Here is a 55580-nt window from a genome sequence, read left to right on the forward strand (position 1 = left end):
CCGCGGACGTAGCTGTAGGCGTGACTCTCGCGGGCGAGGCCGGCCAGGCGCTCGAACAACGCGTCGCTGAGTTCCCGGGCCTCGGACTTCCCCATCGACCGCAGTTCGGCCTCCGAGGGCCTGGGCGGGATGTCCGCGGGCAGGTCGGACGGTACGGAGGCAGCCCGGCAGTCGCTTTCGAGTGACGTGGACACTTGCTCTCTCCTGGGCATCGGGGTGAACGCCCGGCGACGGGGTGTGAGCTTCCGCATCGCACCTCGCGGGGCTTCTTCCCCCAGGACCCGTGCCCGGCTTCTTCAAGCGCGGTCCCGGTGGCACCTGGTCGGGTGCCGCAACGGCCGGATCCGGTCATGGCCGCTGCATGGGTGTTCTACCCGACATACGACATTGAATTCATGTTTCTACTATTTTCTTCTGATTCATCCGATTAGCCGCCGTCCGGCAAACACCTCGACCAGGAGTTCGGTCGACGAGGGCGATCGGGGACGCGACCTCCAGCCAGACCACCTTCTCAGCCCGGCGGGCGCCGCCTCGATCCGGGCACGGAGCAGCAGGTTCAGGCCGGTCGAGTCGCAGAAGCGCAGATCCCCGAGGTCCACCAGGACCAGCTCGATGCCGTCCGCCACTGGTCGCGCGAACACCAGACGGAAGTCGTACGCACTGTCGTGGTCGAGTTGACCGACAACCGTGACGACCCGTACCGAACCCTCGTCCACCAGGGCGACGGCGAGGCCGTCACGGCCGCCCGCCGTGGTGCTGACATCGTCGCCCGGCCACGGTGCGGTGCGCCCCGGCGGGCGCTCGGCGGGCTCGGGAGGGTCAGCTCCGGATGGCGCCGTACACGCTGCCTGGCCGTCGTCCACGGCCGGCGCCTGCCCGGGCCGCCCGCTCCCACACGTGCTGCGGCGGGTTCCGCCGCACGGCGCTCCGTCCGCAGGGACGTTTCGGCGCCGCCGGGCCCGGCAAGACGCACGCCGTGCCCATCCACACGCGTCCGATTTCCCGCCCCGAGGCCCGAACCGGGCCGATCGAGGTCCGGCGCGCCGCCATGGGTACGCCCGCCCGGGAGCCGCGGTCCGCAGTGCCCGCACCGGCACCCGCGCCGTCCGTGCCCACCCTCGGGGTGGAGGAGGAGTTCCTGCTCGTCGACCGGCGCACCAGGCTTCCGGCCGACCGCGCGCCGCAGGTCATCGCGGCCGCCGAGGCCGTCCTGGGCGAGCGGGTCCAGGCCGAGTTCTTCCCCGTGCAGGTCGAGGTGTGCACCGAGCCCACCACCCGCCTCTGGGACCTGCGGGCCGACCTGGTCCGGCTGCGGGCCGTCGTCGCAGCTGCGGCGGCCGACGCGGGCTGCCTGCTGGTCGCCTCGGGCACCCCGGTGCTCAGCGCCCCGGGGCCCGGGCGGGTCACCGACGATGCGCGGTACCGGGCGATGGCGGCCCGCTATGAGGGCGTGGCCGACGGCTACGCCGGCGCGCTGTGCGGCTGCCACGTCCACGTCGGGACGGTGAGCCGCGGCCAGGCCCTGGCACTCGGCAACCACCTGCGCCCCTGGCTGCCGGTCGTCCAGGCCCTCGCGGTCAACTCCCCCTTCACGGAGGGCCGGGACAGCGGCTTCGCGAGCTGGCGCACCGTCCGCTGGTCGCGCTGGCCGACCGTCGGCCCGGCTCCGGTGCTGGACGAGGAGCAGTACGAGGAGCTGGTGGCGGCCCTGGTGGAGACCGGCGTCCTGCTCGACCGCCGGATGGTCTACTGGTACGCCAGGCCCTCGGAACACGTCCCGACGCTGGAGATCCGGGTCGCCGACGTCAACGCCGACCTGCAGACCGTCCTGCTGCTCGCCGCGCTGCTGCGCGGGCTGACCGCCGTCCTGCTCGACGAGATCGCGCACGGCCGGCCCGCCCCCGCGTGCCCGGCGGGGCTGGTCCACGCCGCCCACTGGCAGGCCGCCCGCAGCGGGCTGTCCGGGGAAGGCGCCGACCCGGCAACCGGGAAACCCGCCCCGATGGCCCTACTCGTCGAGCGCCTCCTCGAACGGGCCGCCCCCGGCCTGGCCGCCGCCGGCGACCTGACCGCCGTGGAGGCCGGCCTCGCCCACGTCCACCGGCACGGTACCGGCGCCGACCGCCAACGCCGCGCCCTCGACCGGCACGGCCGGCTGACCTCCGTCGTCGACGAGCTCGCGGCGCTCACCCTTGCGACGCCCTGAGACGACCAGGCCGTGGACCCACCCGAAGCGCGCTGCGCCGGATCGCCTTCCTCCTGGAGTGGAACGGCGCCTCGCCCTACCGGGTCCGGGGCGTTCCGTACGGCCGCCGACGCGGCCGCGACCCCGCCGCCCGGGCCGGTGGACGCCGCTCGGGCCCGTCGACTGCCGGTGATGGCGTCCCGGATGCTCGCGGCGGTCCGGCACCCGCGCACCGACGTCCTCGGGCACTGCACCGGGCGGATCGTCACCGGCCGCGGCCGACCCCCGTCCGCGTTCGCGGCGTGCGCCGAGGCCGGCACGACGCGAATGGGAGGCCTCACCACAGGACAGGCGAAGCTCCTCTTCACCGAGATGCGACGGCAGCTCGCCGCCTTTCCTGTCCTCACCGAGGGCTTGCCCCGAGGGGAAGGCCTGGTGGTTCACCCGGCGTTGTCGGGAAGGCGGCGCCCGAAGACGTCCTGCCCGACCGCTGTGGCCCGCCATGCGTCCTGCGCGCCTGTGGCGGTGGTGAACAGCCAGTGGGCGACGATCCGCTCCTCCTCGGGCAGGTACTGGCCGCTCCAGCTGGTCACGGAGGCGTCCTCACCCTGTCCGCTCGACCAGGTGACCGTCCAGCCCAGCGCCACGCCCGCCCCTGTCGAGGACGGGTCGTAGCGGCCCACCAGCTCCCGCTTCCCGGCCGGGCCCACCCCCGGCGCGAAGGTACCCGACAAGGCACCCGTCCCGTCCGTGGCCAGGTCCAGGCACGATCCAAGCTCGTTGAACCACTCCCCGTCGACCACCGCCGCCATCACATCCCGTCTCATATCCACGGCTCACCCGAACACCCGCATCCTCACACCGGCCCCGCCCGAAAGCCCGCCGGGCTACTGCACGCGGGCGAAGCCCGGCCGGACACCCACCACCACCCCGAAGACCACACACCGCTGCGTCGGCAAGCCCGCCCGCCTCCGACCGTTTCCAGTGGGCCGACCGGGCAGCCGCTCAGCGGAGGGGCGCGAGCGGCTGCCGGGAGCCGAGCCGCCGGCGCGCTCTGCGGGCACGACTGAGTGAGGTGGCCGATGAAGGCCTTGACCTGGCACGGCAGGCGGGACGTGCGCGCGGAGACTGTTCCCGACGCCGCCCGCACCGTGAACAAGGAACTGCCGCAGGCGTTCGTCCGCGTCCTCCTGCTTGGAACGCCCACCGTGTGGGCCCCGGCGACCGATGCGCGGCGGCAGATCGGCAGGTGTGGGATCGGCCCGGCGGGGCAGCAGCCCAGTGGTCCACGCTCGGGTGGCCGGGAGGTGTGCAGATGTCCGGGAGCGCCCCACACGCGCACCGTGCCCGCGGTCGGGCCGCCCCGGTGTCGGCGGCCGCGGCCGCCGTCCGGCGCAGGGGCCGGCTGCTCGCGGCCGAGGTGTGGCGGGTGTGGCGGCGGGCAGAGCTGATGGAACGTTCCATGGCGTTCGCCGCGCTGTGCTTCGTGACCCTGGTGCCGCTGCTGATCGTGATCGCCGCGGCCTCCACCAGCCGGGGCAACGGTCTCGCCGACTGGATCACCGACGGCCTCGGGCTGACCCGCCGCGCGCAAAAGCCGGTGCGCGAGTTGTTCGTCTCACCGGGCCAGGTACTGAGCACCACCACCGGCGTCGGGCTGGCCGCACTCGCCGTGTTCGGCGTGACCCTGATGGCCTCCGTCCAGAGGGCATTCGAACGGATCTGGGACCTGCCCGCCGCGCCCTGGCACGGCGTGTGGCGCCAGTTGCTGGGCCTGGCCGGGCTGGTCGGCTACGTCGTGGCTGCTGCGTGGAGCGGCGTGCCGTGGCCGCACACCGCGGCACAGCCCGCCTTGCGGGTCATCACCACCGTGCTGGGCGGACTGCTGCTGTTCTGGTGGTTGCCGCGGCTGCTGCTGACCGCGCGCATCCCGTGGCGCCGACTGCTGCCCGGCGCCGTCGCCACCGTGGTCGGACTGGCCGGCCTGCGGCTGTTCTCCCGGCTCGTGTTCGTGCCCCTCGTGGTCTCCAATGCCCTGTCCTACGGCGCCGTGGGTACCGTCCTGGTCGTCCAGTCCTGGCTGGTCGGGGTCGGCTTCACCCTCTACGCGGGCGCCGCGGCCGGCCGGGCGCTGAGCCCCGACCCGGCATCGCCCGCCGACGACCAGGCCGTGCACCGACCACACCCGAGAGCCGGACCTACGGATGGTGAATAGGGCGATCACTCAAACGGGGTAGCCGAGCACAAGCCCGCCCGTCCTCAGCGCACCCAGGCCCCCACCAGGGACGTCGGACCGCGCCGGTGAGGTTTCACCCACGGCGGCCGGGGAAGCCGCTGGGCGCCACTACCACCCTCACCTGGGACGCACCATGGCTGTACCGGACCCCGACCCGCAGCACACCCCCGGGCTCGACGAACACCACACACTTCCCGGCCGCGACACCCCACCTGCGGAGGGCGGCATCGCGGGGATCTCCCACCCCGAGCCGCCCGAAGTCCGTAGGGCGTGGGGCCCCTGGCCCGCCGTACTGATCGTGTTGTCGGCCCTGGCCGTGTCGGCCATGCTGGTCGGCATGGTCGTCGCCCTGGCCTGACGGGCCACCCGTGCACGGACACGGCCGAAGGGGAGGCAGTCCGCAGGACAGGGAGGGGAGAACGCGAGGAGGCCGATCATGAAGAGCCTCAACCGCCGCTACGCGGTCACCCTGCCCGGGCCGGTCGGCGGACACGCCCCACCCGCCGTCGTGGTGGTGCACGCCACCGACCGCGTCGGGCCCGGCGGTGGCCTGGTCTGGAGGAGCACGGCCGGCGATCTGACCGTCGAGATCGCGGACGGCGTGGCGACCGTCCTGTCGGCGCCCCCCGGCACCGGGCAGCATCCGCGTCTGGAGGCGGTGCCGCTTCCATGAGTGCCGGCTGATCGGCAGGTCAACGCTGATCGGCGGGTCAACTCTCCTCGCGAGCGGGGCCGCCTGTGGATGACGGCATCACGTCGGAGGTCCGGGGGTCTGCCCATCGGCGTCGTCCGTGCCGCTGCGCCTTCGACATCACCTGCAGCTCCGACACCGCACCGCGAAGGAGTTCACGCCGACGATGGGCGGGTCGGTTCGGCGTCCTGACGAATGCGCACCCGTCTGTTCCGTCCGAGGCGACCCGGCCGGTACGGGGCCCTCAGGCCCCCCGCGTTCGCCGGAACTCTGGTGCATCACCACGGCCCACGATCGTCGTCTGGCGTTCACCACCGCCTCCAAGGAGTGCGTGTGGAGATGGACGAGGTCCGCCGATGCCACGCGATCACCCGAACCGGACACACCCACACCCTGCCGAGTGGACGGCGGTGAACCGGGTAGCCGCTCCAGCCAGGGGGGCGTGCGTGGGCCCGGCCTGCCGCGCTCACGTACGGCCTATTCAGGAGGAGACATGACCATCGACACGAAGGCCCTGGCGATCGTGACGAACTATGGCGTCGAGCAGGACGAACTCCTCGTTCCGGTGCGGCACCTGCGCGAGCAGGGCGCCCACGTCGACATCGCCGCCGTCTCCATGGACGACATCCGCACCATGAACCGGGACAAGGAACCCGGCGAGACGGTACGCCCCACGCACACGCTGAGCGAGGTGAGCGCCTCCGACTACGACCTGCTGGTGATTCCCGGCGGTACCCTCAACGCCGACAGCCTCAGGACGAAGCGCGAGGCCATCGACCTGGTCCTCGCCTTCACCAAGGCCGGCCGCCCCGTTGCCGCCATCTGCCACGGCCCATGGCTGCTGGTCGAGGCGGGCGTGGCGTACGGAAAGCGGCTCACCTCGTTCCCGTCGCTGCGCACCGACCTCGCCAACGCCGGTGCGACCTGGGCGGACGAACCGCTGGTGGAGGACGACACCGACGGCTGGCGGCTCGTCACCTCCCGTAACCCGGGAGACCTGGAGCACTTCACGCGCGGCATCGACCGCGCTCTGAAGGACCGCACCCCATCGGGGACACGCCGCTGACCTGGCGAAACCGACCTAGGACGGGCTCGCCGCCAGCCGAGGGCGCGGTGGGACGGGCGGGCCCGCAGCGAGCGGGCGCTGGACTGCGCTCGTCGCTCGGGGTGCGGCCGGTTGCCGGTCAGCGGCCTGCGGCGTCGGCAAGGTGGGAGAGGTGGTCCCAGAGTTCTTGCCGGGCTGCCGGGGCGTCGGGTCCTGCGCCGAGGGAGTAAGTGATGGGGCGGGGGCGACGGTCGTGCCACAACAGTCCGGTGGAGGCGATGGCCTCGGGTGCGGCGCCGAGCCACACGATGGTGTCGGCGCCCTCCTCGGGGGTGCGGATGACGGGGCGGGTCACCTTGCGGAAGAGCGGCATCCAGTGGCGCACTCCCGTGGTGTCCGCCCAGCCCGGGTGCATCGCGTGGACGTGGATCTCCTGTGCGGCAAGGCGCCGGGCCCACTGTTCGGTGATCGTCAGCTGTTCCCGTTTGGTGCGTGCGTAGATCTTCTTCGGGCCGTAGCGGTCGCGCACCGACTGCGGGTCGCCGGCCGGGACGTGCCGGGCGTACTGGCCGCCGGAGGTGACATTGATGATCCGGGACGGCGCCGTCCGGGCCAGGACGGGGGCGAGGTCGTGGGTGAGAACCCACGGCGCCAGGACGTGCGTGGCGAAGCACAGTTCCACGCCGTCCTTGCTGAAGGCGCGCTCGTCGGGCATCACGCCCGCGTTGTTGACCAGCACGTCCAGTCGTGACTCGACGGCGAGGAACGCCTTGGTGAAGGTGCGCAGGTCGGCCAGGCTCGCCAGGTCGCACACCACCGGCACGACCGTCGGCGCCCCGGGGCCGGCGCGTTCACGGGTCAGCCGGGCCGCCTGCTCCGCCCGGCCCGGGTCGCGGGCCAAGACCTGCACCGAGGCACCGAGCCGGGCGAACCCGGCGGCGGCGGCCAGACCGATCCCGGAGGCGGCGCCCGTCACGAGGACGACCTTCCCGTCCATGCGCGGCGGATCCGCCGGCCAGGCGGGCAGGCGCCTGCGTGCCCACAGGCCCACGTTCCCGTAGCCCAGCACCACGGTGCGGTCCAGCACCGTGTCCACGACCGAGGACACCGACATGACCAGCGCCTGCCCGGCCCGGCGCCGCATACACCCGCCAGGGCATTGAGTGGCTCGGCGCCACGGCAGGACCCACGACCTGCTGTACTGGGCCGGACGTCCGCGGCCGCAGCCATCCCCGCCCCAAGGGGTCGGCCGGCCGCACAGCCCGGCGGGCAGGAGCAGATCCTGCGGACGAACAACGGCGAGCACGAGGTCCGGCGATCAGTGCGCGACGCCGGCAGCGCCGGGATCCAGGACAGCCAGCGGGCCCACGACACCAGGGCCGACACCCGGAGCTCACGCGCATAGGAGCCCCCGGCGCGCCGACCGGGAAGGCCAAGGGCAGCGGCCCGGCCGCGGGACAGGCCGCCCCGGCGACCAGTTCGCGCGCCCCCGCCCGCGCCCCGGAGCACCACGCGTCCGGGCACCGCGCCGGGTGCACTCCCGCGAGCGCGGCTCGGCGACGCCCACCGACCGCCGGACAGCACTGGCCCCGACCCGGTGGCCCGACGGTCGGCGCCGAGTGGGACTACCGCCTGCGCTCCGGTTCGGGTGCGTCGACGAGCTGCTGGATCGTGGTGGCGATCCAGTGTTCCAGCGCCGAACTGTCGCCGAGGTCGTCGCGCAGCACACGCAGGCGGGCGGAGATCCCGAGAACGAAGGCGTCGATCGCCCGCGCGCGGGCGAGGGCTTCCTCGCCTGCCATCCCGTAGGTCAGCAGCAGCCGCCGCAGGGGTTCGAGGGATTCCCGATCGAGGAAGGCCGCCAAAGCCTCGGCGGCCTCGGCGCGTTCGCCCGCGGCGCGCAGCAGGACGAGGAGTGGGTCCTCGCCATCCATGCCGGTCCAGCGGTCGACGATGCCGTGGGCGAGGCGCTGGCCGAGCAGGTGCCGTGGGCCGTCGAACATGCGGTCGAGGTCGAGGTGGACTTCGGTGGCGGCGACGAAGAGGCCGTCCTTGCCGCCGAAGTAGCGGGTGATCAGGTTCGGGGAGACCTGGGCGGAGGTGGCGATGGTTCGGACCGTGGCACGGGCGAACCCGACGCGGGCGAACTCGCGCCGCGCGGCGGTCAGGATTCGTTCCCGGGTCCGCGCGGCGTCCTTGGGCTGCGGCGTCGTGTGCTCCATGCCGTCAGGGTATCGGGCGACCGCCGCGATGTGTACGCGCGAACACATGATGTGTATCGTCGTACACATGCCTCTGCCGTTCACCCCTGTGACCGATTCCGATCTCCACGACCTGCGTCGGCGCCTGGCTGCGACCCGAAGGCCGGCCCTTGCCACCCAAACCGGGTGGCAGCGGGGCACGGACCCGGACTTCCTCGCCCGCCTGCTCGACTCATGGCGCGAACGCTTCGACTGGCGCGCACACGAGGCCCGCATCCTGGCCCTGCCCTGGGAAAGCACCAGGTCCGGCGATGACACGCTCCACGTCGTTCACCAGCGCGCCGCCGCCGACGCCCCCACGGTCGTCCTCCTGCACGGCTGGCCCGACTCGGTACTCCGCTTCGAACGGCTGCTCCCCCTGCTCACGGACCTGAACGTCGTCGCTCCCGCCCTCCCGGGCTTCCCCTTCTCGCACCCGCAGACCCGGGCGGGGATGACGACCGCCGCGATGGCGTCGCTGGTCGCCGACGCCCTCCAGGCGCTCGGATACCGTCGCTACGTCGTCTCCGGCGGCGACATCGGCGCGGACGTCGCCGAACACCTCGCCGCGCAGCACCCCGACCGGGTCGCCGCCCTGCACCTGACGAACATCTCCCCTCTCCACGCCGTCTTCGCCGACCGCTCCGTTCTCGGCACCGAGGAACTCGATTACCTCGACACCGCCACCACGTGGCAACGCACCGAAGGCGCCTACATCGCCCAGCAGTCCACCAAGCCCCACACGCTCGCACCGGCCCTGGCGGACTCACCGGCGGGCCTGGCAGCCTGGATCATCGAAAAACTGCACAGCTGGTCCCACCTCCCCTTCGAGGAGGACGACCTGCTCACCTGGACCAGCACCTACTGGTTCACCAACACCATCGCCACCTCGTTCACGCCCTACGCCGAGACCGCTCCGCCGGTCCCCTACGTGACCACGCCCACCGTCGTGAGCGCCTTCGCCCACGACACCAAGCCCGCCCCCCGCAGCTTCGTCTCCCGGTTCGTCAACGTGCACGAGTTCATCGAGCACCAGCACGGCGGCCACTTCGCAGCCTGGGAACAGCCCCTGCGCTACGCGCAGGACCTCCGACGGGCCCTCACGCTCGCGGCCCGGTAGTCCGCCGGTCGCGGACCGACATCGGATGAAACCGGCCTACCGGCGTGCCACCACCATGCGGCCCTTCCGGTCGCCGGGAAGGTAGCAAACCGGCCCCCGGCCATGCCCACGGCCCCGGCCAGAGCGGGTGCGGGGACCGGGCATCTGCCTCGCGCCCGGCCCCGAGCCACTCCCACCGGACGTCCCGGTATGTGCCGGACCGGCCGGCAGACGCGACCGGACACGTCCCGCTCCGTCAACAGCGACCGGCCCCCGGTGTACAGAAGATCGAACACGATGAACAGGGGCAGGCGCACCGGTGGCCGCCGCCCGGACTGTCGCGGGGCGGGCGCGGTGGATACGGCCCTGCAGCGCGGAGACGGACGGCCTCCCGCCGCGCATCACCACCAGCTCACCGGCGAGGATCACAGGTCCGCGGACCTCGGTCAGTGCCTCGGCCACCTCGGGAAACCGCTCGGTGAAGTAGGTGCCCCGGCGGCCCACCAGCCGCACCGGCGCCGCCTGAGGCACACGGGCCACGCACCGCACGCCATCCCATTTCACCTCTGCCGACCGGCCGGGGCCGGACGGCAGCGGGCCGGCCGTCGCCAGCATCGGCTCGACATGCGGCAGCCTCACCCGGGCCGACCCGCGAGGACCCGTACCTCCAGGGTGCGCCCCGCTCACCGGGATACGGCCCGCCGCGCCGCGCCGGGTTCGCACACAGCAGTCCTGACCGGCCCCAGGCCTTCCACGGTCACGGCCCTACGGGCGATGATGGCCAGTGGAGGTGCTCGACGTGGACGACCATCCATCGGCTGGACCCGCCCTGCGGGAGCCGCTGCTGCTGTTCGACGGATCATGCCCGTTGTGCACGAGGTGGGTCGTCCGAGCCGAACGGTATCTCGCCGCCTCCGCGTCCTCGCGCCCCTGGGAGCCCGTCGACTACGAGTTCGTCGACCTGACCGCCCTGAACGCCCGCCTCGGCCACCCCGGAGCCATCACCCCCGAGACTGTGCGGCGAAGCCCCCTGTGGCTCACCCCGGCCGGCCGGCACTACAGCGGCACCGACGCTCTGGCCCACCTGCTGATGCGCTCCGGCGGCCCGTGGCCGTACCTCGGGGTGCTGCTGACCGTGCCCCCGCTCCGGTGGGTCCTGACCACTGCGGTCCTGCCCCTCACACACCGCTGGCACCCTTCCCGGACCGCCGGCGTCCCGTGACCCGTGGCAGCCCTGGGTGCCGGGCTCCAGGGAGCTGCCCAGCACGCATGACTCACCGCCTGGCGACCCGCAGACCCGCGGCGAGGACGGTCGTGTGCTGGATGTCCTCGCGGTCGCTGGTGTGGGGGCGGGGTTCGGCGGTGACGGTGGTGTCAGGTCCGGCGAGGGCGATGTGGACGGTGCCCACCGGCTGGCCGTCCTGGGGGCTGGGCCGGCGACGCCTGTGGTGGCGAGGGTGTAGGCGGCGCCGGTGGCAGCGCGGACGACGCGGGGTACGGGAGTGAGGTCCTCGGCGACCGCCACCAGTCATTGCCGAGCACGTCCGGCACAGTTGACCTGCTGTTGGAGCGATCCCAGGCGTTCGCACACGCCGTTGCCGCAGGCAGGACCGCCGTAGTGGGCCTGTCCTACCGGTTGTCCGACGGGACGCGCACCTGGTCACCGCCCACGGCGTGGAAACGTTGGCGGGCGTCGTTGCCTGAGCTCTCCACCAGCGGTGGCCGAATGCGCGCACCTGCGGTGGGTCCATCGGCAACGAGGTGTGCACTCGGCTGACGGCGATGCCTTTCACGGGAGCCGGCACGGCACCCACCGCGAGTTGATCGTCCCGCGGTCGCCCACGGGAGTCCCGCGTCCAGAGCCGCGACCGCCGACGAATCCGTGCGCGCGGTCATCGTTCGAGCTGTTCGAGCACCTGGAGGATCTTGTCCAGTGTGATCGGCAGGTCCCGCACGCGCACACCGCAGGCGTGCCATACGGCGTTCGACACTGCAGCGGCGGTCCCGACGATGCCGATCTCCCCGATACCCTTGGAGCCCATGGCGTTGACGTGGGGATCGTGCTCGGGGAGCCAGTGCGCCTCGATCTCGCCGACGTCCGCGTTGGCCGCGATGTGGTAGTCGGCGAAGTCGTGGTTGACGACGGGCCCGGTGCGGGGATCCAGCACGCTGCCCTCGTGCAACGTCGTCGGGCGGCCCCACCGTGCCGGACGCCTCGGCCCCGTCCGGTGGGTCGATCCCGTACCGGTCGCGGAAGGTTGCGGTTCCGCCCGCACACGAGGCGCCACCCACCGGGGCCCGGGCAGCCGCTCCGCACACCGACGGGCACCGGTGCAGTCGTCTCACGCTGCCGGTCGGTGGTGTCGCGCTCGCAGCAGCAGGTGCCGCTCCTCCTCGCTCAGTCCGCCCCAGACCCCGAAGGGCTCGCGTGTCGCAAGGGCGTGGCGCCGGCACTCGGTCAGGACCGGACAGCCGGCACAGACAGCCTTCGCGGCTTCCTCACGAGCCTTGTGCGCCCTGCCTCGCTCGCCTGTGGGATGAAAGAAGAGGCTGTTCTCCGTCTCGCGGCAGGCCGCCTCCAACTGCCAGTCCCAACAGTGGTCATAGGCTCCGGGCAGGCGCGAGACGTTCGTCATCGAGGTGTCCCTTCTGGACGTCGAGCGGATCCGTGCCGTTGTCGTGTAGCCGCGATCCAGCACCGTATTCACGATGACCACCGGAGGATTGCCAGAAGCTCCGGGCCGGGGTCAAGCCCGCGGCCGCCGGACTCCCCCGCCCCGGGGAAACACGACCGAAAGCGCCACCACCCGCCCTGGCCCCGCAGGTCCGTTCGCGGCGCGACTGGGCCGGCGCGGTTAGAACTCGGCTCAGGCCGGGCAGACGGGGCAACACCTCAGCGATCCGGCGTTCGACGAAGGAGGCGATCGGTGGTGTTGTGGCTGGTCCTCGTAGCGCTCGCAGCATACGGAGTCGTCGCGGGGGTGACAGCTCACGTGCTCATCGCGCGGGCGCGTGCGGGATTCGTCGCCGACCGGAGTGGCCGCCGTGCGGAGTTGGCGGAAAGACGGTTCGAGGAACAGGAGCGGCCGCAGGCGGAGGCGTTGGCCCTGGTGTCGGGCCTGTTCTGGGTCGTCGCGGTCCCGGTGCTCGTGCTCAGGCGGGTCGTGTCCGACATGGTGTTCGGCCGGTCCGGTCCGAAGCTGGCGGCGCCTTCGCCGCCGACCGTGGGCGACCGGATCGAGGAACTCGAACGACTCCTGGGTCTTGGGGAGCACGAGATCGGGACCACGGCCGGTGACCCGCCGAAGCCTCAGTGAGCAAGAAAGGCCTTGTGTACCGGCGTACTTCGAAGGGATGTTGCAAACAGCCGCAGTGTCCGAGGAACCGTTGGTTCGTTCGGGCGGAATGCTCAGCGACCGGTCCTCGACGGGTCAGGTCTGGGTGGCGATGGCGGCACACAGCACGGCCACGCCGAGGGCGAGCCAGGCGAGGTAGTCGCCGAGGTGTCCGGAGTGCAGGCGGCGCAGCATCCGCACGGCCGCCGGGCCGGGGCCGGCGGGTGTGGGCCGCCGGACGGCCGTGACGGCGAGCGCGCAGGCGAGCGCGGCGGAGAGCAGGCCGAGGGCGAGGCCCGCCCCGGTCCAGCCGGCCCCGGCCCGGCCGGGTGCTGCTGTGGAGCCGGTTGCCTCGGTGACGGCAGCGGTGTAGCGGGCGGGGTCGGTGAAGGTCTGCGCGCCCTGGGCGAGCGCGGTGGCGACGGCGGGGACGCAGCCCAGCATCAGGGCGGCGGTCAGGAGGAGGGCGGGGACGGCCAGCATCGCGGGCGGCAGGGTCCGCTCCGCGTCGCGGATCTCGGGTTCCTCGCCCTCTCCGGTGGTCTCCTCCTCTCCGGGCCGGGTGCCCGGGACCGGTCCGACGCCGAAAAAGATCCGCAGGGCCGCGCGCAGGACGGCGGCGCCGGTGACGGCGGAGGTGGCCACGAACACAGCGGGCAGCCAGAACCGGAGGTGGCCCGCGGCGTCCTCGGTCAGGGCCTTGCCCAGGCCGGTGCCGAACGGCGGCAGCCCGGCCAGCGCAAGCGCGCCGACCACGAACAGCACACCGACCGTGCGAAGGTCGCGGGCCTTGCCGTGCAGGCCGTGCTCGTCGACGGATCCGTACCGGTCCAGCAGGACGCCGGCGAGGCCGAACAGGGCCGCCTTCACCAGGCCATGGCCGGCAACGTAGAGGGCGGTACCGCCGGCGCCGTCGGAGGTGAGCACGGCGATACCGATGAGGAACAGGCCGACGTGGCTGATGGTGGAGAAGGCGAGCAGGCGCTTGAGGTGCCGTTGCTGCCAACACATCAGGGCGCCGAGCAGCGCGGTCACGACGCCGAGCGCGGTCACGGTGCTGCGGAACGCCTCGTGCGGGATGCCGCCGGGGCCGGAGAAGACGGTCCAGTACACGCGCGCGATTCCGTAGACGCCGAGTTCGACCATGACGCCGGACATCAGCATGCACACCGGCGTCGGGGCGACGGCGTGTGCATCGGGCAGCCAGAAGTGGAACGGCACCGCGGCGGCCTTCACCAGCAGCGCCGTGCACACCAGCACGAAGGAGAAGACGGTCAGCGCGTCGGTGTGGCGGTCGGCGAGGTGCTCGCCGAGGCGGGCGAGGTTGAGTTCGCCGGTGCGGGCGTAGAGCAGGCCGATGCCGAGCAGGGAGCAGTAGGCGGCGAAGGAGTTGACGATGGCGAAGGTGAGGGCGCCGTGCAGGGGTCGGGGGTCCTCGATGCGGTAGCCGGTGAGGGCGTAGGCGGCGGCGCCCATGAGCTCGAAGAACACGAAGGCGTCGAACAGGTCGCCGGTGAGGGCGAAGCCGGCCATGCCGGCCTCGAACAGCAGGATCAGCGCGGGGAAGACGCCTGTGCGTTCGCCGGTGGGTTCGTCGAAGTACCGCCAGGAATAGATGATCACCGCGAGGACGAGGACGCCCACCAGAAGGGCGAGGCCGGCACCGAGCGGGTCGGCGGCCAGCACGATACCAACCTGGGCGGGCCAGCCTCCGAGGTCGGCGGTGGCGATGCTGCCGCTCTTCGTCCAGAGCAGCACCAGCACCGCGACTTCCAGGGCCGCGACACCGGTGGCGAGGACGTCGCAGCCCAGTCGGGGCAGGCGGCGCCCGGCGAGGGCCAGGAGAACGGAGCCGAGCAGCGGGACGGCGATGGCGAGCGGCAGCAGGTCCTGCGCAGTCACGTTCAGCCCTTGAGGCCGGTGAGGGCCTGCGGATCGACGGTGTGGTGGCGTTTGCGCAGTTGGATGGTGAGGGCGAGGAGCAGGGCGGTGACGGTGGCGCCGACGACGACGTCGGTCAGGGCCAGGGCCTGGACGATCGGGTCGACGACCGGCCGGGCGCCGGGGGTGAGGTCGGAGAACACCGGGGCTGTGGCGCCTCCGCGGTAGCCGACAGCCAGGAGCAGCAGGTAGGTGGAGGACTGGGCGACGGCCAGGCAGCCGATGGCGTGGATGAGGTTGCGGCTGGTGACCAGGCCGTACAGGGCGATGAGCAGGACCCATCCGGCGGCGAGGTAGACCCAGATCCCCATGTCAGCGTGCCTCCTGGTCGTCGGGGTCGGTGATCTCGACGGCCTGGTCGAGGAAGTGGGCGAGCAGCACGATCAGGGCGGAGGCGACCTCGATGCCGACGGCGGCGTTCAGGACGGGGACGGTGCCGCCGGAGGTGATCTGGTTGAACGTGCCCAGCGGCAGGACGTTCTTCAGGAACGCGCCGCCGGCGATCAATGCGGCCAGGCCGATGATCGTGAACGAGGCGGCGGCCAGTGAGTCGGCCACGTCGAGGACGGTCAGCGGCCGGACCCGCTTGAGGACGCGGTAGTCGGCGGCGACGTACGCGAGGTGCAGCGCGGTGGCCAGGACGACGCCGCCCTGGAAGCCGCCGCCGGGCGACAGCTGGCCGTGCGCGATGATGTACACCCCGACCACGAGGGTGACCGGCAGCAGGACCGCACCGAACAACCGCGTGGTGGGCAGCACCCGTTCCGCCTCCGGCTGCTTCTCGCGTTCGTCCCGGGCCAGCCGCAGCAGCAGCGTGGCGGCGAGGACGGTGGTGAAGAGGATCGACTCCTCGCCGAGGGTGTCGAACGCGCGGACGTCGAAGTTCACCGAGGAGACCACGTTGGCGGTGCGGTGGGCGAGGGCTGCGGCGACGGCCCGGTCGCCGTAGGGGTGGAAGTCGGATCCGAAGCGGGGCAGGCCGGTACAGGCGGCAGTGAAGAAGCCGGCGATCACGGCAGCGGAGACCAGGAACAGCCGGAGCCGGGCTCGGGCCGTCACCCCTTGCTCTCCCCACCGTCGCGGCGCTCGTCGTCTCGGGTGGGGCGTCGGGTGACCTTGCGGACGGTCAGTAGGATCAGCAGTGGCGTCAGGGCGGTGCCCACGGCCAGCTGCGACAGCGCGACGTCGGGGGCTTGGAGCACGGCGAACAGCACCGACAGGGCCAGTCCCAGGACGGCCAGGACGACGGCCTGGCGGGCCGGATCCCGGCACAGCACCGCCACCGTCGCCGCGGCCACGACGAATGCGACCGCCACACCGATCAGCGCCTCGTTCACGTGCTGTCCTTCCCGTCCGAGTTCCAGGTGGCTTTGCCGAGTGCAATCGTCGTCACGGTGCCGCCGGCCGCGAAGAGCAGGCCGATCAGCAGCGTCTTCACCGCGCCGCGGCCGCCGCCCTGGTCGAGGGCCACCGCTGCCGCGATCAGCGGCACCCCGGCGCACGCGGCCGGGGCGAGGGCGTGCAACCGCACGAACGTGTCCGTGAAGACGGCGAGGGCCGCCACGGACAGCAGGACGAACCCCACCCCTGCCCACAGCAGCACCAGCACCAGCACGTGACCGGCCGTCATCCGCCCCCGCCCTCACGCTCGGAACCCTCCGGTGCCCGGTTCCGGCCGGCGACGAAGCGGGTGAAGACCAGCGTGCCCGCCGGGGAGAGCACGGCGAGCATCAGCGCGAGGTCCTGGTAGGAGGAGCGCTGGTAGGCCTGCGGCAGCAGCAGGAACACACCGCCGACCACGCTCGACAGCAGGCACACCCCGGCCAGGCGCCGCACCGCGCTGCCCCTGGCCGCCACCCACAGACACACCGGCACCGACGCGATCAGCAGGACCAGTGCAGCCGCTCCCCATGCGTTCATGACGCTTCCCCCTGGGCGCTGTCGGCGACCACGCGTTCCACCGGCCCCGGCCGCGGGCCGAGCGCGTGCACCAGCACCTCGCCGTGCTCGCCGATCTCCAGGACGCAGGTGTCCGGCGAGGCGGCCACCATTGTCGGCGCCCAGCCCGGACCGACGCCCGGGCGCAGCCGTACCCGGCGAAGGCCCGCCTCCCGGGGCCCGCTCAGCAGGGCGCGGGCCAGGACGGCGCTGCCGCCGAGCACTGCGCCCGGTAGCCGAGCCGCGGAGCGCAGAGCGCCCCGGGCACCACCCGGATCGATGCCGGCGGCCAGCCGAAGGCGCCGGGCGGCCGACGCGCCGCCCAACGCGGCGGTGCCCGCCACCAGCAGCTCGACGGGGGAAACGGAACTGATCAAGACCGCCGTCATCCCCATCAGCACGCCGAACCACACCGCGATCTCCACCACCGCGCCGCGCACAGCCCCTCCTCCGTCGTCAGCCATGTCGAGTGCCCCTGAGCCAGCCTCATCTGCCCGACGGCGTCCGCCCGGTCGTGCGGTGGTTCAGTCCGGTGGTTCGTGGGGGCGCGGGCCGTCGGGTGGCGGCGGCTCCGGATGCGTCGGGGGGCCCGGCTCGGGCCCGCCCGGCGCCGGCGGCTCGACGGGCGGCTCCGGAGATCCGGGCGGCCTGGGCGGGTCGGGCGTCACGGGAGGGCCGTCCGGATCCGGCGGGGCAGGCGGGGCAGGCCGACCCGGTGGGGCAGGCGGTACCGGGGATGGCGATCCGCGTGGCATCACACACTCCTTGTCGGCGTTGGCGTTCCAGTCGGCGGAAGGCGTCTGCCCCACCGTCTTGATGCGAACCCGCACGGGCCCGGCGCCAAACCCGTCCTCACCCGCCCGGCCGCCCGCCACACCCCGGCCCCGACGGATGCGAGCGTCTGGGCGGCCTGCTGCTGGACACTGCGGGCACGGGCACGGTCGTCGAAGCGCCCGTGAACCCCGAAGTCCTCGCAGGTGTCGACCGGCTCGAAGAGGTTGTCCGGGTCATCGGTGCGTCGACGCTCACCGCTCTGCTGCGAGTCGAAGCCGGTGCGCGCGAGGTAGCGGTCCAGCACGCCGGGCGCGATCGCGTTGGCCACCAGGGTGGCCACCGTGCTGGCGCCGACCCAGTACTCGCGGCGCCCGGGGTGGTCGGCGGCGAAGACCACGGCGCGGGCGGCGACTTCGGGCTGGTAGATCGGCGGAACCGGCTGGGCGCGCTTCGGGAGACGGGAGCGTACCCAGTCGAACTGCGGGGTGTTGACCGCCGGCATCTGGACCATGGTGGTGCGCACCACGGTGCCGGAGGCGAGCAGTTCGCAGCGCAGTGCTTCGTGCCAGCCCTGGATGGCGTGCTTGGCGCCGCTGTAGGCGCTCTGCAGTGGGATGCCCCGGTAGGCGATCGCGGAGCCGACGTGCACGATCACGCCCTTGTTGCGGGGCAGCATCCGGGCCAGCGCGGCCCGGGTGGCGTACACGTAGCCCAGGTAGGAGACCTCGGTGACCCGGCGGAACTCCTCCGGGCTGATCTCGGTGAACGGCGCGAACACGGAGGCGAAGGCGTCGTTGACCCATACGTCGATCGGTCCGAGCTCGTCCTCGATCCGCTGCGCGGCCTTCTCGATCGCGTCGGGGTCGGCGACGTCCGCCTCGACAGCGATCGCCTTGGCCGCACCGGCCGCCTCGGCCTCGCGCACCGCCGCATCCAGACCGGTCCGGCCACGGGCGATCAGCGCGAGTCGGTCCCCGCGGGCGGCGAACGCGAGCGCGCTCGCCCGGCCGATCCCGCCGCTCGCTCCGGTGACCACCACAGTTCGGGGAGAGTGAGGGTGACGTGTCATGCACTTGCGGCTAACCCATCTCCCGCGAGGGCAAACCTTCCTGCCGTGCCCCACCCGTCCGGCCACACCGCTGACGCCGTGGATGCGGTCCTGCCGCTCGGCCATTTCGACCTGTTCGCTGCTGGGCGAGGCATCGCACTACACGTCCGAAGGCCCTGGGCCGGCGTTTCGCGGATTCCCCGCCGGCGCCGCCGTGGGTCAGGGGCCACTCGCGAGGCGGTGGGCGGTCTCCAGCATCAGGGCGTGGACGAAGGCCTGGGGCAGGTTTCCGCGCAGCTGGCGTTGGGCGACGTCGAACTCCTCCGCGTACAGGCCCGGCGGCCCGCAGGCGGCGCGGTTGCGTTCGAACCAGCGCAGCGCCTCCCTCTCGTTGCCCTGCTGGTGGTGGGCGAGGGCGACGAGGAACCCGCAGAGCAGGAAGGCGCCCTCCGCGTCCTGGAGGGGCCGCTGGTCGTGGCGGAAGCGGTAGCAGTAGTGGTCCTCGCACAGTTCGGCCAGGACGGCGTTCAGGGTGGCGCGGGTGCGCGGGTCGTCGGCCGGGATCGCGCCGCGAAGGGCGGGCAGGAGCAGGGCGGCGTCCACGCCCTCCTCCGACGGGGAACGCTGCCAGCGGCCGGTGGGGTGCAGGCAGTCGCGGTCGGCATCGGTGACGATCCGGTCGGCCAGGGTCTCCCAGCGGGCGGCGAGGCCGCGTCCGGACGCGGGGTGGGCGGTGGCGAGGGCTCGCAGTCCGGCCGCGCAGGTCAGCCGGCTGTGCGTCCACCGGTCGGGGTGGAGTTCCCAGATCCCCGCGTCGTTCTCGCCGTGACGCGCGGCGATCGCGTCGGCAGCGGTCTTCGCCGCTCGCCAGCCGTCGGCGTCGAGCCGGTCCCGGCGGGCGGCGGCGGCGAGCAGGAGCAGGCTCTCGCCGAAGCCGTCGAGCTGGAACTGGCGGTTGACCCGGTTGCCGACGACGTCGAAGCCGCCCGGGTAGCCGGGCAGGTCCAGGGTGCGCGGGGCGGGGACGGGGCCGCCGTCGGCCGTGTAGGCGGGGGCCAGGCCGGATCCGTGTGCGAGGAGGCGGGCGGTGACGAAGCGCACCGAGTCGTCCAGCAGGGCATCGGCTCCGGCGGCGGCCGCGGCCTGGCCGATGTAGGCCTGGTCGCGGATCCACACGTACCGGTAGTCGTAGTTGCGGCCCTGCTCCGCGCGCTCGGGCAAGCTCGTGGTCGCCGCGGCCACCGTCCCACCGGCCAGCGCGGTCATGCCGCGCAGCACCGCGTACGCGTGCCGGGCATCGCGTCGGCCCAGCACGGCGCCCATGTCGGGTACGTCCTCGGCCCAGGCCGCCTGGGTCGCCCGCCACAGTCGCTCGGGTTCCTGCGGCTCGTCCAGCGGTTGGTCGGAGATCTCCAGGACGAGGTCGTGCCGCTGGCCGGTCTCCAGGCGCAGACGGGCGGTGAGGTGTGGGCGGGAGCCGGACTCATCGGTCTTCGCGTCCGGCAGGCCGGTCAGCCGCAGGTGCAGGCCCGCGGTACGTGCCGTCCAGCGTCCGTCATCGACGCGTTTGACCTTCCGCAGCCGGTGCTCACCGAACCCGGCGGCCACCTGGAGGTTCACCGTGACCTCGGCGGAGCCGTCCACGGCGACGAGCCGGCGCAGAAGGACGGCGCGGTGGGGGGCCCCGGGGTGTGCGAGGGCTTCGCGGCACTCGACGATCCCGCCGGTGGTGACCCAGCGGCTGCGCCAGATCAGGGTGCCGGCCTCGTAGTAGCCGCCCCACACGTAGCTGCCGGTGGGGGTGACGGTGTACCAGCCGGGTCCGCCGATCAGGGCGGCGAAGACGGCGTCGCTGTCCCAGCGGGGTGCGCACATCCACACGATGTCGCCGCGCGGGCCGACCAGGGCACCGCGGTGGCCGTCGGCGAGCAGGGCGTAGTCGCGCAGCGCGTGCGGGGTCGGCACGGTGGCGCTCTTCGACACTCGGGTTCTCCCTCCAGCGCACGTGGGGCGGGGGTGGGCCGCTGCCCGGCCCGGTCGGGTCCGGCCCGCGGGGGCGATGGCTACGGGCTGCCTGCCAAGGCGGTGCCGGTGGTGCGGGTGTGGCGTTCGAGGACGTCCTGGCGTGGGGTCAGCCCCAGGCCCGGGGCGCCGTTGCGGCCGGGATGCAGCTCGCCGCCGGTGGGGTCGAGGGTGCCGTCGAAGAGGAGGTCCTCGATCCGGACGTGGTCGTGGAACCACTCCAGGTGACGCAGGTTCGGCACGGCGGCTGCGGCGTGGGCGTGGACGTGCGGGGCGCAGTGCCCGGACACGTCCCGCCCGTGGGCCTGGGCGAGGGCGGCCGCGCGCAGCCAGACGGTGAGGCCGCCGCAGCGGGTGGCATCGGCCTGCAGGCAGTCCACCGTCGGGGCCATGGCGGCGAAGTAGGGCAGGGTGAAGCCGTACTCGCCGGCCGCGACCTCCGCCGTGACGGCGTCCCGGACCCGGGCGAGGCCGGCGAGGTCGTCGGAGGAGACCGGTTCCTCGAACCAGCGCACGCCGTACTCCTCGAAGCGCCGGGCGAGGCGGACGGCCTGCTTGGCGCTGTAGGCGCCGTTCGCGTCCACGTACAGTTCCCCGTCCGGCCCGATCACCTCGCGGGCCTGCCGGATCCGCGCCAGGTCGCGCCCTTCCCGGGTGCCCCACGCCTCGCCGATCTTGATCTTGACCCGGGGAATCGCCTGCTGCTCCAGCCAGCCGCGCAGCTGCGTGTCCAGCTGCCCCTTGTCGTAGGTGGTGAAGCCGCCGCTGCCGTAGACCGGCACGGAGTCCTGGGCGCGTCCGAGGAGGTCGGCGAGCGGCAGGTCGAGCAGGCGGGCCTTCAGGTCCCACAGGGCGGTGTCGACGGCGGACAGGGCGTAGCCGCCGATGCCGGGACGTCCGGCGTTGCGCAGCGCGCGGTGCATCGCCTCGTTGGCGGCAGGCACGTCGAAGGCGCTGCGGCCGATGGCGTGCTCGGCGAGTAGGCCGGTGATCACGTCGGCGCAGGCCGCGGCTCCGTAGGTCCAGCCGTAGCCACGGGTGGCTCCGGAGCCGGCCTGGACGAGGATCATGGTGGTGCTGGTCCAGGTGGCGGTGCCGTCGGCCTCCGGGACGTCGGTGGGGAAGTCGAGGACCCATACGCGCAGGCCGTCGACGGTCGGCGTCGCCGAGGCGGTCATGAGGTCTCGCCGGCCGCGCGTTGGAGGGCAGCTCGGGCGAAATGCAGGAGGTCGGCGGCGGCCAGCGCCGACAGGGTCGCGGTGGCCAGGCGCGTGGCCCGGGGCGCGAAGAGGGTGCCGGCGGTGATGCCGGTGGCGATCCACAGGCCGGTGCAGAAAGGGCAGCTGAGCAGTTCGCCGATCGCCTTCCGGGCGCCGGTGCCCCGCACCTCCTCTTCCAGTTCCGCGGGTCCGGAGGTGCCCTCGAAGCGGGTGAACGGGGCGCGCAGCGGGCTGGTCACGGGGTCCTTGGCGATCAGGCGGCCCAGCTGGTGGGTCGCCAGGGCGCTGAGGGTGACATCCCACAAGTCGGGGTCGGGCAGGGGACGGCGGGTGGCCCGTGCCGCTGCCGCGGTGGCCAGCACGGCGGTCGCGTACGTGCCCATGAGGCCGGTGTAGGCCGCGAGCGGGCGGTCGGCGTCGCCGGCGTAGGCGCGCGCCTCGTGGTGCAGGCGTTCGTGCAGCGAGTGCCCAAGCGCGGCGGGTGATTTCACGGCGTCCTCCTCCTGCGGTGGTGGCGAGCGATCAGCGCGGCCCACACGGCCAGGCCCGTCAGGGTGCCCGCAGCTGCTGCAGCCAGGAGCCGTCCGGCCGCGGGGCTGGCCTGCGGGCGGGCGACGGCCTTCTCCGGGTGGTCGGCGGGCGCCGGGCCGTCGAGCGCCAGCGCGAGGGCTTCGGCGAGGTGCACGGCCCGGCGGCCGGTGTCGGACTGCTCGATCTGGGTGCGGCAGCTGAACCCGTCCGCCACGACGAACGCGCTCGGCGCGGTGGCGCGGACGGCCGGCAGGACGCCCTGCTCGGCAATCGTCTGGGACACGTCGTAATGCCCCCGCTCGAAGCCGAAGTTGCCGGCCAGCCCGCAGCAGCCCTCGTCCAGCACGTCCGCGTCCAGTCCGGCACGGTCCATCAGCTCGCGGTCCGGATCGGCGCCCAGCACGGCGTGCTGGTGGCAGTGCGTCTGCACCGTCGCTGCCCGGCCCACCTGGGGCGGGCACCAGCCGTCGGGGGCGTGATTGACCAACTGCTCGGCGAACGTCCGCACCTGCGCGGCCAGCCGGACGATGTCCTGGTCACCGGCCAGCAGGTCCGGGGCGTCCGTGCGGAACACGGCCGCGCACGACGGCTCCAGAGCGATGATCGGCGTGCCGGCCTCCAGCCACGGCCGCAGCACCCGGATGGTGCGTTGAAGGACCCGCTTGGCGGTGGCGAGTTGGCCGGTGGAGACAAGGGTCAGGCCGCAGCACACGGGGCCCTCGGGGACGGCGACCTGGAAGCCGGCGTCCTCCAGGACCCGCACCGCCGCCGTGGCGATGTGCGGGTGGAAGTGGTTGGTGAAGGTGTCCGGCCACAGCACCACGGTCCGCGGATCGTGCGGGTCGGGCCGCTCACGCCCCGCCCGGTGCCAGGCATCCTGGAAGGACTCGGCGGCGAACACGGGCGCTTCACGTCGATGGTCGATGCCGGCGATCAGCTTGCCGAGCCGACTGAGTCCGGGAGCGTCCAGAACGGCGTTGGCCAGAACCGGCGCCAAGCCGGCCGCCCGGGTCCACAGCGGCAGCCAACCCATCGCGTAGTGGGCAGCGGGGCGCAGCCGGCCCCGGTAGTGGTGGGCGAGGAACTCGGCCTTGTAGGTGGCCATGTCCACCCCGACCGGGCAGTCGGACTTGCAGCCCTTGCAGGCCAGGCACAGGTCGAGGGCGTCGCGGACCTCGGTGGAGCGCCACCCTGTGGTGACCGGGCTGTCCTGGTGTCCGCCGATCATCTCGAACAGCAACCGGGCCCGGCCCCGGGTCGAGTGCTCCTCCTCCAGGGTGGCCCGGTACGAGGGGCACATCACGCCGCCCTGGTGGGTGCGGCAGTTGCCGATGCCCACGCACCGCATGACGGCCTGCCCGAAGTCATGGCCGTCGTCGGCGTACGCGAAGTGCGTCGCCCGGTGCGGCTCGGGCCGCCAGCCGGCGCCCAGACGGAGGTTCTCGTCGACGCGGTGCGGGCGGACGACCTTGCCGGGGTTCATCCGATTGCCCGGGTCGAACAGGGCCTTGACCTCACCCATCGCGTCGACGAGGGTCCGGCCGAACATGCGGGGCAGGAGTTCGCCGCGGGCCTGCCCGTCACCGTGCTCGCCGGACAGGGAGCCGCCGTAGGAGGCGACCAGGTCGGCGGCGTCGATCAGGAAGGCACGGAACGCCTCGATGCCCTTGCCCTCGCGCAGCTCGAACGGGATCCGGGTGTGGACGCAGCCCTGCCCGAAGTGCCCGTACAGGGAGGCCTGCTGGTAGCCGTAGCGGTCGAAGAGCCGCTCCAGGTCCCGCAGGTAGTCGCCCAGACGCTCCGGTGCGACGGCGGAGTCCTCCCAGCCCTCCCACGTCTCGGAGCCGTCCGGCGGGCGGGCGGTCACGCCGAGGCCGGCCTCGCGGGCCTTGAGCATCTCGTGTTCGCGCGGCGGATCGTCGGAGAACGCCACCGACGCGTCGCCCTCGTCGCGACCGATGGCGCGCAGCAGCTCGCGGGCCTGCGCGTCCGCCCGTTCCTTCGTGTCGTCAGTGAACTGGAGCAGCAGCCAGCTGTCGCCCCGGGGCAGCCGCTCCAGGGAGTCGAGGTAGGCGTGCTCCTCGCGCATCAGCTGGGCCATGCGGCCGTCGATGGCCTCCAGCTGGGCGGGCCGACTGTGCTTGAGCAGATCCGGAACCGCGTCGGCCGCCTGGTAGATGTCGTCGAAGCCCAGCACCAGCAGCGCCTCCGCGGCCGGCACCTCGACCAACCGCAGCTCGGCCCGCAGCACGGTGACCAGGGTGCCCTCGCTGCCGACGAGGGCCTTCGCGATGTCGAAGCCGTTCTCCGGCAACAGGGAATCGAGGTTGTAGCCGGAGACCCGGCGCGGGATCTTCGGGTAGCCGCGCCGGATCTCGGCCAGATGCCGGCCGGTGATGTCCTTCAGACCCTCGTACAGGCGGGCCCGCGTCCCGCCGTCCGCGACGGCCCGCGCGTACTCGTCGTCGCCGGTGGGGCCGGCCCAGAACCGGGTGCCGTCGTAGGTGAGGACCTCCAGACGGCAGACGTTGTCGACGGTCTTGCCGTAGGCCTGGGCGGAGGCGCCGCAACTGTTGTTGCCGATCATCCCGCCGAGCGCGCAGTGCGTGTGCGTGGACGGCTTCGGTCCGAACATCAGCTCGTGCTCGGCGAGCTGACGGTTCAGCTCGTCCAGCACGATGCCCGGCTCCACCACGCACGTCCTGGCCTGCGGATCGACGGACACCAGGCGGTTGCAGTACTTCGTCCAGTCGATGACCACCGCGGTGTTGGTGCACTGCCCGCCCAGGCTCGTGCCTCCGCCCCGGGAGAGCACCGGCGCGGCGAACCGCGAGCACACCGCGACCGCCGCCGCCCCCGCCTCCACGGTGCGCGGCACCACAATGCCGAGCGGGATCTGCCGGTAGTTGGAACCGTCGGTCGCGTACGCTCCGCGGCTGCCCGGGTCGAAGCGCACTTCGCCGTCGACCTCGTCCCGCAGCGCGCGCTCCAGCGCCGCCAGGTCGACCCGCTCGCTCGTGTCCTGGCCGGCCACGGTCAGTTCCCGCCGCTGCCGGGCAGGAACTCCTGGACCTTCGCCTTCACGCCCTGCCGGATGACCGAGCCCCGGTCGCTGTCGCCCTTGATCACCGACATCGCCGCGGCCTTGATCTGGTCCCACGTGGCGTGCGGCGGGATCGGTGGCACCGCCGGGTCGGTACGGAAGTCGATGACGAACGGCCGCTCGGCGGCGAGCGCCTGGCGCCACACGGGCTCCACGTCCTCCGGTCGCTCCACGCGCGCCCCGTACAGGCCGAGCAGCTGGGCGATGTCGGCGTAGCGCACGTCCGGCAGGCCCTGCGAGGGCTCGAACTGCGGGGCGCCCTGCATCGCCCGCATCTCCCAGGTGACCTGGTTCAGGTCGTGGTTGTTGAGCACCGCCACCACCAGGCGAGGGTCCTCCCACTCCTGGTAGTACTTCGCGACGGTGATCAGTTCCGCCAGCCCGTTCATCTGCATCGCGCCGTCGCCGACGATCGCGATCGCCGGACGGTCCGGGTGCGCGAACTTCGCGCCGATCACGTACGGCACCCCCGGGCCCATGGTGGCCAGCGTCCCCGACAGCGAGCCGCGCTCGCCGCCGCGGAAACGCAGGTGCCGGGCGTACCAGTTGGCGGCCGAACCGGAGTCGGCGGCCACGATCGCGTTGTCCGGCAGCAGGGCGTCCAGGGTGTGGACGACGTACTCGGGGTTGACCGGGTCCGCCGGCACCTCGGCGCGGCGCTGCATCACCTCCCACCAGCGCGCCGCGTTGTCCTCCACCGTCTTGCGCCACGTCCCGTCCGCCTTGGGCTCCAGCAGCGGGATCAGCCGGCGCAGTGCCTCGGCGGCATCGCCGACGAGGTTGACGTCGAACGGGTAGCGCAGCCCCACCATGGACGGGTCAAGGTCGATCTGCACCGCCCGGGCCTGGCCGAACTCGGGCAGGAAGTTGCTGTAGGGGAAGCTGGAGCCGATCACGAGAAGGGTGTCGCAGTCGCGCATCATCTCGTAGGACGGGCGGGTGCCGAGCAGGCCGATCGAGCCGGTGACGTACGGCAGGGTGTCCGGGAGCGTGTCCTTGCCGAGCAGGGCCTTGGCGACGCCGGCACCGAGCAGGTCGGCGACCTGCTCGACCTCACGGCGGGCGTTCCTGGCACCCTGGCCGATCAGCATGGCGACCTTCTCGCCCGCGTTGAGGATCTCCGCGGCCCGGGCGAGGTCCTCGGCGGCGGGGACGGGGGCGTAGTGGGGGATGCCGATGCTGGAGGGGACCTGCTTGAAGGCGTGCTCGGGCGGGGTGTAGTCGAGTTCCTGCACGTCGGCGGGGATGATCAGCGCGGTGATCGTGCGCCGGGTGGTGGCGATCCGCATCGCCCGGTCCAGAACGTTCGGGAGCTGCTCGGGGACGGTGACCATCTCGCAGAACTCGGACGCCACGTCCTTGTACAGGGACAGCAGGTCGACCTCCTGCTGGTAGGAGCCGCCCATGGCGCTGCGGTCGGTCTGCCCGACGATCGCGACCACCGGGACGTGGTCGAGCTTGGCGTCGTACAGGCCGTTCAGCAGGTGGATGGCACCCGGCCCGGACGTGGCGGCGCACACGCCGGTGCGGCCGGAGAACTTGGCGTAGCCGACCGCCTCGAACGCGGCCATCTCCTCGTGCCGGGCCTGGATGAACCGCGGCTGGTCCTCCGCCCGTCCCCAGGCAGCGAGCAGCCCGTTGATGCCGTCGCCGGGATAGGCGAAGACGTACTCGACCTCCCACTCGCGCAGCCGCTGCAACACGTAGTCGGCAACCTTCATCGTCTGCTCCTCCTGATCCCGGTGCTTGCCGTCAGCACGGTTGGGTGCTGCCCGATCGGCTAACCGCCGTCGGCAGGCCCGAAACCCCTCGACCGGCGGTTGCCTGGTGGCCTGGGTGGGTTCATGCGTCGTGGCGGCAGTATCGCGAAGGCTCGCCCCGCAGGCGGGCAGGCGTGCCCGAGAAGGCGGAAGCGGTAGCCCACCCGGGGCACACGGCGGGCGCGCCCGTTCATCCGCGCACGCTCGGCTGCGGGGCCGCAGCGCCTGGACCGGCGTGCCCGGCACCAGGGCATCGGTACCCACGCGGCGGCGAGCCGCTCGACCACGAGCAGGCCGGACCCGCCCGGCCTGTCGCCGCCCTCCGGACGCCGCCAGGCGGTAGGAATGGCACCGGACCGAACCGCACCCCGGAGGCCCCGGTGAACCACCCGATCCTCGACCGGATCCAGGACCTGCGCGCCGAGTTGGCGCCCGGCGACGCCGCCCCCGCGCTGGTCACGGCATTGGCCGCCGGCACCGCCACCCGCTCGGCACTCGCCGAACTCGCCGCCCAGCAGCACCGGATCATCCGCTCCGACCGCCGCAGCCTGCTCATGCTCGCCACCCGCTGCGCGGACCGCCCGCTCGGCGCCTGGTTCGCCACCCTGGCCGAGGGCGAGAGCGCCGCCCTGCGCACGCTGCCCGCACTCGCCGCCGCCAGCGGCCTCGACCTCGCCGCACCGGAGGCCCGAGCACCGCTGCCCGGCTGCCAGGCCTACCCCGCCTACCTGGCCTGGCTCGCCCTCAACGGTCGACCCGAGGCCGCGGCCGCCGCCCTGGTCGCCAACTTCGCCGCCTGGGGCGGCTACTGCGCCACCATCGGGAAGGCGCTGCGCAGCCACTACGGCTTCGACGACGAGGCCTGCGCCTTCTTCGACTTCTTCGCCCGGCCCGCCACCGGACTGGAGCAGCAGGCCGCCGACGCGCTCGGCGCGAACGGGCTCGACGCACCGGCCCTGGCCGACGCACGCGAGTACGGGCTGCTGCTCCAGTCCTACGAGCACCTGTTCTGGGACACCCTGGGCGTGCTCGACCTCTGACCGCCGGACACCGGAACCCGCACGACCCGGACCGGACGTACCACCGGGACCGGGTCGTACCACTCGGACCGGACGTAGGGTCCGCACGCCTCGGCGGCCCGTCCGCGTCAGGCCTGCCAGTGCGGCTTGCCGCTGACCATCCGGCAGTAGATCTCCCGGCCGCTCGCGTCGTGGGTGCTCTTCCCCAGGTCGGCGTTGCGGCAGAACTGTCCGGCCTCGTAGCAGTTGCCGGCGGCTGAGCGGATCTCACACCCGCCGGCGGCCGCCGCGGTGTGCTCCGGCTGCGGGTCGGCCGGCGGCTGAGCGGTGGTCACCTTCGGCTGCGGAGCCTTGGGCGCCGCGGGCTGCGAGGCGGCCACGGACGGCGCCGGGGGCGTGGCGGCCGGTGCGGCGGGCTGCTCCGGCGCCGTGGTGGCCGGGGCAGGGGCCGGCGCCGCGGGGGTAGCCGGCGGCGCGACCGGCGCGGGAGAGGTCGGGGCGGCGGCGACGCTCGGCGTGGCGGAGGCCGTCGACGTGGCGTCGGCGGCCGACGGGTCGCAACCGGTCAGCGCCAGGCCGACGGTGAGGACGAGTCCGGCGAATCCGGCCAGACCGGCCCGGCGGCGCCCGGGTATGCGTGAAGGCATGGGAGGAGAACGCTCCGTTCCGTTTGGATGAGTCGTGCGATTCAAGCAGGGTTCCCACACGCCCCGCGCACCGTTTCCCCACTCGTTTGCAGATCGAGATCTGGCGACCACCGAGCGTGTCCGCCCTCCCGGTCGCCGTCACGCTGCGCGTCCCGGCCCCGCGCCCTCCGCGGCCACCCCGACCCGCCCGACGGTCAGCGCAGCCCCGCCGTCCGACGCTCGAACACCTCCGGGCGGGCGGACTCCAGCGCCGTGGAGACTGCGCCGAGGAGCACCGCCTCCTCCCTCAGCAGGCTCGGCGCGAGCGTCGGACGCATCGGGGCGAGCCGGTGCAGGGCCCGCTCCAGCGGCTCCAGCAGCAGGTCCGCGCTGCTGCCGATCCCGCCCCCGAGCACCACCAGGTCCGGATCCAGGACGGCCGACAGCACGGCCACCGCGTAGGCGAGTTGCTCCGCCTGCCGCTCCACCGCCCGCAGCGCCGGGGCCTCCCCGGCCCGGGCCCGCTCGAACACCTGCTTCGCCGTCAACTGCCCGGCGCCGCCCGCCCCGGACAGCCCGAACTCCCGGGCACTGCGCACCACCGCGTCCGCGGCGGCCTCCTCCTCGATGGTCCCGGTCGGCTCGCCGCCACGGGCGGGCAGCGGCACCAGGCCGATCTCGCCCAGCCCGCCGTGCGCGCCGACCAGCAGCTCGCCGTCCTTCACCACGCCCAGTCCGAGCCCGGTGCCGACCAGCAGGTAGGCGAACATCCGGCTGCCCCGGCCGGCCCCCAGCGTGTACTCGCCGAGCGCGGCCAAGTTGGCGTCGTTGGCCACCGACACGGCCGTGCCCAACTCCTCCGCGATCCGGTCGAACAGCCCCGGCCGGCCCCAGCCGGGCAGGTGGGAGGCGTAACGCACCCCGCGCCGCCGCTCGTCCCAGACGCCCGGGGTACCGATCACCGCGTGCACGATGTCGTCGGTCGCCAGGCCCGCGTCGGTGACCGCCCCGTGCGCGGCGGCCACCACGGCGTCCGCGACGGCGTCCGCCGAGCTCCCCTCGTTGGCCACGTCCCGGCGGGCGACGACCGCCCCGGCGAGGTCGGCGACCGCCACCCGCAGCCGGGCCCGGCCGATGTCCACGCCGAGCACGTACCCGGCCGTCGGGTCGACCTCGTACAACACGGCGGTGCGGCCCCGCTCGGGGGCCAGCCGACCGGCCTCGCGGACCAGCCCGGCCTGTTCGAGGGCGGCCAGTGCGGCGGAGACGGTCGGCTTGGACAGACCGGTGTCCCGGGCCAGCTGGGCGCGCGAGGAGCCGCCGCCGGTGCGCAGCAGCTCCAGCAGCAGCCACTCGTTGTTGCTGCGCAGCCGCTGCCGGTTCCAGGGCACCGCGGGAGCCCCTGCCGCCGGGCGACTCGTCGGCTGGTGGGGGCTCATCGTTCTTCCTCCGGTCTGGTGCTCACGGACGTCTCCGCACGGGTCTCGCGCGGGGTCCGGCGCTGGTCTGCGGGTGTCCGGCCGGGCCTGCGGGGGTCCGGCCCGCCCGCGGGCTCACAGCCGGCCCGAGAGTGCTCCGGCCCGGCCCGCGGCGCCCGGGTCGGGCCCCGCCGCCCAAGTATGACCGGTGATCATCCGGCGTTCGCCCGCCCGACCCTGGCCGCTCCGCGGCAGGTCGCCGCGCGCGGCCGCCCACCGCGTCCCGGGGCCCGCTCCGCACGCACGGCACCACGCTGCACCACGCTGCACCGGGCCCCGTACAACAGCGTCTCCGCCCGGTCAAGGTTTACTCCAGTTGTGGGCGTGCCGCGCCCCGGCGCGTGATCATGGGCGTATGCACTTCCGGCACGGAAACCGAGCAGAGGGTTCCCCGTCCGCGACACCGGGGCCCCGGTCCCTGGCGGCGACGGCGGCGGCCCTCGCGGCGAGGCTCGGCGCGATCACCGGCAGTGACCACGGAGGTGACGACCCCGACCTGCTCCGGGCGGTCCTCGGCGCCGCCCCGGTCGGCGTCGCCGTACTCGACGAGCGGTTGCACTGGGTGTACCTCAACCCCGCCTTCACCACCGCCACCGGCCTGCGCCGCGCCGATCTGCTCGGCCGCGCCGCCGAGGCCACCGCCTTCGCCCCGGCCACCACCACCCTGCGCCGCGTCCTCGACGACGGGCTCGACCGCGAACACGGCACCGGCGGCCCGGACGGCGTGGGCCACCCCGTCCCGCCCGGCCTCCGGGTGCGCTACCGGCCGTTGCGCCACGCCGGACGGACCACCGGTGTGATCATCGTCGTCCTGGACGACCCCGACCCGGCCCGCGAACGGCTCCGCGAGCTCGAACAGGCCCGCGCCCGCCTCGCGCTCCTCGACGACGCCGCCGAGCGGATCGGCACCACCCTCGACGTCGGGACGACCTGCGCCGAACTCGCCGCCTTCGCCGTGCCCGGCCTCGCCGACCTCGCCGTCGTCGACGTCCTGCCGCCCGAGGCCGAGCCGTTCCGGGCCGGCCACAGCACGCCCCAGCGGCTGCACCGCGCCGCCGTACGGTCCGTACCGGCCCTCACCGACGCGCTCGCCGACCTGGCCCGTCCCGGCGAATCGATCCGCCACCGGGAGGGCTCGGCCGCCGCCCGCAGCCTCGGCGGCGGCATCGCCGTGCTCACCGGACCCGGCCCCGCGGACGCCTGCCCCGCCGGGACGGCCTCGCTGCTGGTCCTGCCGCTGGCCGCCCGGGGCGGCCAGGTCGGGCTGCTCACCCTGGGACGCACCGCCGCCACGCCGCCCTTCACCCCCGACGAGGCCGCGCTGCTCGGCGACCTCGCCGCGCGGGCCGCCACCGGCATCGACAACGCCCGCCGTTACACCCGTTCCCAGGGCATCGCCCTCGAACTCCAGCGGGCCCTGCTCAGCGAACCCGGCAACCCGCACCAGAACCTCGCCCTCGCCTCCCGCTACCTGCCCTCCGGCACCACCTCGGTGGTCGGCGGCGACTGGTACGAGACGGTCCGGCTGCCGTTCGGCCGCACCCTGCTCGCGATGGGCGACGTCATGGGGCACGGTGTCGAGGCCGCCGTCGACATGAGCCACTACCGCTCCGCCCTGCGGGACATCGCCGGGATGGACCTCCCCCCGCACCGGATCCTGCGCCAGCTCGACACCGTCATCTCCGCCGACGACTCCGCCCGCCCCGCGACCTGCCTGCTCGCCCTCGCCGACCCGGGCCGCGGCCGCTGGACCCTCTCCAGCGCGGGCCACCTGCCGCCCGCCCTGATCTCCCCGGGCCGACCCACCGAACTGCTGCACCTGCCCAGCGGCCCGCCGCTGGGCACCGGCCTCGGCGGCTACGAGCAGACCACCCACCCGCTCACCCCGGGCGAGACGCTGCTGCTCTACACCGACGGCCTGGTCGAACGGCGCGGCGAGGACATCGACGTCTCACTGGACCGCCTCGCCGCCCTGCGCCTGCCCGCCACCGGCGACCTCGACGACCTCCTCGACGCCGTCCTGCACGCCCTCGTCCCGCCGCCGGCCCCCGCCGCCGAGGACGACATCGCCATCCTGGCCGCCCGGGCCAAGCCGCGCTGACGGTCCGTACAGACACGGGAGCCGGTACCGGGCCTTCACCACCGCCCACCTGCCGCCGGGCACGTCCCTGACGCGGCGCCGAACGATCCCGCCGGTCCCGTGCAGCGCGACTTTCGGTTATCAGGCCGTACGCCGGCGATCTCCAGTAACAGCGGAGCCGAACGCCGTCGGCCCGCACGGCGTCGCCCCCGGCGCGCCCGCAACGGGAAAGACCTGCCGATGACCGCTTCTCCCACTCGCCGTCCGTTCCAGCGGCGCTGGCTGCTCGCCTCCTGCGTGCCGGTGCTGCTCGTGCTCGGGATGGCCGCGTCCGTTCCGGCCGCCCCGCCCGCTCCCGCGCCGCACGCCGGCATGCCCGGCATGTCGGACGGCATGCCCGGGATGCCCGGCATGGCCGGCGCGCCGGGAACGGCGGACGCGTCCGGGAGCACCGGACGCGGCCTCGCCGCCGAGCAGGGCGGCTACCGGCTGGACACCGCGGCCACCGAGCTGCCCGCCGGGCGTCCGACGTCCTTCCGGTTCACCGTCACCGGCCCCGGCGGCGCACCCGTCACCGACTTCGCGGTCCACCAGACCAAGAAGCTGCACTTCTACGCGATCCGCGCCGATCTCACCGGCTTCCAGCACCTGCACCCGGACATGGCCGACGACGGCACCTGGACCGCCGACCTCCCCGCCCTCGCGCCCGGCACCTGGCGGCTGTACGCCGACTTCGTGCCGGACACCGGCCCCCACGCCCCCGAGCTCGTCCTCAGCCGCACCGTGACGGTGAGCGGCGAGTACTCCCCGGTGCCCCTGTCGGCCCCGACCGGCACGGTCGAGGTGGACGGCTACACCGTCACCCTCCGCGCCCAGGCGGCGGCCGGCGCACACACGTTGGTCGCGAGCATCGGCCAGGACGGCCGGCCGGTCACCGATCTCCAGCCCTACCTGGACAGCTACGCCCACCTCAGCGCCTTCCACGAGGGGGACCAGGCACTGGCCCACCTCCATCCGGCGGACGCCGTGGCCGGCGACCACGGGGGCCCGACCCTGACCTTCCAGGCCCTCCTCGCGGAACCCGGCAACTGGCGGGTCTTCCTGCAGTTCCAGACCGCCGGGCGGCTCCACACCGCCGAACTCACCCTGCACGTCGACTGACGCCGCGGGCCCGGCCCCGCCCCACGGGCCGGGGGCCCCGGTTGCCGACGGAACGTCAGCTGCCGGCGGCGGCCCGCCTGCGGCGCCACAGCCACGAACCGCCCGCGGCGAGCGCGACCACCACGGCGGCACCGACGACGAGGCCGGCCGAGGAGGAACCGCCGCCGCCCGACGCGGTCGAGGCCGTTCCGGGCGAGGCCGTCACGCCCGGGGCGCCGGACGGAGCGGGCGCGGCAGCGGCCGAGGTGGCAGAGGCGGAAGCGGCAGAGGCGGAGGCGGAGGCCGAGGAGGGCACGGCGGACGGCGTACCGATCGGGGTCGCTCCGGGCGCGGCGGCGGCGAGCTTGAGGGTCGGCGCGGGGTGCCGGGGCTCGGTGCCGCCCTCGGGCAGCTCGATCCAGCGGTCGATGTGGCCGTCGCCGTACGTCTCCAGGGTCTTGAAGACCAGCTGCCGGGCGTCGGGCAGCTGCTTGACGGTGATCCGGTAGACGGCGTCCTTGCCCTGCGGGAGCGCGGGGCCGCCGACCGTGTAGCCGTCGGCGGTGGCGGCGAGCGTCCAGCCCTGGGGGGCGTCGGCGAGCGTGACGTCGGCGGGGGCGATGCCCTCGGGCAGGACGACCCGGAACTCGGCGAGGCCGGCGGTGCTCGACTCGGCCTCGGCGGTGAAGGTGACGGTGGCGTTGACGGCCAGCGCCCGGGCGGTCCCGGAGGCGACCTCCACGTGTGCGAAGGCCGGCGCCGCGAGGGCGAGGGAGCCGGCCACGACGGCCGTGACGGTGGCGGCACGGCCGAGCAGGCGGGAGTCGTTCACGGGTCTTCGCTCCGGGGGGAGCCGGCGTCGGGCCGGGGCCGGCCCGGCCGATCGGGCCCGGCGGCGTCCATCATGCACGACGGATCCGCGATCCCGGCCCACCCCGGAGGGCCCCGGCGGGGCCGGAGCGGGCGCCCGGCCCCGCCGCGACGACCGCTCACCCGCCCGGCTCGTCCCCCTACTTGCGGCGGCCGAAGATCCGCTTCGCGGCGTAGATGATCCCGACGATCAGCAGGACGAAGAGGAGGATGATCAGGATGATCACGACCAGCAGGAACTTGCCCAGCTTGGCGAAGAACCCCTTCTTCTTCTTGGTGTCCTTGGCCGCGAGGTGCACGGCATCGGCGTTCGACGGCGCGACGGACGCGGCGATCGGCCGGGCGCCCGCCTCGGCGGCCGCCCCCGCGGCCGGTGCGCCGCGGTCGGACACCGCGACGGCGGCGGTTCGGGGTGCGGCCACCGCCGTCGCGCTCGACGCGACGGCGGTGAGACCGACGGCGGCCGCCAGTGCCACCAGGGCCCCGGCTATCGAACGTGCGATCCGGTGAGTCATCGTGCTCCTCGTACGGGTTCAGGGTTGCTCGGGCGAGTCCGACCAAAGCAATTTCTCATGCTCTGACCAGCTGGTTTTCTCATCCGCGCCTAGTATGCTCCACTGAAGTTCTACAGCGGTGTAAAAGTTTAGCGACGGGCCTCGCCCGGATCGGCTCCGGCCCCGGGCCGCGCAAGCCCACCGCTCCGACGGGGGCTCCGTGGCAACTGTGGAGGATGACGACGTGTCTGGCCGCAAGGGTTCCCCCGACGCCGGAAATTCGCCGCACCGGGCGGGCGGACGCCGGGCGGCGGGCCGAACGACCGCCCCGGAACAGGGCGAAAGGGACACCGAGGGTATAACGGACGGCAGTTCGGCAGGCCGCGCCAGTTCGACGGGCCGCGCCAAGAAGAAGCCGAAGCGCAGCACCAAGCAGAAGGTGCTCTGGGCGACCGCCGGAGGCACCGCGCTCCTGGTGCTCGCCGGCGGCGCCCTCTACTACCGCCTCGACAGCAACATCTCCACCTTCGACGGCGACGCCGTCAGCAAGGACCGCCCGGACGCCGCGGCGCCGGACGCCCAGGGCCGCACCCCGGTGAACGTGCTGCTGATCGGTTCGGACAGCCGCGGCAACGGCAACAGCGACCTCGGCGGCGGCGGGGACGGCGGCGCCCGCTCGGACACCGCGATCCTGCTGCACGTCTACGCCGACCACAAGCACGCCGTCGGCATCTCCATCCCCCGCGACTCCCTGGTCACCATCCCGCCCTGCAAGCTGCCCGGCGGCAAGTGGACCAAGGAGCAGACCAACGTCATGTTCAACAGCGCCTTCTCGGTGGGCGACACCGACCAGGGCAACCCCGCCTGCACCCAGAACGCGGTCGAGAAACTGACCAACCTGCGCGTCGACCACACCATCGTGGTGGACTTCAACGGCTTCGCCTCGATGACCAAGGCGGTCGGCGGCGTCGAGGTCTGCCTGCCGAACGACGTCCACGAGGGGGACCTCAACCCCAACCTGGGACACAAGGGCAAACTGGTCTTCGCCAAGGGCAAGCAGAAGGTCGAGGGGCAGTCCGCGCTCGACTACGTCCGGGTCCGGCACGGCATCGGAGACGGCTCCGACATCGGCCGCACCAAGCGCCAGCAGGCCTTTTTGTCCTCCCTCATCAAGCAGGTCAAGTCCCGCGGGATGGACCCGACCACCCTGCTGCCGCTCGCCGACGCGGCCACCAAGTCGCTGACCGTCGACCCCGGCCTCGGCTCGGCCGCCAAACTGCTCGACTTCGCCACCTCCCTCAAGGACATCGACCTGCACGACGTCAAGTTCCTGACCACGCCGTGGCGTTACGAGGGACCGCGGATCGCCCTGGTCCACCCCGACGTGGACCAGCTCTGGGCGGCGCTCAAGGCCGACCGCACCGTCGACGGCCAGGACGCCAGCGCCCCCGGCGGCCCCGGCTCCGCAGCCCCCACCACCCCCGCCGCCGAGGCCGCCCCCACGCCGACCACCGCCCCGGACCCGAAGGCCGCCGGGGTCAAGGTCTCCGTGCTCAACGGCACCGGCGAGACCGGCCTCGGCGGCAAGGCCGCGGAGACGGTCAAGGGGGCCGGCTACGCCGTCACCACCATCGGCAACGCCGCCGGGAAGCCCCGCGGCACCACGGTCGTCGAGTACGGCGCGGGCGAGCGCGGCTCCGCCGAGGCGGTCGCCAAGCTGTTCCCGGGCGCGACCGTCCAGCCCGGCGGCCGGGGCCTCAGCGTCGTCCTCGGCCACGACTTCGCCTCCGCCAACCCGGCGACCGCCACCAACCCGGCCCCCGGCGCGGGCGCCGCTCCGGCACCGCTGCCCACCAGCGTCAGCGGCACCGCCCGCTCGGCGGACGACGACCCCTGCGCCAACGTCTCGTACGGCTGAGCGGCGCGCCGCCGCCGGGGCACGCGGACGGCGACGGGGCGCCCTCGGACCGCCGTCCCGAGGGCGCCCCGTCGGCCGCGCCAGGAGCCGCGTCTAGCGTCTCGTCCCGCAGGACGGGCAGAACGCGGCACCGTCCGGCACGTCCTGGTGGCAGCTCGTGCACTGGACGGCCTGCGCCAGCCGGAAGCCGCAGCCCGGACAGAACGGCGTGCCGTGCGTCTCGGCGTGGCACTGCGGACAGACCAGCTGGCGCGGCGCGTTGACGTCGTACCCGGTGCCCGTCTGCTGTCCGACCTGGTAGGCGCGTTCGGAGACCATGTCGTTGAGACCGCGGTGCTGCGCCGCCATCGCCTCGGCCGCGGTGTCCGGGGCGCAGCTGAAGCACAGGCCCTGCGCCGGGTTGAAGCAGCGGCCGCAGACGTAGTGGGTGCAGCGGGCGCAGCGATTGAAGTGCGTCTGGGCGTTGGCGATCGCGCGCTGGAAGGCGGCGTCCCGGGTGGTTCCCCAGGTCTGGCCGGCCAGACCGTCGGCGGCGTTGCTGATGGTGTTGGCGTTGCCGCCGATGAGGTTCCAGGCCGCGCTGACGCCCTTGCCTATCCAGCCGGCCATCTGGCCGGTCCGGAACGCCTCGAACGGCGAGCGCCAGGTGTCCGAGCAGCGGTAGCAGTAGAACTCGAACTGGAAGCCCGCACCGGTGCCGTGCTGCTCGCACAGGTCGCGGTAGTTGCTGCTGAAGTAGATCTCCGAAGTCACGTCGTCCCCGGTCGCTGAAAGTGGGATGTCGGCGGTCGCTCCCAGGGACGATAGGGCTCAATGTGCGGTTCCGCCAAAGAGTCTGTGCTGATCAGAGCCCCGACACCGGCAGCAGCACCACTCGTGCCGGGTCGAACCGCTCCCAGTACGCGGGCCGTCCGCTGCGGCCGACCCGAAGCCGGCACCAGCGCCGGCCGGTCGCGTCCTGCCACCAGCCGCTGATCCGGCCGAGCGCCCAGGCGCCCTCGCCGAGGTCCACCTCGACCGGCTGGTAGACCCACTGCACGGCGTGCTCCGCCGGGTCCACCGGGTCCGCCCCGTCGACCCCGACCCCGACCCCGCGCTCGTCACGCTCGTCGCGGTCGTCCCCGTTCGCGGGGTCCGCCGGATCCCCGGTCTCCCGGGGACCGCACTGACTCTCCATCACGGCTCCGCCTCCCGACCCGGCCTCGGCCGCGGCGGCCACCCGGTGCGGGGCGGCCGCCGCGGCCGGGGGTGCAGTACACCTCCTGAACTCTACAGGCGTGTAGAGAACGGCGGGAGGGATTCCCCGAAGCCGAGCAGGACCGGCTCAGCGGTCCTTCCGCACCGGCCTCCGACGACGGACTCCCCACAGCGCCACCGGAACGACCCCGGCCAGCGCGAGCGCCTCCGAGGCCGGCGGCGCCTCGAACGGGGCACCGGCCGCCCCCGCCGGGACCTTGTCGAAGGTGTCCGGCACGGGCAGGGTGGACCAGTCCGACAGCGGCCACGCCACCACGAACGCCCGGCCGACCACGTTGTCCACCGGCACGAAGCCGTCACCGGTCACGTTGTGGTGCCAGCGGGAGTCCCGCGAGTTGTTGCGGTGATCGCCCATGACCCAGAGCTTGCCCTTGGGCACGGTGATGGTGCCGACCGGGTCGTTGTCGCAGGGCGTCGAGCCGGGGAACAGGTACGGCTCGTCCAGCGCGACGCCGTTCACCTTCAGCGGGGCGCCCGCGTCGCACTGGACGGTGTCCCCGCCGACCGCGATCACCCGCTTGATCAGGTCCTTCTCGTCCGCCGAGGGCATCAGGCCGACGGTGCTCAGCGCCTTCCGGACGGAGCCCATCACGGAGTCGTCGGTGGTCGTCGTGCCCTCCAGCCAGCCGCCCGGGTCACGGAAGACCACCACCTCCCCGCGCTCGGGCTCCGCGCCGAACCACGGGGTCAGCTTGTCCACCAGCACCCGGTCACCGATCGCCAGGGTCTGCTCCATCGACCCGGAGGGGATCGAGAAGGCCTGCACGAAGAAGGTCTTGATGCCGAGCGAGAGCAGCAGGGCGATCACCAGCAGGATCGGCAGCTCCTGCCAGAACGGGCGCTTCTTGCGCGGGCGCTTCGCCCCCTCGTCCGGGTCGTCCTCCCCCGCGCCTCCGCCCGCGTCCCCGCCCGCCCCCGCGGCTGCAGCCGCGGCCGCCGTACCCACGCCTGTGCCCGTGCCCGAGGACGTGCCCACGCCCGCCCGGCCGTCCCCGGCCCCGCCGCGTTCCCCGGCTCCACCGCTCTCGCCGGACTCCGCGCTCTGCTGCACACTCATTTCCTCGGCCCCTCCCGACGGCCCGACGGGAGTCGCAACGAAGACCCCCTGTCAGGAACGAACCTACCGAACAGAGGTTCCCGGGCGCGCCCTGACGTGCATGCGCTCACCCTGCGGGCCGAACAGGCTCAGGAACTCCACCGGCTGCGGGCCCGCGTTGCCGAAGGCGTGCGGGGTCCGGGTGTCGAACTCCGCGGCCTCACCGGCCGTCAGCACCAGGTCGCGCGACCCGAGCACCAGCCGCAGTCGGCCGGACAGCACGTACAGCCACTCGTAGCCCTCGTGCACCTTCAGCTCCGGCTCCGGCTCGGTGTTGCGGCCCGGCGGCACGATGTGCTTGAACGCGTGCATCCCGCCCAGGTGACGGGTGAGCGGGATGATCGTCTGGCCGTTCCTGGTCACCGGGCGCGGGTGGATCCGCGGGTCACCGGTGGCCGGGGCGCCGACCAGCTCGTCCAGCGGCACCCGGTACTCCCGGGCCAGCGGCAGCAGCAGCTCCAGCGTCGGCTTGCGCTGCCCGGACTCCAGCCGGGACAGCGTGCTGAGCGAGATGCCGGTCGCGGCGGCCAGTTTGGCGAGCGTGGTGCCGCGCTCCCGCCGCAGGGCTCGCAACCGGGGACCCACCGTGGTGAGGACGTTCTCGAACTCTTCGTCGGCCATGCCTGCCATGTGCCGCTACGGCAAGGGCGTTTGTCAATCCGGCACCCGGGTGAGGTCCGGGACGCGGACCGGCGCCGGACGCGGACCGACCCTGGACGCCGCGTACGAACGCCCCGGACAGGGACCCAGCGGCGCTTCGGGGCGGCCGGCTCACCGGTACTCGCGCAGCCGGGGCCGCACGCCGACCGCGGCGAGGCCCAGCGCCACCGCCAGCACACCGGCTGCCAGGGCCGCCGTGGTGCCGTCCAGGTCCCCGTCGGTCTCGGCGACCGCGCGGTCCATCGCGGTGGCGTTGATCGCGATGGTGTCCCCGAGCGCGGCGCCCAGCTGCTCGAAGTCGTAGTTGGACTGTCCCTTCGAGAGTCCGGTGTTGAGCGTGACCGCCTCCTTGAGCCTCCCGGCGGTGCTCAGCTCGCGGATCCTGCGGTCGGTCAGCTGGTACTGCTGGAAGGTGTCCAGCACGCGCTCGGCGGCGTCCTGCTCGCCCGGGAAGGTGACGTTGTGCAGCTCGCTGCCGAGGAACCCGCCGAAGGGGACCGCCGTACGGTCGGCGCGGTGCCGCCGGGCCGCGTCGGCCAGCCGGGCGTTGTAGTCCGCGAGGGTGGCGCCGTCGATCCGGGCGATCGCCTGGGTCTGCTCAAGGAAGGCCTGCTCGTACGCGACGGCGCGGGTCGGGTCGATCAGGTAGCGGCTCTCGTCGGCGTTCATGTCGAACGCGACGGCGCGGGCCCGGCTGAGGGCGATCACCGAGTCGTAGGCGTTGCTCTTGGCGGTCACCAGGTGGTCCTCGGAGCGGCCCACCAGGTTCAGCCCGGTCACCAGCACCGCGCCGGTCAGCAGGGTCACCGCGGCCAGCGCCGGGTTGACCACCCGGCGGTAGCGCACGGCGAGGGCGCGCTGGAGGCCGAGCAGGGCCGCGAGGGCGAGCAGGCCGACGGCGAGCAGCCACCACCGGCCGCTGCCCAGGGCCTCGCGCTGCTGAAGGTAGACGCGCTCGACGGAGGCGTCGCTGGTGACGGTGACCTGGTCGGCGGCGGGCAGGAGTCGGCCGCGCAGCAGGTCGGTGGCCTGCCGGTAGGTCTCCAGTGCGGCCTGCGAGGGCTGCCCGGCGGGCGAGTTCGCCTGCTCCTCCAGCAGCTGCGCCCGGGCGACCAGCGCCTCGTAGCTGCCGAGCCGGTCCAGGACGAGCCGGACGGCGCGCTGCCCGGCCGGATCGTCGGCCGCGGCCCGGGCGGCCTGCTGCAGGTCGTCGTCGGCCTGGGCGCGGCGCTGCTCGTAGGTGTCCAGGGTCTGCTTGCGCAGGGCCGTGTACTCGGGGTCGGCGCCGACCAGCAGCAGGTTGGCGGCCTGGGCGTCCATGTCGCTGAGCGCGAAGTAGAGGTCGGCGGCGCGGGTGGCCTGCGGGGCGTCCCGGTGTCCGATGGTGTCGGTGCCGTCGCGGGCGCCGCCGAGTACGGCGGTGGCGGTGGCGCCGAGGCCGAGCAGGGCGGCGAGGCTCAGCGCGGTGAGGCCGCGCACCAGGCGCGGGGTGGTCCAGTGGTCCCGGCTGCCGATCGTCCGCGCACGGCGGCCGAGCCGGGCCAGGGTGCCCGGTGGGGCGGGTTCCGCCGTCTCCGGCGGGTCCGCCTCGTTCGAGGTGGTCGCCCTGTGCTCCGTGGAGGTCGTCATGACCGCACGTCCCTTTCCCCCGTGGCACGGTCGGCCGGGGGGTTCGGGCGCGCCGAAGACCCCGAGCGCAGAACCGTTTCTGCTTTTCGTTCGCTCTTCCGCCGCGCGACGCTAGTGCCGCACCGCCCCGTGCGCGGCTGGTCCTGACGCCTCCTTGACACCGCCGGGCACCGATCTTGACGCTTCCTTAGCGCCCGCCGGCTCCCGGCACCGACGGTCACCGCCCTCCGGCACCCGGCACCCCCTTCCGCCGGCACCCTCCCGACCGCACGGCGGCCAGCCGACGGTGGAACCGGCGTGCCGGTCGGCCCGAACCGACGTCAACACCGGCCGGGAGCACCGGCGTTCCTCCTCCGACCGAAACGATCACGGAGCCCCCGGCGCGCCACTACGCTACGTGTCATGACTTCTTCGGATAAGACCCCCGGGCTGGGCACTGCGGTGGTGATCGGCGGCGGACTGGCCGGGTTGGGGGCGGCCTGGGCGCTGCGCGGCCACGCGGAGCGGATCGTCGTCGTGGAGCGGGACCACTACCCGGCGGAACCGGCGTTCCGGGCCGGGGTGCCGCAGGGACGGCACGCCCACCTGGTACTGGAGGCCGGGCACCGGGTCCTGGAGGAGATGTTTCCCGGCATCAAGCAGGAGCTGATGGACGCGGGTGCGCTGCGGGTGACCACCTCGGAGGTGAGGTGGCTCAGCTCCGCCGGGTGGATGGCCGAGTACCCGGCACGGATGGCCTTCCTCTCCTGCACCCGGCCGGTGCTGGACCAGCTCGTCCTGGAGCGGGTCCGCGCCGACTCCTCGATCGAGTTCCTGGAGGGCACCGACGTGGTCGGCCTGCTCGGGTCGGCCGGGGCGGTGACCGGCGTGAAGGTCCGCGAGCGGGGCCCGGAGCGCGGCGAAGTCCGTGACCTCCCCGCCGAGTTGGTGGTGGACGCGGCCGGCCGCTCGACCTCGGTGCCGAAGTGGCTGACGGAGCTGGGCTGCCGCCCGGTGCCCGAGCAGCGGGTGGACGCGGGCGTGGCGTACACCTCCCGGCTGTTCCACCGCCCGGCCGGGGTCGACCTCGGCGGCCAGGCGATCTACCTGCAGACCAAGGCGCCGGAAGCACCGCGGATGGGAGTCCTGCTGCCGGTCGAGGGCGACCGCTGGATCGTCAGCCTCGCCGGGATGCGCGGCGCCGAACCGCGGCCCGGCGAGGAGGGGTTCACCGAGCACCTCGCCGGACTGCGCGACCCGCTGCTCCGCGAGGTGCTGCGGGACGCCGAACCCGCGGGCGAGGTGCGCGGCTTCCTCCCCGGCCCCGGCGTGCGGCGGCACTACGAACGCAGCGGTCCGGAGGGCCTGGTGGCGGTCGGCGACGCCGCGAGCACCTTCAACCCGGTGTACGGCCAGGGGGTCACCGTCGCCCTGTTCTGCGCCCGGGAGCTGCGCCGCACCGTGCTGCGGCACGGCGGCATCGGACACGCCGCTGCCCGGGACGCGCGGCGCGCCGTCGCGGCGGCGTCCAAGAACCCGTGGGTGATGTCCTGCGCCGAGGACGCCCGTTTCGACACCACCACCGGCGCGCCCACCGGCGCCCTGCTCAAGCTCCAGCACCGCTTCCTGGACAAGGTGCTGGCCGGCGCCACCCGCGACCCCCTGGTCACCGCGGCGTTCCACGAGGTGATGTCGCTGGTGGAGCCGCCGTCGCTGCTGTTCCGCCCGTCGGTGCTCAGCGCCGTCCTGCGCGGCTGAACACCGACGGGCCGGGCCGGCCGGGGCCGCTCGATCGGCCCGGCCGGCCCGACCGTCGCCTCGGCGCGTCAGACGGTCGGCTTCCCGTGGGAGGCCGGCCCGCCCGTGACGAGGGCCGTGATCTCGGCGGCGAGCTCCGGGCCGAGCTCGCCCCACCCCTCCTTGTAGCCGTAGACGCCGGCCAGGGAGCGGGCCTCGTAGTCGCCGTTCATGATCTCGATGTCGTTCGCCGTGATCAGTGCCGGGTGGGCCACACCGACGGCAGCCGAGACCTTCATCAGCTCCTTGCGCAGGGTGCGCAGGTAGACGGCGGCCCTGGTGGCCTTCGAGGCCGGGTCGAGGCCGCGGGCCAGCCACGGGTTCTGGGTCGCGATGCCGGTGGGGCACTTGTCGGTGTGGCACTTCTGCGCCTGGATGCAGCCGATCGACAGCATCGCCTCACGGGCGACGTTGATCATGTCGACCCCCAGGGCGAAGGCGACCGCGGCGTTCTCGGGCAGACCGAGCTTGCCGGAGCCGATGAAGGTCAGCTCGTCGGTCAGCCCCAGCTCGGCGAAGGTGCCGTAGACCCGGGAGAAGCCCATCCGGAACGGCAACGACACCGAGTCGGCGAACATCCGCGGGGCCGCGCCGGTGCCGCCCTCGCCGCCGTCGATCGTCACGAAGTCGACCCCGCGGTCGCCGCGCGCCATCAGGGTGGCCAGCTCCTGCCAGAAGCCCATCTCGCCCACCGCGCTCTTCACCCCGACGGGCAGGCCGGTCTCGGTGGCGAGCAGCTCGACGAAGTCGAGCATCGAGTCGACGTCGCCGAACGCGCTGTGCCGCGACGGGGAGGCGCAGTCCTCGCCGACCGGGATGCCGCGGATCCCGGCGATCTCCGGGGTCACCTTCGCGCCCGGCAGCATCCCGCCCAGCCCGGGCTTGGCGCCCTGGGAGAGCTTGATCTCTATCGCCTTGACCGGTGCTCCGGCGACGACGTCCTTGAGCTTGTCGAGGTTGAAGCTGCCGTCCTCGTTGCGGCAGCCGAAGTACGACGTCCCGAGCTGGAGGACGAGGTCACCGCCGTTGCGGTGGTACGGCGAGAGGCCCCCCTCGCCCGTGTTGTGCATCGTGCCCGCCAGCGCCGCGCCCTTGTTGAGCGCCGTGACGGCCGCGCCGGACAGGGATCCGAAGCTCATCGCCGAGATGTTCACCACGCTGGCCGGCCGGAACGCCTCGGCGCGCCCGCGCGGCCCGCCGAGCACCTTGGCCGAGGGCAGCGGGGCCTGCGGGTCGTGCGCGTCGGGCAGGGCGCCGGCGAACGTGCGCTGCTTCACGTAGGCGTGGCCCTGGACGTGCTCGACGTCGACTTCGGTGCCGAACCCGAAGTAGTTGTTCTCCTCCTTCGCCGACGCGTAGATCCACGTGCGCTGGTCACGGCTGAACGGGCGCTCCTCCTCGTTGGAGGTCACGATGTACTGCCGCAGCTCCGGCCCGATCCGCTCCAGCAGGTACCGGGCGTGCCCGACCACCGGGAAGTTCCGGAGCAGCGCGTGCCGCTTCTGCATGAGGTCGCGGGCAGCCAGGAGCGCCACCGCTGTCGCGGCGGCCGCGCCGATCTTCCGGGCTTGCATGAACGTTCCTCCAAGGTGCACGACACCATCGCCGGGCGGTGGGGTCGTCGTGTCGTGTGGGGTGCCGGACGGCGGGCACGCGGCCGAGGAGGCAGCAGCGTCCGTCGAGGGATGCCAGACGATGGTAGGAGGCCCCCCGGACCGGCCCGCGGCCAGGGGCGGTCGGAGCGCGCGGCCGCCGGCCCGCGCCCGGCGTTCCGGGGTGTTCGGGGTGTTCGGGGTGTTCCCGAACCTTCCGGGACGTTCCCAAGCGTTCCGGAGCGTTCCTGAGGTCAGCAGGCGGCATTCAGCCCCCGTACACGCTGTTTCAACGTTGCGTCACCAGAGTTCGGCCTCGTGCCTACCTCACACCCACGCGCCGGTGTCGCCTCCCTGTGCGCCGCGGCTTTGACGTTGTCAGGAATCGTCGTCACCGGGATCGTCGCCGCACAGCCCGCGGCGGCCGCGGACCCGGCCGGCTACCAGAACGTACGGATCAACGAGGTCACCTCGTCCAACAGCGACACCGTGGAGCTGTTCAACAGCGGCTCGACCGCGGTGAGCACCAGCGGCTGGAAGATGTCCGACGACGGCTTCACGCCGCAGGCGTTCAGCCCGTCCTCCACCACGATCCCGGCCGGTGGCTTCGTCACCTTCAACTCGCCCAAGGGGCTGGGTGACTCGGACAAGGTGGTGATCTACACCGCCGACGGCACCGTGGTCGACCGCGTCGACTGGGCGACCGCCAACGCCAAGCCGGCGATCGCCCGCTGCGGCGGCGACGGCACCGGGACGTGGGTGACCGCGACCGCGGCGACCACCTTCGGCTCCGCCAACGCCGGCGGCTGCCCGGCGTCGGTCCCGGCCGCGAGCAAGGTGCGGATCAACGAGGTCACCGCTGACGGCGCGGACACCGTCGAGCTGTACAACAGCGGCATGAGTGCGGTCGGCATCGGGTCGTGGAAGTACGTCGACAACGACACCACGCACTCCCCGGTCTCCATCTCGTCCTCCTCGCCGAGCGCGACCACCATCCCCGCGGGCGGCTACGTCACCTTCAACTCCACCATCGGCCTGGGCGGCAACGACTCGCTGTTCCTGATCGACGGCAGCGGCAACACCGTCGACTCGGTGACCTGGGCGGCCGGTGGCGCCTCGCCGTCCGACGAGCGGTGCACCGGCGGCTTCCGGACCTCCGTGACCGCGACGTTCGGCAGCGCGAACTCCTGCACGGGCGCCGGCGGCGGGGGCGGTGGCGGTCAGACCGGCCACCTGCTGGGCGGCGGTGGCGCGCTCACCAGCGGCTGCACCCCCGAGGCGCCCTCCGGTACGGGCCCCACCCCGGCGGGCACCCTGGCGTGGCCGGGCGGGCTGGACGTCACGATCGCCGACAACGTCTGCGCGTTCACCACGTCCACCGGCCCCGAGGGCCGTGACGTCAGCGGCCTGGCCTTCGACCCGGCCGACCCGTCCGTGCTGTGGGCGGCCAAGAACAAGAACTGGCTGTTCAAGCTGGTCAAGAGCAACGGCAAGTGGATCCCGGACGCCTCCTGGAGCGCGACCGGCAAGCAGATCCGCTTCGCGGGCGGCTCCGGCCAGCCGGACTCCGAGGGCCTGACGGTCGGCCCCGACGGCCACCTCTACGTGACCTCCGAGCGCGACAACAGCAACAACACCGTCCCCAAGGACACGATCATGGAGTTCGACCCGGCCGCGACCGGCTCGACCCTCACCCCGGTCCACCAGTGGGACATGACCTCGCAGTTCCCGCAGCTGAACACCGGCAGCAAGGACGACGCCAACCTGGGCTTCGAGGGCGTCGGCTACGTGCCGGACAGCTGGCTGACCGCGAACGGCTGGGTCGACCCGCTCACCGGCTCCGCCTACGACCCGGCGAACTACCCGCTGCACGGGTCGGGCCTGTACTTCGCCGGTCTGGAGTGGGACGGCACCCTGCACGTGTACGGCCTGAACTCCGACGGCACGTTCACCACGTTCGGCACGATCGCCACCGGCAAGGTCTCCGTCATGGACGTGACCTTCGACGCCGGCACCCAGCGCCTCGTCGCGACCTGCGACAACACCTGCGGCGAGACCCACACCTTCATGAAGGTCAACGCCGCCGGCGCGATCGTCCCGGACGTGACCTACACGAACCCGGCCGTCATGCCGGTCGACAACCTGGAGGGCTTCGCGATCGCGCCGACGTCCACCTGCGTCAACGGCTTCCGCGAGGCGGTCTGGAGCGACGACGGCATCTACGGCTTCGGCTCCGGGACCTCCTCCTCCGGACACGCCCTCTACAGCGGCACCTTCCCCTGCTGATCGCGTGCCGAAGCTCCCGGCCGTCGGCGGGTCACGACCGTGACCACCGCCGACGGCCGGGAGCTTCGTCGTACGGTCCGTCCCCGCCGGGCGGGCCGCCAGGACCGCTGGATCGCCGACCTGTCCGGCCGCACCCGTCACAGCCGGCGCGGGCCCCGAGGACGCCGGTCCCGGACCACCGGCCCGTGGTGGTCGAGCTGCCGCTGCAGACCACAGCCGATCGACTGGTTCCCGCTCACCCACGACACCCCGCCGGCACCCTCACACCGGCATCAGAGCCGTCCCGCAGAGCAGGTTCCAGCGGCCCGCGCGACCGGACAGCTCGGTGGCCGACAGCGGCCGGACGTCGAGGCGCCAGAACGCCGTCGGTGGCAGGTCGAGCGCCCCAACCACCGCGGCCCGGACGACTGCGGGTTCGGCCACCGCCAGGACGCGCCCACCGTCCCCGGCCAGCCCGTCCAGCCAGCCGCCCACCCGTGCGCACAGCGCCGTGACCGACTCCCCGCCGTGCGGGGCCGCCTCCGGGTCGGTCAGCCAGCGCGACACGGCCTGCGGGTCCCGGCCCGCGACCTCCTCCAGCCGCTGCCCGCGCCAGTCGGCCACGTCCAGGTCCGCCAGCGCCGCGGCCGGCTCGGCGGCGAGGCCGAGGGCCTCCGCGGTCAGCCGGCAGCGCGCCGAGGGCGAGGTGAAGGAACGGGCCGCCGGGGGCAGTGCACCGGCTGCCGCGCGGGCGGCGGCCAGGCCGGCCTCCTCCGGCGGGGCGTCGTCGCCGAATCTCGCCTCCCGCAGTTCGACTCCGATCGACGGTGCGATGAAGATCACGCGGACGGTCACCCGTCCCCCTCCCTGCCCCCGAACTGGGCCTTCGCGCGTGTGCGTACCGGTGCTCCCGCCGTCCGATGCGCCGGGGCGCGCGCCCGTGAGCCCCCTGTCAAGCCCCTTGGCCGGACGTTCGCGACACGGTACCGTCCCTGCGACAACTGAAGACGGCAGAGCGCGGAAGCCCGGTGAGACTCCGGCACGGTCGCGCCACTGTGAAGCCGCAGCCCCGGCCCCCAGCCCCGGCCCGGCGAGTCAGACCCGCCCTGCCGTCCGTGCTCCACCGAAACGGGACGCGTGTTCCCAGAGGAGGTCGGCCATGGCTCACCCCATCGCCCCCGCAGCCCCCACCGCCCCGGCGGTCACCCCCATCTCCGTCAAGGCCGTCCTGCCCTGGGCCGTCTTCTTCGGCATCCTGCTCATGGCCCTGATCTACTTCGTCGGCGCCGAGCAGGGCGCCACCTCCCTCATCTCCGGCGAAGACGTCCACGAGTGGGTCCACGACGGCCGCCACCTGCTCGGCTTCCCCTGCCACTGACCAGCAAAAACAGGGGAACCAGACCAGTGAACTCCGTGAACGTCAGATCCCTCCTCGTCCGCGGCATGCTCGCCGGCCTCGCCGCCGGCCTGCTCGCCCTCATCGTCGCCTACCTGCTCGGCGAACCCCGCATCGACGCAGCCATCGCCTACGAGGACGCCCACGCCGCCCCCGGCGCACCCGAGATGGAGATCGTCAGCCGCTCCCTGCAGTCCACCGCGGGCCTGGCCACCGGCATCCTCCTCTACGGCATCGCCCTCGGCGGCATCGCCGCCCTCGCCTACTGCTTCGCCCTCGGCCGCACCGGCCGCTTCTCCCCGCGCGCCACGGCGGCCCTGCTGTCCGGCGTCGCGCTGATCGCGGTCTACCTCGTGCCGTTCCTCAAGTACCCGGCCAACCCGCCGTCGGTGGGCGACCCGGAGACCATCGGCAAACGCACCACGCTGTACTTCCTGATGATGGCACTCAGCGTGCTGCTGGCGGTCGCCGCGGTGATCGCCGGCAAGCGCCTCGCACCACGCCTGGGAAACTGGTACGCCACCGTCGTCGCCGCCCTCGGCTTCGCCGTCGCCATCGGCCTCGCCTACGCCTTCCTGCCCGCCGTCAACGAGGTCCCCGAGGACTTCTCGGCCACCCTGCTCTGGCAGTTCCGCCTCGCGGCGCTCGCCATCCAACTCACCCTCTGGACCTCCTTCGGACTGCTCTTCGGCCACCTCGCCGAACGACTCCTCAACCCGAAGCCCGCCACCGCGACCGCCGTCGCAACGCCGGGGAGCGCCCCGGAGCCCGCCGCCTCCGCACACTGAGGCACGCACCGTCCCACCGTCACACCACGCAGGCCGGTCGGAGCGACACCACGTCGCCCCGACCGGCCTCCGGCGTCCCCGAGACGAGGACGGGGCCGCCTCGACCGTCGTCACCGCGTCCGCCACGGCCGCCACGTCGGGGTGCCAGGTGAAGTGGAAGGCGACGCAGTCACGTCGGTAGGCGGGGCTGAGCCACAGCCCGTCGGCCGCCACCGTGCGGATCTCGCCGATCTGCAGGGCCGGTGCGATCCGTTCCCTGACGGCGTCCAGCGCGTCGAAGGCGCGGACGGCGTCGGCGCCTTCGACGAAGTACTCGGACTGCAGCTCGTCGCCGCTGCTCGGCGTGAAGTCCGCCCGGAAGTGCGGGAGCCGGGCGTGCCACCGGCCCGGGACGCCCAGCTGCCGCGTGCAGGGTTCGGGCGGGCACCCCGGCACGGGATGCCGCGGGCCGTCGGCGAGAACCGCGCCGAGCCAGGTCCCGGGCGCGTCGGGGCCGCCCCGCCGCTTGAGCCAGACCTGGTCGATCCGGTCCGTGCGCCAGCGCGTGAAGAGGCTGACGCTGTACGCCGCAGCCGTGATCTCGTCGAACCGCTCCCTCAGCACGGCCGTCGGCAGGCCCTCGTAGACCCACTGCCGGACCTCGAAGGCCGGCACCAGGTCCAGGGTCAGCCGGGTGACCACGCCGAGGGCGCCCAGGGCCACGACCGAACCGGGGAACTCCGCCGCGCCCCGGCCGATCGTCAGCAGGTCGCCGTCCGCCGTGACCAGTTCGACGGCCCGCACCGCCGTGGCGAGGCAGCCGTTGGCCACCCCCGAGCCGTGCGTCCCGGTGGCGCACGCGCCCGCGACCGAAATGTGCGGCAGCGAGCCGAGGTTGTGCAGCGCGAACCCCTCCCGGTCCAGCACCGCGGCGAGCTCGCCGAACCGCAGCCCGGCGCTCACCGTGACCGCGCCGGCCCGCGCGTCCAGCTCGACCACCCGGGGCAGGCCGGCGACGGACACCTGGTCGCCCGTGGTGTCGGCGATCGCGTTGAACGAGTGCCCGGTCCCGAGGACCCGCACGGGCCGGGCGCCCGCGACGATCTGCCGCAACTCCGCCACGGAGCGCGGCTCGTGGCACCGCTCGGCGCCGAACCTGATGTTCCCGGCCCAGTTGGTCGCGGCCACGGTCACGGGTGGTGCCTCCTCGGTCTCGGGCGCCCACCGGTGCGGTCGGCGGGCGGGGCCGCAGGCGGGTCGACAGAAGCTCAGCAGCGGCTCAGCGCCGGGTCGGCGTCGCGGTCAGCACCGGGTCAGCCGCACCGCGACGCCGTCATGGGCGTGGATCAGCGTCGCACGGTACCCTCCGCGTCGACCGTGACGCCGCCGAACCCGCCCTGCGGCGTGCGCCCGCCGATCACCGGCACCACGACGTCGTCGTCGAGCTGGACACCGGGGCCGTGCCCACCGCGCGACTCCCCCGCGCCGACACCGGCGGTGCGGCGGCCAACCGGTACATTCCTACCGGCTCACCTGCGTGTTTCCGGATCGGGTGGGTGGTCACCGTCACCTGCGAGGAGCAAGACCCTGAGTACGTCATCCGCCGAAGCGCTGTCCGTCGGCCTGCTGGTGCTGGTGCTGGTCTGCGCGGTGGTACGGCCCTGGGGCTGGCCGGAGGCGGTCGTCGCGGTCCCGGCCGCCGGGCTGGCGATCGCCACCGGCGCGATCTCCTGGGACCACGCGGTGGCCGAGGCGCAGCGGCTCGGGCCGGTGATCGGGTTCCTGGCGGCCGTGCTGGTGCTGGCGCAACTGTGCGACGACGAGGGCCTGTTCCGTGCCTGCGGGGCGTGGATGGCCCGGACGTCGGCCGGGAGTCCACGGCGGCTGCTGGTGCAGGTGTTCGTGGTCGCCTCGGTGGTCACGGCGGTGCTCAGCCTGGACGCCACCGTGGTGCTGCTGACGCCGGTGGTGTTCGTCACCGCGGCCCGGCTCGGCGCGCGCCCCAAGCCGCACCTGTACGCCTGCACCCACCTGTCGAACACCGCCTCGCTGCTGCTGCCGGTCTCCAACCTCACCAACCTGCTGGCCTTCGCCGCCAGCGGGTTGAGCTTCACCCGGTTCGCCGCACTGATGGCGCTGCCGTGGCTGGCGGCCATCGCCGTCGAGTACGTGGTGCTGCGCCGGTTCTTCGCCGCCGATCTCGACGCGGGCGCCCCGGCCGCGGGCGAGGCGGAGGCGCCGGAGATGCCGCTGTTCGCGCTGGTCACCGTCGCCTGCACGCTCGCCGGATTCGTCCTGACCTCGATCGTCGGCGTCGATCCGGCCTGGGCGGCGCTGGCCGGCGCGCTGGTGCTCGCCGTCCGGGCCCTGGTCCGGCGGCGCTCCACCCCGGTGGCGATCGTGCGCTCGGCCGCCGTGCCGTTCCTGGCCTTCGTCCTGGCGCTCGGCATCGTGGTCCGGGCCGTGGTCGACAACGGGCTGGCCTCCGCGCTCGGGCACCTCGTGCCCCACGGCACCTCGCTGCCCGCGCTGCTGGGCACCGCGGCGCTGGCGGCGGTGCTCGCGAACGTCATCAACAACCTGCCCGCCACCCTCGTGCTGCTCCCGCTGGCCGTGCCGTCCGGCGCCGGGGCGGTGCTGGCGGTGTTGCTCGGGGTCAACATCGGCCCCAACCTCACCTACGCCGGCTCGCTGGCCACCCTGCTGTGGCGGCGCATCGTGCGCGAGCACGACACCGAGGTCGGCCTGGGCGAGTTCACCCGCCTCGGACTGCTCGTCGTGCCCGCTGCCCTGGTGACGGCCGTGGTGGCACTGTGGGGGTCCCTGCACATCATCGGAGGCTGACCGCGTGACCGTCGTCGTCTGGATCACCGAAGGCACCTGGCCCGCCTGCGTGGACGCCGCCCGCGCCCACGCACCCCGGGAGGCGGAGATCGTCCTGCTCCACGTCAGCGGCCAGGAGGTCCCCGGCGTCGCGCACGGCGCGTTCGCCGGACTGCTCGGTCGCGGCCACCGCGAGCGCGACCCCGGCACCCGGGTGGAGACCCTGGCGGCAGCCTCCGCCCGGGAACTCCTCGACGCCGCCGCCGAGCGGCTCGGACGGCCCTGCGCCCGGGTGGAGCGGACCGGACGGGTCGAGCGCGAGGTCGTCGCGGCCACCGAGGGCGCGGCGTTGCTCGTCCTCGCCCGCGACGGCGACCGCACCCGCCTCGGACCGCACAGCCTCGGCCCCGCGACCCGGTTCGTCGTCGACCACGCGCCCTGCCCGGTGCTGCTGGTCTGGCCGGAACCGGCGCCCGGCACCGCCACGATCCCTCCCCCGCCCGACGGACGGTAGCGGTACCGGGCCGCGACGCCTGGGCCGTGACTTCGGGTCAGTGGCTCCGGACCCAGTGCCCGACCGCCGGTGCCCCCGTCAGTGCCCGACGGCCGGTCCGGGGTGGGAGAGCCGGTAGCGGCCGCCCCGCCTACACCACCTCCCCCGGCTGGCTGGGCTACGACGACGAGAAGCTCACCCGCCTCGCCCGCGAGGCCGTCTCGGACGGCTTCCGCCAGATCAAGCTGAAGGTCGGCGCCGACCTGGCGGACGACATCCGCCGCTGCCGCGCCGCCCGCGCCGCCGTCGGGCCCGACATCCGGATGGCCATCGACGCCAACCAGCGCTGGAACGTGGCCGAGGCCGTCGAATGGACCAAGGCACTGGCGGAGTTCGACCCGTACTGGATCGAGGAGCCCACCAGCCCCGACGACGTGCTCGGGCACGCCACCATCCGGCGCGGGGTCAGCCCGGTGAAGGTCGCCACCGGCGAGCACGTGCAGAACCGCGTCGTCTTCAAGCAGCTGCTCCAGGCCGGTGCCATCGACGTCCTCCAGCTGGACTCGGCCCGGGTCGGCGGCGTCAACGAGAACCTCGCGATCCTTCTGCTCGCCGCGAAGTTCGGCGTCCCGGTCTGCCCGCACGCCGGCGGCGTGGGCCTGTGCGAGCTCGTCCAGCACCTGTCCATGTTCGACTTCGTCGCCCTCACGGGCACCACCGAGGACCGCGTCATCGAGTTCGTCGACCACCTCCACGAGCACTTCCTCGACCCGGTGGTGATCGCCGACGGCCACTACCGCGCGCCCACCCTCCCCGGCTTCTCGGCCGCCATGCACCAGGATTCACTGGACACCTACCACTACCCGCACGGCTCCTTCTGGGCCGCGGAACCGACGCCGAACCAGGAGGCGGGCGCATGACGACCGCGGAACTCGACGGACTGACGGCACTCGTCACCGGTGGCGCCTCCGGCATCGGCCTCGCCACCGCGTCCCTGCTCGCCGAGCGCGGCGCGCGGGTCGCCGTCCTCGACCTCCACCCCGGAACGGTGCGGGATCCGGTGCTGGGCTTCGCCGTCGACGTCACCGACGACACCTCCGTGCGGACCACCGTCGCGGCGGCGGCCCGCACCCTCGGCGGAATCGACATCCTGGTCAACAACGCGGGCATCGGCGCGACCGGCACCGTCGAGGACAACTCCGACGAGCAGTGGCACCGCGTCCTCGACGTCAACCTGCTCGGCGTCGTCCGCACCACCCGCGCCGCCCTGCCGCACCTGCGCCGCTCCCGGCGCGCCTCGGTGGTCAACACCTGCTCCGTCGCCGCCACCGCCGGCCTCCCCCAGCGCGCGCTCTACTCAGCGACCAAGGGCGCCGTCCTGGCACTCACCCGGGCGATGGCCGCCGACCACGTCCGCGAGGGCATCCGGGTCAACTGCGTCAACCCCGGCACCGTGGACACCCCCTGGGTGGGACGGCTGCTGGACGCCACCGACGACCCGGCCGCCGAACGTGCGGCGCTGAGCGGCCGCCAGCCGCACGGACGCCTGGTCACCGCCCAGGAGGTGGCCGCCGCCATCGCCTACCTGGCCTCCCCCTCGGCCGGCAGCACCACCGGCACCGCGCTGCAGGTCGACGGCGGAATGGCGGGGCTGCGGCTGCGTCCGGAGCCCCGGCCGTGACCGTGCCCCGCCGGACCCTCGGGCACAGCGACGTCGCGGTCGGCGAGCTCGCCTTCGGCGCGGCGGGCATCGGCAACCTCTTCACCCCGGTGACCGACGCCGACGCCGAGCAGGCCGTCGCCGCCGCCTGGGAGTCCGGCGTACGGTACTTCGACACCGCCCCGCACTACGGCCTGGGCCTGTCCGAGCGGCGGCTCGGCCGCGCCCTGCGCGGCCGGCCCAGGGACCAGTACGTCCTGTCCACCAAGGTCGGCCGACTGCTGCGCCCGTCACCGGAACCGGCGGGCGACGACCTCGCCCACGGCTTCGCCGTCCCCGCCACCCGGCACCGGGTCTGGGACTTCAGCGCCGCGGGCGTCCGCCGCTCGATCGAGGACAGCCTGGAGCGCCTCGGCCTGGACCGGATCGACGTCGTCTACCTGCACGACCCGGACGACCACGCGGAGCCGGCACTCGCCGAGGCGTACCCGGAACTGGCCCGGCTGCGCGCCGAGGGCATGGTGGGCGCGATCGGCGTCGGGATGAACCAGGCCGAGCTCCTCACCCGCTTCGTCCGCGAGACCGACCTCGACGCCGTCCTGCTGGCGGGCCGCTACAGCCTGCTCGACCAGCGCGGACTCACCGAGCTGCTGCCGCTGGCCGCCGAACGCGGCGTCGGCGTCGTCATCGGCGGCGTCTTCAACTCCGGCCTGCTCGCCGACCCCCGCCCCGGGGCCACCTTCGACTACGCCGCCGCACCCGCGGAGCTGATCGCCCGCGCGCTGGACCTCAGGGCCGTCTGCGAGAAGCACGGGGTGCCGCTGCGCGCCGCTGCGCTGCGCTTCCCGTTCGGGCACCCCGCCGTGGTGAGCGTGCTGGTCGGTACCCGCAACGCCGACGAGGCCCGGGACGCCGCCGCCATGCTCCGGCACCCGGTCCCCGACGAGCTGTGGGCGGAGCTGAAGGACCGCGGTCTGCTCCCACCGGACGTCCCGACCCCGCAGGAGGCACCCTGATGCGCGTCGCGCTGTTCATCACCTGCTTCAACGACACCCTGTTCCCCGGCACCGGCCGGGCCGTGGTGAGCGTCCTCGAACGGCTCGGCCACACCGTGGAGTTCCCGCAGGACCAGACCTGCTGCGGGCAGATGCACGTCAACACCGGCTACCGCACGGACGCCGTCCCGCTGGTCGCCCGGTTCGCGCGCGCCTTCGGCGAGTACGACGCGGTCGTCACGCCGTCCGCGTCCTGCGCCGGGCTGGTCCGGGAGCACCACCCCGCCCTCGCCGACGAGTACAGCCCCCCGGAGCTGCGTCGACAGGTCGCCGAACTGGCGCCCCGGGTCCACGAGTTCACCGAGTTCCTGACCGACG

The 55580-nt window shown here is 73.6% G+C and carries 53 protein-coding genes and 4 pseudogenes (1 of these 57 running past the window's edge); 23 read left to right on the plus strand and 34 right to left on the minus strand.

The window, feature by feature from the left end; translation table 11 throughout:
* Both ACZ7KX_RS32105 and ACZ7KX_RS32110 read right to left on the minus strand, forming a co-directional pair.
* A pseudogene (locus ACZ7KX_RS32105) lies at positions 1-194 on the minus strand (hypothetical protein); the annotation flags it as partial.
* Positions 195-419: 225 nt separating this feature from the next.
* Positions 420-863, minus strand: a complete 444-nt coding sequence (locus ACZ7KX_RS32110; RefSeq protein WP_470329521.1) for an STAS domain-containing protein — start codon at positions 861-863, stop codon at positions 420-422.
* Positions 864-1081: 218 nt separating this feature from the next.
* On the opposite strand from ACZ7KX_RS32110, the gene ACZ7KX_RS32115 reads away from it, so the two are divergent.
* Together ACZ7KX_RS32115 and ACZ7KX_RS32120 are read left to right on the plus strand one after the other, a co-directional pair.
* Positions 1082-2206 (plus strand): carboxylate-amine ligase, encoded by a 1125-nt coding sequence (locus ACZ7KX_RS32115; RefSeq protein ID WP_470329522.1) that lies wholly within the window; start codon positions 1082-1084, stop codon positions 2204-2206.
* A gap of 171 nt (positions 2207-2377) precedes the next feature.
* Positions 2378-2506: pseudogene (locus ACZ7KX_RS32120) on the plus strand (PHP domain-containing protein); the annotation flags it as partial.
* A gap of 119 nt (positions 2507-2625) precedes the next feature.
* On the opposite strand, the gene ACZ7KX_RS32125 reads toward ACZ7KX_RS32120, so the two are convergent.
* Complete coding sequence (locus tag ACZ7KX_RS32125; protein WP_470329523.1) at positions 2626-3012, minus strand: avidin/streptavidin family protein; 387 nt, start codon at positions 3010-3012, stop codon at positions 2626-2628.
* A 488-nt stretch (positions 3013-3500) separates the two neighbouring features.
* On the opposite strand from ACZ7KX_RS32125, the gene ACZ7KX_RS32130 reads away from it, so the two are divergent.
* The 4 genes from ACZ7KX_RS32130 (at position 3501) to ACZ7KX_RS32145 (ending at position 6178) form a co-directional block, all read left to right on the plus strand.
* Positions 3501-4400 (plus strand): YhjD/YihY/BrkB family envelope integrity protein, encoded by a 900-nt coding sequence (locus ACZ7KX_RS32130; protein WP_470329524.1) that lies wholly within the window; start codon positions 3501-3503, stop codon positions 4398-4400.
* 154 nt (positions 4401-4554) lie between these two features.
* Complete coding sequence (locus tag ACZ7KX_RS32135) at positions 4555-4779, plus strand: DUF6480 family protein (protein ID WP_470329525.1); 225 nt, start codon at positions 4555-4557, stop codon at positions 4777-4779.
* Between the two features lie 78 nt (positions 4780-4857).
* Positions 4858-5094, plus strand: coding sequence for a DUF6296 family protein (locus ACZ7KX_RS32140; protein ID WP_396553958.1), 237 nt, complete (start codon positions 4858-4860; stop codon positions 5092-5094).
* A gap of 511 nt (positions 5095-5605) precedes the next feature.
* Positions 5606-6178: a type 1 glutamine amidotransferase domain-containing protein gene (locus ACZ7KX_RS32145; protein WP_470329526.1), complete on the plus strand. Its 573-nt coding sequence runs from the start codon at positions 5606-5608 to the stop codon at positions 6176-6178.
* 118 nt (positions 6179-6296) lie between these two features.
* Here the strand turns inward: ACZ7KX_RS32145 and ACZ7KX_RS32150 are convergent, their stop codons facing one another.
* Positions 6297-7271, minus strand: coding sequence for an SDR family NAD(P)-dependent oxidoreductase (locus ACZ7KX_RS32150; RefSeq protein ID WP_470329527.1), 975 nt, complete (start codon positions 7269-7271; stop codon positions 6297-6299).
* Between the two features lie 511 nt (positions 7272-7782).
* On the minus strand, positions 7783-8379 hold the full coding sequence (locus ACZ7KX_RS32155) for a TetR/AcrR family transcriptional regulator (RefSeq protein ID WP_470329528.1): 597 nt from the start codon (positions 8377-8379) through the stop codon (positions 7783-7785).
* A 67-nt stretch (positions 8380-8446) separates the two neighbouring features.
* Here ACZ7KX_RS32155 and ACZ7KX_RS32160 point away from each other — a divergent pair, with 67 nt between their 5' ends.
* Positions 8447-9517, plus strand: coding sequence for an epoxide hydrolase family protein (locus ACZ7KX_RS32160; RefSeq protein ID WP_470329529.1), 1071 nt, complete (start codon positions 8447-8449; stop codon positions 9515-9517).
* 36 nt (positions 9518-9553) lie between these two features.
* On the opposite strand, the gene ACZ7KX_RS32165 is transcribed toward ACZ7KX_RS32160, so the two are convergent.
* The gene (locus ACZ7KX_RS32165; protein ID WP_470329621.1) at positions 9554-10111 is read right to left on the minus strand and encodes an ATP-dependent DNA ligase; all 558 of its coding nucleotides are present in this window, start codon (positions 10109-10111) and stop codon (positions 9554-9556) included.
* Between the two features lie 184 nt (positions 10112-10295).
* Between ACZ7KX_RS32165 and ACZ7KX_RS32170 the strand changes: the two genes are divergently transcribed.
* Positions 10296-10718: a thiol-disulfide oxidoreductase DCC family protein gene (locus tag ACZ7KX_RS32170; RefSeq protein ID WP_470329530.1), complete on the plus strand. Its 423-nt coding sequence runs from the start codon at positions 10296-10298 to the stop codon at positions 10716-10718.
* A gap of 52 nt (positions 10719-10770) precedes the next feature.
* Here ACZ7KX_RS32170 and ACZ7KX_RS32175 read toward each other — a convergent pair whose 3' ends face one another.
* The 3 genes from ACZ7KX_RS32175 to ACZ7KX_RS32185 form a co-directional block, all read right to left on the minus strand.
* Positions 10771-10905, minus strand: a complete 135-nt coding sequence (locus ACZ7KX_RS32175; protein WP_470329531.1) for a hypothetical protein — start codon at positions 10903-10905, stop codon at positions 10771-10773.
* 483 nt (positions 10906-11388) lie between these two features.
* Positions 11389-11664: a hypothetical protein gene (locus tag ACZ7KX_RS32180; RefSeq protein ID WP_470329532.1), complete on the minus strand. Its 276-nt coding sequence runs from the start codon at positions 11662-11664 to the stop codon at positions 11389-11391.
* 174 nt (positions 11665-11838) lie between these two features.
* Complete coding sequence (locus tag ACZ7KX_RS32185) at positions 11839-12132, minus strand: WhiB family transcriptional regulator (RefSeq protein ID WP_470329622.1); 294 nt, start codon at positions 12130-12132, stop codon at positions 11839-11841.
* A 291-nt stretch (positions 12133-12423) separates the two neighbouring features.
* On the opposite strand from ACZ7KX_RS32185, the gene ACZ7KX_RS32190 reads away from it, so the two are divergent.
* The gene (locus tag ACZ7KX_RS32190; protein WP_470329533.1) at positions 12424-12813 is read left to right on the plus strand and encodes a hypothetical protein; all 390 of its coding nucleotides are present in this window, start codon (positions 12424-12426) and stop codon (positions 12811-12813) included.
* Between the two features lie 114 nt (positions 12814-12927).
* Here ACZ7KX_RS32190 and ACZ7KX_RS32195 read toward each other — a convergent pair whose 3' ends face one another.
* The 13 genes from ACZ7KX_RS32195 to ACZ7KX_RS32255 form a co-directional block, all read right to left on the minus strand.
* Positions 12928-14733 (minus strand): complex I subunit 5 family protein, encoded by a 1806-nt coding sequence (locus tag ACZ7KX_RS32195; RefSeq protein WP_470329534.1) that lies wholly within the window; start codon positions 14731-14733, stop codon positions 12928-12930.
* A 2-nt stretch (positions 14734-14735) separates the two neighbouring features.
* Positions 14736-15083 carry a sodium:proton antiporter gene (locus ACZ7KX_RS32200; RefSeq protein ID WP_470329535.1) on the minus strand — a complete coding sequence of 116 codons (348 nt, stop codon included), beginning with the start codon at positions 15081-15083 and terminating at the stop codon, positions 14736-14738.
* Position 15084: 1 nt separating this feature from the next.
* Positions 15085-15831, minus strand: coding sequence for an MnhB domain-containing protein (locus ACZ7KX_RS32205; RefSeq protein ID WP_470329536.1), 747 nt, complete (start codon positions 15829-15831; stop codon positions 15085-15087).
* Positions 15828-16109: a Na(+)/H(+) antiporter subunit B gene (locus ACZ7KX_RS32210; RefSeq protein ID WP_470329537.1), complete on the minus strand. Its 282-nt coding sequence runs from the start codon at positions 16107-16109 to the stop codon at positions 15828-15830. The genes ACZ7KX_RS32205 and ACZ7KX_RS32210 overlap by 4 nt, the downstream gene beginning before the upstream one ends.
* A complete protein-coding gene (locus ACZ7KX_RS32215; RefSeq protein ID WP_470329538.1) occupies positions 16106-16402 on the minus strand; it encodes a monovalent cation/H(+) antiporter subunit G in 297 nt (98 codons plus the stop codon). Before ACZ7KX_RS32215 ends, ACZ7KX_RS32210 begins: the two co-directional genes overlap by 4 nt.
* The gene (locus ACZ7KX_RS32220) at positions 16399-16692 is read right to left on the minus strand and encodes a monovalent cation/H+ antiporter complex subunit F (protein WP_470329539.1); all 294 of its coding nucleotides are present in this window, start codon (positions 16690-16692) and stop codon (positions 16399-16401) included. Before ACZ7KX_RS32220 ends, ACZ7KX_RS32215 begins: the two co-directional genes overlap by 4 nt.
* Positions 16689-17174 (minus strand): hypothetical protein, encoded by a 486-nt coding sequence (locus ACZ7KX_RS32225; protein WP_470329540.1) that lies wholly within the window; start codon positions 17172-17174, stop codon positions 16689-16691. The genes ACZ7KX_RS32220 and ACZ7KX_RS32225 overlap by 4 nt, the downstream gene beginning before the upstream one ends.
* A gap of 290 nt (positions 17175-17464) precedes the next feature.
* Positions 17465-18553, minus strand: coding sequence for an SDR family oxidoreductase (locus ACZ7KX_RS32230; RefSeq protein WP_470329541.1), 1089 nt, complete (start codon positions 18551-18553; stop codon positions 17465-17467).
* 198 nt (positions 18554-18751) lie between these two features.
* On the minus strand, positions 18752-20515 hold the full coding sequence (locus ACZ7KX_RS32235; RefSeq protein ID WP_470329542.1) for a glycoside hydrolase family 15 protein: 1764 nt from the start codon (positions 20513-20515) through the stop codon (positions 18752-18754).
* Between the two features lie 80 nt (positions 20516-20595).
* On the minus strand, positions 20596-21732 hold the full coding sequence (locus ACZ7KX_RS32240) for an enolase C-terminal domain-like protein (protein ID WP_470329543.1): 1137 nt from the start codon (positions 21730-21732) through the stop codon (positions 20596-20598).
* Positions 21729-22265, minus strand: coding sequence for a DUF1360 domain-containing protein (locus tag ACZ7KX_RS32245; RefSeq protein WP_470329544.1), 537 nt, complete (start codon positions 22263-22265; stop codon positions 21729-21731). Before ACZ7KX_RS32245 ends, ACZ7KX_RS32240 begins: the two co-directional genes overlap by 4 nt.
* Positions 22262-25345 (minus strand): FAD-binding and (Fe-S)-binding domain-containing protein, encoded by a 3084-nt coding sequence (locus ACZ7KX_RS32250; protein WP_470329623.1) that lies wholly within the window; start codon positions 25343-25345, stop codon positions 22262-22264. Before ACZ7KX_RS32250 ends, ACZ7KX_RS32245 begins: the two co-directional genes overlap by 4 nt.
* Complete coding sequence (locus tag ACZ7KX_RS32255; RefSeq protein ID WP_470329545.1) at positions 25342-27129, minus strand: thiamine pyrophosphate-requiring protein; 1788 nt, start codon at positions 27127-27129, stop codon at positions 25342-25344. Before ACZ7KX_RS32255 ends, ACZ7KX_RS32250 begins: the two co-directional genes overlap by 4 nt.
* A gap of 419 nt (positions 27130-27548) precedes the next feature.
* Between ACZ7KX_RS32255 and ACZ7KX_RS32260 the strand changes: the two genes are divergently transcribed.
* A complete protein-coding gene (locus ACZ7KX_RS32260; RefSeq protein ID WP_470329546.1) occupies positions 27549-28208 on the plus strand; it encodes a thiaminase II/PqqC family protein in 660 nt (219 codons plus the stop codon).
* Positions 28209-28315: 107 nt separating this feature from the next.
* Here the strand turns inward: ACZ7KX_RS32260 and ACZ7KX_RS32265 are convergent, their stop codons facing one another.
* A complete protein-coding gene (locus ACZ7KX_RS32265) occupies positions 28316-28834 on the minus strand; it encodes a hypothetical protein (RefSeq protein ID WP_470329547.1) in 519 nt (172 codons plus the stop codon).
* 194 nt (positions 28835-29028) lie between these two features.
* Entirely contained in the window at positions 29029-30252 is a 1224-nt protein-coding gene (locus tag ACZ7KX_RS32270) for an ROK family transcriptional regulator (RefSeq protein ID WP_470329548.1), read from the minus strand.
* Between the two features lie 394 nt (positions 30253-30646).
* Here ACZ7KX_RS32270 and ACZ7KX_RS32275 point away from each other — a divergent pair, with 394 nt between their 5' ends.
* The gene (locus tag ACZ7KX_RS32275; RefSeq protein WP_470329549.1) at positions 30647-32392 is read left to right on the plus strand and encodes a PP2C family protein-serine/threonine phosphatase; all 1746 of its coding nucleotides are present in this window, start codon (positions 30647-30649) and stop codon (positions 32390-32392) included.
* Between the two features lie 219 nt (positions 32393-32611).
* Positions 32612-33532, plus strand: coding sequence for a hypothetical protein (locus ACZ7KX_RS32280; protein ID WP_470329550.1), 921 nt, complete (start codon positions 32612-32614; stop codon positions 33530-33532).
* Positions 33533-33587: 55 nt separating this feature from the next.
* Here ACZ7KX_RS32280 and ACZ7KX_RS32285 read toward each other — a convergent pair whose 3' ends face one another.
* Both ACZ7KX_RS32285 and ACZ7KX_RS32290 read right to left on the minus strand, forming a co-directional pair.
* On the minus strand, positions 33588-34343 hold the full coding sequence (locus tag ACZ7KX_RS32285; protein WP_470329551.1) for a DUF1775 domain-containing protein: 756 nt from the start codon (positions 34341-34343) through the stop codon (positions 33588-33590).
* A gap of 178 nt (positions 34344-34521) precedes the next feature.
* On the minus strand, positions 34522-34896 hold the full coding sequence (locus tag ACZ7KX_RS32290) for a hypothetical protein (protein ID WP_470329552.1): 375 nt from the start codon (positions 34894-34896) through the stop codon (positions 34522-34524).
* A gap of 223 nt (positions 34897-35119) precedes the next feature.
* On the opposite strand from ACZ7KX_RS32290, the gene ACZ7KX_RS32295 reads away from it, so the two are divergent.
* Positions 35120-36793 carry an LCP family protein gene (locus ACZ7KX_RS32295; RefSeq protein WP_470329553.1) on the plus strand — a complete coding sequence of 558 codons (1674 nt, stop codon included), beginning with the start codon at positions 35120-35122 and terminating at the stop codon, positions 36791-36793.
* 93 nt (positions 36794-36886) lie between these two features.
* Here the strand turns inward: ACZ7KX_RS32295 and ACZ7KX_RS32300 are convergent, their stop codons facing one another.
* The 5 genes from ACZ7KX_RS32300 to ACZ7KX_RS32320 all read right to left on the minus strand — a co-directional run bounded on the left by ACZ7KX_RS32300 (position 36887) and on the right by ACZ7KX_RS32320 (position 41435).
* Positions 36887-37546, minus strand: coding sequence for a double zinc ribbon domain-containing protein (locus tag ACZ7KX_RS32300; RefSeq protein WP_350522645.1), 660 nt, complete (start codon positions 37544-37546; stop codon positions 36887-36889).
* Positions 37547-37637: 91 nt separating this feature from the next.
* On the minus strand, positions 37638-37973 hold the full coding sequence (locus ACZ7KX_RS32305) for a hypothetical protein (RefSeq protein ID WP_470329554.1): 336 nt from the start codon (positions 37971-37973) through the stop codon (positions 37638-37640).
* Between the two features lie 144 nt (positions 37974-38117).
* Positions 38118-39107, minus strand: coding sequence for a signal peptidase I (lepB, locus tag ACZ7KX_RS32310; protein ID WP_470329555.1), 990 nt, complete (start codon positions 39105-39107; stop codon positions 38118-38120).
* Between the two features lie 63 nt (positions 39108-39170).
* A complete protein-coding gene (locus tag ACZ7KX_RS32315; RefSeq protein WP_350522648.1) occupies positions 39171-39767 on the minus strand; it encodes a helix-turn-helix domain-containing protein in 597 nt (198 codons plus the stop codon).
* A gap of 150 nt (positions 39768-39917) precedes the next feature.
* The gene (locus ACZ7KX_RS32320) at positions 39918-41435 is read right to left on the minus strand and encodes a hypothetical protein (protein WP_470329556.1); all 1518 of its coding nucleotides are present in this window, start codon (positions 41433-41435) and stop codon (positions 39918-39920) included.
* 402 nt (positions 41436-41837) lie between these two features.
* Here ACZ7KX_RS32320 and ACZ7KX_RS32325 point away from each other — a divergent pair, with 402 nt between their 5' ends.
* Positions 41838-43172, plus strand: coding sequence for an NAD(P)/FAD-dependent oxidoreductase (locus tag ACZ7KX_RS32325; RefSeq protein WP_470329557.1), 1335 nt, complete (start codon positions 41838-41840; stop codon positions 43170-43172).
* Between the two features lie 68 nt (positions 43173-43240).
* On the opposite strand, the gene ACZ7KX_RS32330 is transcribed toward ACZ7KX_RS32325, so the two are convergent.
* Complete coding sequence (locus ACZ7KX_RS32330; protein WP_470329558.1) at positions 43241-44785, minus strand: FMN-binding glutamate synthase family protein; 1545 nt, start codon at positions 44783-44785, stop codon at positions 43241-43243.
* 393 nt (positions 44786-45178) lie between these two features.
* On the opposite strand from ACZ7KX_RS32330, the gene ACZ7KX_RS32335 reads away from it, so the two are divergent.
* Positions 45179-47089, plus strand: coding sequence for a lamin tail domain-containing protein (locus ACZ7KX_RS32335; protein ID WP_470329559.1), 1911 nt, complete (start codon positions 45179-45181; stop codon positions 47087-47089).
* A 261-nt stretch (positions 47090-47350) separates the two neighbouring features.
* On the opposite strand, the gene ACZ7KX_RS32340 is transcribed toward ACZ7KX_RS32335, so the two are convergent.
* The gene (locus ACZ7KX_RS32340; protein ID WP_470329560.1) at positions 47351-47923 is read right to left on the minus strand and encodes a histidine phosphatase family protein; all 573 of its coding nucleotides are present in this window, start codon (positions 47921-47923) and stop codon (positions 47351-47353) included.
* 304 nt (positions 47924-48227) lie between these two features.
* On the opposite strand from ACZ7KX_RS32340, the gene ACZ7KX_RS32345 reads away from it, so the two are divergent.
* Together ACZ7KX_RS32345 and ACZ7KX_RS32350 are read left to right on the plus strand one after the other, a co-directional pair.
* On the plus strand, positions 48228-48446 hold the full coding sequence (locus tag ACZ7KX_RS32345) for a CbtB domain-containing protein (protein WP_470329561.1): 219 nt from the start codon (positions 48228-48230) through the stop codon (positions 48444-48446).
* 26 nt (positions 48447-48472) lie between these two features.
* On the plus strand, positions 48473-49252 hold the full coding sequence (locus ACZ7KX_RS32350; RefSeq protein WP_470329562.1) for a CbtA family protein: 780 nt from the start codon (positions 48473-48475) through the stop codon (positions 49250-49252).
* A 93-nt stretch (positions 49253-49345) separates the two neighbouring features.
* Here the strand turns inward: ACZ7KX_RS32350 and ACZ7KX_RS32355 are convergent.
* Positions 49346-50425 (minus strand): annotated as a pseudogene (locus ACZ7KX_RS32355) (FAD-binding protein); the annotation flags it as partial.
* Positions 50426-50818: 393 nt separating this feature from the next.
* On the opposite strand from ACZ7KX_RS32355, the gene ACZ7KX_RS32360 reads away from it, so the two are divergent.
* The 6 genes and pseudogenes from ACZ7KX_RS32360 to ACZ7KX_RS32385 all read left to right on the plus strand — a co-directional run.
* Positions 50819-52075, plus strand: a complete 1257-nt coding sequence (locus ACZ7KX_RS32360) for an SLC13 family permease (RefSeq protein WP_470329624.1) — start codon at positions 50819-50821, stop codon at positions 52073-52075.
* 4 nt (positions 52076-52079) lie between these two features.
* Complete coding sequence (locus ACZ7KX_RS32365) at positions 52080-52568, plus strand: universal stress protein (protein WP_396546458.1); 489 nt, start codon at positions 52080-52082, stop codon at positions 52566-52568.
* 8 nt (positions 52569-52576) lie between these two features.
* Positions 52577-53467 (plus strand): annotated as a pseudogene (locus tag ACZ7KX_RS32370) (enolase C-terminal domain-like protein); the annotation flags it as partial.
* Positions 53464-54228: an SDR family NAD(P)-dependent oxidoreductase gene (locus ACZ7KX_RS32375; protein WP_470329563.1), complete on the plus strand. Its 765-nt coding sequence runs from the start codon at positions 53464-53466 to the stop codon at positions 54226-54228. The pseudogene ACZ7KX_RS32370 and the gene ACZ7KX_RS32375, both read left to right, overlap by 4 nt.
* A 2-nt stretch (positions 54229-54230) precedes the next feature.
* Positions 54231-55223, plus strand: a complete 993-nt coding sequence (locus tag ACZ7KX_RS32380) for an aldo/keto reductase (RefSeq protein WP_470329625.1) — start codon at positions 54231-54233, stop codon at positions 55221-55223.
* Positions 55223-55580 carry the beginning of a (Fe-S)-binding protein gene (locus ACZ7KX_RS32385; protein ID WP_470329564.1) on the plus strand. The gene runs 383 nt beyond the window's last position, so only the first 358 of its 741 coding nucleotides appear in the window; the start codon lies at positions 55223-55225; its stop codon lies off the right edge, out of view. Before ACZ7KX_RS32380 ends, ACZ7KX_RS32385 begins: the two co-directional genes overlap by 1 nt.

The sequence above is a fragment of the Kitasatospora sp. NPDC038210 genome (genome assembly GCF_055600605.1).

What these genes read in the sequence shown, in the direction of transcription:
- ACZ7KX_RS32145 (WP_470329526.1), top strand. Translation starts at nt 5,606, where the DNA reads ATGACCATCGACACGAAGGCCCTGGCGATCGTGACGAACTATGGCGTC.
- ACZ7KX_RS32130 (WP_470329524.1), top strand. Translation starts at nt 3,501, where the DNA reads ATGTCCGGGAGCGCCCCACACGCGCACCGTGCCCGCGGTCGGGCCGCC.
- ACZ7KX_RS32165 (WP_470329621.1), bottom strand. Translation starts at nt 10,111, where the DNA reads ATGCTGGCGACGGCCGGCCCGCTGCCGTCCGGCCCCGGCCGGTCGGCA.
- ACZ7KX_RS32255 (WP_470329545.1), bottom strand. Translation starts at nt 27,129, where the DNA reads ATGAAGGTTGCCGACTACGTGTTGCAGCGGCTGCGCGAGTGGGAGGTC.
- ACZ7KX_RS32220 (WP_470329539.1), bottom strand. Translation starts at nt 16,692, where the DNA reads ATGAACGCATGGGGAGCGGCTGCACTGGTCCTGCTGATCGCGTCGGTG.
- ACZ7KX_RS32160 (WP_470329529.1), top strand. Translation starts at nt 8,447, where the DNA reads ATGCCTCTGCCGTTCACCCCTGTGACCGATTCCGATCTCCACGACCTG.
- ACZ7KX_RS32330 (WP_470329558.1), bottom strand. Translation starts at nt 44,785, where the DNA reads ATGCAAGCCCGGAAGATCGGCGCGGCCGCCGCGACAGCGGTGGCGCTC.
- ACZ7KX_RS32315 (WP_350522648.1), bottom strand. Translation starts at nt 39,767, where the DNA reads ATGGCCGACGAAGAGTTCGAGAACGTCCTCACCACGGTGGGTCCCCGG.
- ACZ7KX_RS32155 (WP_470329528.1), bottom strand. Translation starts at nt 8,379, where the DNA reads ATGGAGCACACGACGCCGCAGCCCAAGGACGCCGCGCGGACCCGGGAA.
- ACZ7KX_RS32290 (WP_470329552.1), bottom strand. Translation starts at nt 34,896, where the DNA reads ATGACTCACCGGATCGCACGTTCGATAGCCGGGGCCCTGGTGGCACTG.
- ACZ7KX_RS32375 (WP_470329563.1), top strand. Translation starts at nt 53,464, where the DNA reads ATGACGACCGCGGAACTCGACGGACTGACGGCACTCGTCACCGGTGGC.
- ACZ7KX_RS32230 (WP_470329541.1), bottom strand. Translation starts at nt 18,553, where the DNA reads ATGACACGTCACCCTCACTCTCCCCGAACTGTGGTGGTCACCGGAGCG.
- ACZ7KX_RS32320 (WP_470329556.1), bottom strand. Translation starts at nt 41,435, where the DNA reads ATGACGACCTCCACGGAGCACAGGGCGACCACCTCGAACGAGGCGGAC.
- ACZ7KX_RS32240 (WP_470329543.1), bottom strand. Translation starts at nt 21,732, where the DNA reads ATGACCGCCTCGGCGACGCCGACCGTCGACGGCCTGCGCGTATGGGTC.
- ACZ7KX_RS32185 (WP_470329622.1), bottom strand. Translation starts at nt 12,132, where the DNA reads ATGACGAACGTCTCGCGCCTGCCCGGAGCCTATGACCACTGTTGGGAC.
- ACZ7KX_RS32125 (WP_470329523.1), bottom strand. Translation starts at nt 3,012, where the DNA reads ATGAGACGGGATGTGATGGCGGCGGTGGTCGACGGGGAGTGGTTCAAC.
- ACZ7KX_RS32200 (WP_470329535.1), bottom strand. Translation starts at nt 15,083, where the DNA reads ATGGGGATCTGGGTCTACCTCGCCGCCGGATGGGTCCTGCTCATCGCC.
- ACZ7KX_RS32280 (WP_470329550.1), top strand. Translation starts at nt 32,612, where the DNA reads ATGACCGCTTCTCCCACTCGCCGTCCGTTCCAGCGGCGCTGGCTGCTC.
- ACZ7KX_RS32270 (WP_470329548.1), bottom strand. Translation starts at nt 30,252, where the DNA reads ATGAGCCCCCACCAGCCGACGAGTCGCCCGGCGGCAGGGGCTCCCGCG.
- ACZ7KX_RS32325 (WP_470329557.1), top strand. Translation starts at nt 41,838, where the DNA reads ATGACTTCTTCGGATAAGACCCCCGGGCTGGGCACTGCGGTGGTGATC.
- ACZ7KX_RS32135 (WP_470329525.1), top strand. Translation starts at nt 4,555, where the DNA reads ATGGCTGTACCGGACCCCGACCCGCAGCACACCCCCGGGCTCGACGAA.
- ACZ7KX_RS32150 (WP_470329527.1), bottom strand. Translation starts at nt 7,271, where the DNA reads ATGTCGGTGTCCTCGGTCGTGGACACGGTGCTGGACCGCACCGTGGTG.
- ACZ7KX_RS32215 (WP_470329538.1), bottom strand. Translation starts at nt 16,402, where the DNA reads ATGACGGCCGGTCACGTGCTGGTGCTGGTGCTGCTGTGGGCAGGGGTG.
- ACZ7KX_RS32275 (WP_470329549.1), top strand. Translation starts at nt 30,647, where the DNA reads ATGCACTTCCGGCACGGAAACCGAGCAGAGGGTTCCCCGTCCGCGACA.
- ACZ7KX_RS32225 (WP_470329540.1), bottom strand. Translation starts at nt 17,174, where the DNA reads ATGGCTGACGACGGAGGAGGGGCTGTGCGCGGCGCGGTGGTGGAGATC.
- ACZ7KX_RS32140 (WP_396553958.1), top strand. Translation starts at nt 4,858, where the DNA reads ATGAAGAGCCTCAACCGCCGCTACGCGGTCACCCTGCCCGGGCCGGTC.
- lepB (WP_470329555.1), bottom strand. Translation starts at nt 39,107, where the DNA reads ATGAGTGTGCAGCAGAGCGCGGAGTCCGGCGAGAGCGGTGGAGCCGGG.
- ACZ7KX_RS32345 (WP_470329561.1), top strand. Translation starts at nt 48,228, where the DNA reads ATGGCTCACCCCATCGCCCCCGCAGCCCCCACCGCCCCGGCGGTCACC.
- ACZ7KX_RS32265 (WP_470329547.1), bottom strand. Translation starts at nt 28,834, where the DNA reads ATGCCTTCACGCATACCCGGGCGCCGCCGGGCCGGTCTGGCCGGATTC.